The following is a 57,671-nucleotide window of genomic DNA, read 5'->3' on the forward strand; positions in this document are numbered from 1 at the left end:
TGGAAGGCAGTGCGCGCGAACAGCTTGGCATGGCCGTCCGCGTTCCTCTGGCCCTTCGTGACGGTACCACGTTGCTGTGTACCGACCTGGGGGCCTACCAACTCTCGCGGCCCCGGCACCGGAGTGTGTTCCATGGGTTCCCGGACGACGGTGTGGTGGAGGTGTCGCCCATCTGGGTATCGGCATTGGTTGAGGATGATCGTGATGGTGGTCTGTACGTGGGAACCTACGACGGCCCTGGCCTGCTGCGAATGGACCGCAATGGCACATGGCGGATGATCGACTTGCCACGCGAACCAACTGGCCGCAGCCCCCGCATCGACCGGTTGCTGATGACCCGCGAGGGCACCTTGTGGATTGCCGGCCGGCATGGTGTTTACCGCATGGAGCGGACATCCCGTGCCATTGTTCGGGTGAACGTGCTGGACGGTTTCCGTGTTCGTGCGCTCTTTGAGGATAGCGATGGCCTGATCTGGGCGGGCAGCACTGACGCGGGCGTACTCCGGCTCGATGCCGGAGGAAGGCTCATTGCCCATCACCGCCGTGCGCCGGACGACCCAGGCTCGCTCATCAGCGACCTGGACATCCGCGGCCTCGCGGAGGATACGCTTGGCCGCATCTGGGTGGGCACGCTCAGGGGCCTCAGCGTGCTGGATCCCGCCACCGGGTCGTGCTTCAACTTTGGTCACGACCCCTTGGGTCGCAACGGTTTCACCGAGCCCCGCATCCGCGGCATAGTGCGCGACAGCCGAGGCGGTATGTGGCTCTCGTGCGCGATGGCGGGCGTGCGAAGCGTAGCGGTGGATGCCGATGGCGGATTCGCACAACACCTGCCGGGGCTCGGTGGAGCATCGGCCCTCGAGGCCACGCAGGACCTTGTGATCGACACACAGGACCGTATCTGGGCCGTGGACTTCGGCATCGGCATGCTGGATACGCGCAGTGGCGAGACCCGGCGCTTCACCCAGCACGACGGCATCGCCACGCTGCAGTCACTCGATGCCGCCCTGCTCGTCACACGCGACGGCCGCCTGATGATCGGCGTGGAGGGTGAACCCGGGATCCAGGTCTTCGATACGCGCGAACTGCTCGCACCCGGTGCACCACCACCGATCGAATGGACCCACATCCTCGGTGCCAATGGTCCATTGACGTTAGAAGCATCTTCCACCGGCGGCCAGGGGATCCGTCTGCCGTGGGCCGAACAGCCATTGCGTATCGGCTTCGCGGCGATCGACATGAGCTTCCCGATGGACCATCGTTACCACTACCGCGTGCCGGAGCTGGACACGGCTTGGAGCGACCTCGGAGTGGAGCGTTCGTTGATCTTCGCTGCCCTGCCACCTGGTGCGCATACGCTGCAGGTGCGCTCCTCGCTGAACGGCCGCATGATGGGCAACGTGCGATCACTGGCGATCACCATCCAGGCCCCGTGGTATCGCACGCCGCTCTTCCAGATCACCGCCACGCTGCTTCTCCTGCTCGCGGCCGTGCTGCTGGTGCGTGCGCGGATAGGGACCATTCGCCGCAAGGCCGCCATCCAGCGCCGCCTGGCCGAGGTGGAGATGCAGGCGCTGCGTGCGCAGATGAACCCGCACTTCCTCTTCAACAGCCTCAACTCCATCAAGTACTACGCCCTCACCAAGGATCCCCGCAGCACGGCGGCCTACCTCGGCACCTTCGCCCAGCTCATCCGCACCATCCTGCGCAACAGCCGCAGCCCGTTGGTACCGCTGCGCGATGAACTGGAGGCCCTTCGCCTTTACGTGGAGATCGAGGCGCTGCGCCTGGAGGACAAGTTCGGCTGGCGCTTCGACGTGGACCCCGCGCTGGACCCCGATGCCATCATGGTGCCACCCATGCTGCTTCAACCCTACGTGGAGAACGCCATCTGGCACGGCCTGATGAACAAGGAGGGGCATGGTGAGCTGCGTGTCACCGTGACGGGTGAAGGTGAGCATGTGCGTTGTGAGATCGAGGACGATGGCATCGGGCGCGCGAAAGCCGAGGAGTTGAAGCAGGGGCAGGGGGCGCGCGAGCGTTCTTTCGGCATGCGCATCACCGCCGAACGCATGGAGCTGGCCGCGAAGGCCCTGGGACTCGGCGTCACTGCCCGCGTGGAGGACCTGCGCCACGCCGATGGCGCCGCCGCAGGAACCCGTATCACCGTGCACATCCCCATTACCTTGGAAACCGGCACACCATGATCCACCGCGCCATCATCGTGGACGACGAGAAGCACAGCCGCGAAACGCTGCGCCTCGAGCTGGAGCACCACTGTCCGGATCTGAAGGTGGTGGCGCATTGCACCAACGGCCCGGAGGCCATCGCCGCCGTGCGGGAGTATGATCCCGATCTCGTCTTCCTCGATGTGCAAATGCCGCGGATGGACGGATTCCAGGTCCTGGAGAAGCTCGGGTCGCTGCGCGCGCAGGTCATTTTCGTCACCGCATTCGACGCCTTCGCCATCCGCGCATTCCGCTTCAGTGCCGCCGACTACCTGCTGAAACCCGTGCAGCCCGCCGAACTGAAGGAGGCCGTGGACAAGGCCCTGGCCCGCCTGGGTGCCGAGCCGCGCGGCCAGCATGTGAAGCTGCTCCTGCACAACGTTGGGCCGGAAGGTGCGCGTGCCCCGCGCATCGCCGTACCCACGCGCGACGGTGTGGAGTTCATCGGCACCACCGACATCGTGCGCTGCGAGGCCGACAGCAACTACACCCGCATCCTTCTCTGTGGTGGCCGTAAAATGCTCCTCTCGCGCACCCTGCGTGAATTGGACGAACTGCTGGTGCCATTGGGCTTCTTCCGCAGCCACCAGAGTCATCTGATCAATCCCGCGCACCTGAGCAAGTACGTGCGCACCGACGGCGGCTATCTGGTGATGGACGATGGAAGCACCGTCCCTCTCGCAAAAAGCAGGCGCGAGGAATTCCAGAAGGTGTTCCAGGTCTGATCGTCCGCTCGATCGCAACGCCCGATCACGCGATCGGCCCCGATCGGGGCGAGGCACCCGGATAGCTTCACTGGAGCATGTCTCCCCGCGCGCTTCCGATCCCCTGCAAGGCGCTGCCCCTGCTGTTGGCGCTGGTGCTGCCGCGCACCGGAAGAGCACAGGATATCGGCACCGTGGGGCAGTTGCAACCGGTGCGCTTCAACGCGGGCGTGCGTGCCCAACTCGGCTTCTACACGGTTCAGGGCATCGACCCGAGACGCACCCCCTTCTACTGGACCATCAGTGGCACGCCCACCATGAGCGTGCAAGGGGTGCAGCTTCCCTTTCTGGTGATCATGAGCGACCAGCACCGCGAGTTCCAGCAGCCCTTCAACCAGTTCGGGTTGAGTCCACACTACAAATGGGTGAAGCTTCACCTTGGTTACCGCGACGTGCACTTTTCGCGCTTCACGCTCGCCGGTCATCGTGCCTTGATGGCGGGTGTGGAGTTGGATCCGGGCAGGTTCCGTTTCGGCTTCGTTTATGGCCGCTTCCGCAAGGCGGTGCGCGAGGATACCACCGCCACCTACGACCCGGCGGCCTTCCTCAGTGCCGTACCGATACCCTCTTTCCGGCGAAGTGCCTACGCCGTGAAGGTGGGGATCGGGCGGGATGGCCACTTCGTTGACGTGGTGATGCTGCGCGGGAAGGATGACGCGCGCTCGATCCCCGATCCCGTGTCCACCGGCCTGGCGCCTGCGGAGAACCTGGTGATCGGCCTGGCTTCCAAACTGAGGCTGAGTGAGCGGCTTACCTGGGAAGTGGACGCGGCCACCAGCGCCTGGACACGCGACACGCGCGCCCCCGTGGCGGATGTGGACCCGGCTGTGACCACCACGCTGGGTGGTCTGTTCACCTCGCGCACCAGCAGCGCCGCACTGCTCGCGCTGGAGACCGCGTTGGGCCTGCGTCGGCCTCGGGCGCGGTATAAGTTGTCCTACCGCCTTGTGGATCCCGATTACCAGAGCATGGGCGCCTACTTCTTCCAGAACGACGTGCAGCAGGTGACCGGCACGGCCGTGAGCGCATTCTTGAAGAACAAGTTGAACATGAACTTGACGGCAGGCTGGCAGCAGAACAATGTGAAGCGGCAGCGCACCAGCACGGCACGGCGCATCATCGGCAATGTGGGGCTGAACTACGCGAGCGGTAATGCTTTCGGCATGCTGGTGAACTTCAGCAACTTCGGCATCACGCAGCAGCCGCAGCGGGCCACCGTTCAGGATACCGCCCTGCTGCGGCAAGTGAGCCGGAACATCCTGGTGCAGCCGCGGCTGCACTACGCCCGAGCCACCGGCACGCACACCGTGCATCTCACCGCGAACCATTTCGCGCTGAACGACCTCACCGTGGGCGTCACCAACAGTGCGCAGCTGACCGGCACCCACCTGGAGTTGAATTATACGCGCGGTTGGAAGCAATGGGCTGCCTCACTCGGTGGCGGGCCCATCCACCGCGGCACGGAAAGTTTCGTGGGGCGCACCTCCAGTGCAGGGTTCCAGATCAACGGCGGGCGGCAATGGCTGAAGGAAAAGCTGGGTACCCGGCTGCGCAACATCACACTGTGGAACACCCTGCCTGATGGCACATCCGGCAACACCTGGCAATTGGGCCTCGACGCCAACTACGCCGCATCCGAGCGCTTCAGTTTCTCCCTTCAGCTGTTGCATCAGGTGAACCGGTCGCGTGATCCGTCGATCCCCTCCTTTACCGAGGACACCGGCCTGCTGGGCCTCGAGATACGCTTCTGAGCCATGTGCAAGCACCATATCTATCCCATTGCGGCCACCAGGTCGCTCCGTTGGTTGCCACTCCTGTTCGCCGCCCTGGTGAACGGACAGAACGAAGTGATCGTAACGCCGATCATCAACCCACCTTTCAGTCCTTTCCTGTACAACTACCAGAACCAGTTGTTGGTAAGCCTCACCAACACCTCCGACCAGGTGCTGAGTTTGAAGTTGGTGGGATCCATCGAGGGCGACAACGGCTACAGCGTGCGTACCAACCCCAGCTACATGCCGCCGCAGCCGATCGTGCTCGGCATCTTCGAAACACGCCTGATACAGGCCGGCAGTTCGTCGCTCACCTTCTTTGATCCCGGCAACGTGACGGTGGTGGCGCCTGCCAGTATCCAGAGCATGGTGCAACAGACCGGCTTGATGCCCGAAGGCAATTACACGCTGTGTGTGCGCGCCGTGGACTACCAGACGGGCATCCCATTCAGCGATGAGGCCCCGGCGGGCTGTCTCTTCTTCACCATCACCCAAGCCCAGCCGCCCATGATCACCTGGCCATTCTGCGGCGACTCCATCACCACGCCCTGGCCCACCTTCACTTGGAGCCCGCCCATCGGCATGCTCGCTGGGGCCGACATCCGCTACGACCTCACCTTGATCGAACTGCTGCCCGGACAGAACGCCGTGGAGGCCATGTGGCAGGCGCTCGACTACAACGCCAACAACCCGATCGTGCGGCCTGGCCTGTTGGTGCCCAGTTATCCCTGGCAACCCTACGACCCCATCCTGAAGCAGGATACCTGGTACGCGGTGGCGGTGGTGGCCCAGGACCTGAACAACGCGGTGCTGATCCAGAACCAGGGCCGCAGCGAGGTGTGCGTGTTCATGTTGCATGAAGGGGTGACCCCGCCACCGGTCCAACAGCCAAGTGCCGTGACCAACATGGTGCAGACCATGACACCCCTGCACAACGCACGCCTGCGTGGCCGACTGTTGTACCGTTTCAAGGAGGATGGCATGACCACGCTTGCGCCGCTTGGCGCCCCTGCGACCATCGCTGTATCGTCCATCATCCAAGGATGGGGCGTTGCGGGAGGAACTACCCAGCCAGGGGGGCAGCAGGTGCAGATGGCGCCACTTTTCGGCGGTGGGTCCGGATCCGCGAGCCCGGGGGGAAGCGCATGGGCGCAGATGACCGACCCATACGCCGCACCGGTGGGTGCCCTGCCACCCGCGCCGTCATTCCCCACGGAGAAGTTCCGCGATCCCCATCCGGTGCCGGTGGACGGCGCGTTGCCGCTGAAGAACATGCAGGTGCGATTGGTGGAGCGCGTGGTGCTGGAGAACATCACGATCACGCATGGCAACAACACCATTGGCCAGCATGGGAAGGTCATTCTAGGCTTGGATGACCCCGAGGGCCTCTTCCTCGATCCCAGCAAGGAGGACATCGCCCACGGTGGGCGCGTGCTCAGTGTGTTCACCACCGGCGCGAATGGGGAGTTCACTGTGGATTATCACCAGCTGAATCCCACGGCGCACCAGGCCGCCAATGTCACCGTGGCAGAGCCGTACATCCACCACTTCAACGACAATTTCCAGCCTGTTTGGAGCGATATCCCCACGGTGCATGCGGGCTTGGCCTACCGCGTGCTGATGCTCGAGGTGGTCTCGCCCTACTACTGCAGCCCGGACCTGGAGATCATGGCCCAGCCGGGCGACGACCTGCAACTGCCCGAGCAGGCGGTGTACGTGCGATCCTATTCGCTGCGTGCAGAGGTGCGTAGCGACGCCGCGAAGAACCAGGCCATGCCCGACATGCCGCTGCCCAACGTGCGGGTGAAGGTGCTGCGCAAGACCTCGCACACCCCCGAAGGCATACCGAAGAATGAAGGACAGAGCATCGAAGGGACCTTCCCGCTGCCACCACATGGTGCGGTACCGCTGGTGGCCCAGACGATCACAGCATCGGATGGCGGCTGCGTGGTGAAGAACCTCGTACGGCATATGCCGGACACGCCTGACGAGTACCTCGTGGTGGCGCACACCGATGACGCCGCAGGGTCGATCAATTACTCCACCAAGGTGAAGACCTGGAACACCGGCAAGGCCGCAGGTGATCCCACAGTGGAGGGGGGCTGGGACATGGATGTGGGTGCCTTCGCACCGACGACGATGCGGAACAGCGCCTTCCAAGTGAAACAGTACACGATCGGCTTCACGTTGCACCCGCGTGCACCGCGTGTCATCGGCCGCGTGTTCGCCTCCGCCACCGAGGTGATCCACGGCGCGAAGGTGGTCCTGCGGTTGAAATACCAGGTGGATCCCAGTGGTTCCTATACCTGTTGGTTCTGTCCAACCGACAACGATCAGCCCACACACACCGAAACGCGCACCGCATGGACCGATGCCAGTGGCTACTTCCACTTCGACCTCATCCCCGTGCTCACGGACCAGGCCGGCCTGTTCCGCGGGCCCGAGGCTACCCTTTTCGTGCATCATCCCGGCTTCGCGGTGGCCGTACGCCCGCAGAGCGGCGGCAAGCCATTGCTCTTCGGCGAGCAATGGGACCACACGGGCGGCATTTTCCTGAAGCCCTTCGGCAAGATCGCGGGCACGGTGGTGGACGAGAGCGGCAAACCCGTGAAGAGCGATGTGAAGGGCGGCGACGGGCCGACCGCGCGCACGGAGACCACGATCACGTACGGTGGCGGACCACCGGGCCAGGGAGGCGGCTGGCAGATGGTGCAGATGAACACCGTGGAGCGCTTCGAGGCACCATGCCCCTCGGGCAACAACATCCCGATCCTCATTGAACCGCTTTCGGACAAGTACTTCCCTGCGACCTATGCGAAGAGCGTATCGGCGCAAGTGGGCCAGACGCAGGAGCTTGGTGTGTTCACGGTGAAGGAGAAGCTGCACCGGCTGCTGGTGAAGGTGCGCGATGACCATGGAACAGCGGTCGCCGGCGCCTTGGTGAAGCTCGATGCGCATCAGGCCAACACCCCGGCCAGCGGTGAGGTGTTCTTCCGCTTCGCGAGCAAGGACAATGAGTTCCGCTTGAAGGTGAGGGCTTCCGGCCAGTGGGTGCCTGTGGACACGCTGATCGTGAACGAGGTTTCCGCCGAGGACCAGGTGTTGACGATCCACCTGAAACCTGGTGCGAAGCTGGCCGGCCACGTGATCGAGAAGGGCACCACCGCCTTCGTGCCCCATGCACGCGTGTGGGTGGAACTGGGCAACGACCAATACGGTCCCATCCTGCACGAGACCATGGCGGACGAGATCGGGGAGTACGTGCTGGACGGGGTGCCCTTGAAGACCATGATCGTGCATGCCGCGAAGCAGGAAGAAGGCGTCACCTGGCTCGCTGAGGCGAAACAGGTACAGCATATGCCCGCACCAGCGCAGGGTGGGCAGCCATTCTTCCCGCACACCAAGCTGGAGCTGCAGCGTATCGCTGGGATCGACATCAGCACGCTGCTCGGGTTCAAGGTGGAGTTGGAACAGTACCAGAAGCACAACGACGGCACGGCCACCATCGGCGGGGCTTTCATCGATCTGCCGGCGAACGCCAACTTCAAGCTGGAGGATGCTGGTACCCGTATGCCGTTCAGTGGCGTGAAGGTGAAACCCGGCGCACCCAACGCGCAAGGCGTACCCAAGGCGGAGCCCGTCGTCAATTCCTTCCTGACCGATGCGACACATGTGGCGGTGAAACTCCATGGTGGCCATGACATGACCCTGGAAGGCCCGCCCTCCTTGTTCGGGCTCGGGCGTGTGGCGGCCCATGCCGAGCCGGACGGTGGAGCCATACGTGGGCAGGTGAGCACCGAGCTCTCCACCTTCAAGTTCACCTATGACTTCAACGGCCGCTTCTACCTCGGTGAAGGACCCGATCAGCCTGTGATCACCGTCTTCCGCAGCGGAACCGGATCGGCCAAGCGCAACTACCATCTGATGGATATGGGCTATCCGCAGGGCGGTGGCGGAGGATGGCAGATCGCGATCCCTTCGCCCAAGGACATCGCTTTCGATCTGCGTGGTTTCCCTGCACATGCCGACCGCGTGAAGAGCTATGTCGCAACGGACACCTTCAGCCTTCGCACCATCCTGCGCATCGAAGGCATCCCGGCTATGGTGCCGGGCACGCTGGACATCGATGTAGGCGATGTGAAGGTGATGCATGAGGACATCATGGGCATCCAAGGCGGCGGGCAGCAACTGTCCTTCCAGATCGGCCAGTGGAAGGTGGAGTCCACGACGCCCTGGGGTTTCGACAAGGACCTGGGCTGCATCACCGTGCCCGGCGCCAGGCTCATCACGCACCGCGCCACCGCCGAGGTGAGTGGCGTGTTGCTCTGGCCCGATGACATCGACCTGGACGCGAAGAAGATCGGCGAAGTGCGCCTGGGCGATGCCGTGCCATTGAAGGCCAGCGATGGCACACCTTGGGCCTTCGGCTACAGCCAGGGTGAGCAGGCCTGGGTGCTGGGCAAGGCGGGATACGCCGGGCAGAGCATGTTCCACTTCACGGGCGTGCCCAAACTCTCGCCCGCCCGTGTAGACCTTTCCGCGTTCAGGCTGCTGAGCAACGGCAGCGAGAAGGTCACCGTGCTGGAAAGCGATCACCGCTTCGAGGACATCGTGGACTTCCGCGTGCAGAGTCTCGACCCCGGCGTGGACAACGTGCAGCTGTTGGGAAGGCCCGCGTTGGAGGTCCCGAATTTCCCCAACGCCACCGGGCGCATCAAGCTCACCAGGCAGGGCAACCAGATCAAGAGCGAACTGTTGCCCTTCGTCGCCACAGTGCCCACGCACGGCAAGGTGGACTTCGACTTCCTCACGGACCTCGCGGTGAGCAAGGGCAAGTTCGTCAGCAACGGCAGGCTGCTGGTCTGGGATGAAGGGAAGGAGACCTACATCGAATTGATCGGCCTGCTCACGCACACCAAGAGCGGCACACGCATCGACGTGATCAAGACCAACGGGCAGCAGGCGCCGGGCACCATCGAGCAGGAGGTGGCCCTGGCGGGGAATGAACGGTTGCTGGTGCGTGATGGGCAGCAGAAGGTGTCCGCAGGCCAATGGGATGAGCTGTGGTTCGATGCCAACATGAAGAACTTCAAGGCCATCGATGCCGCGCAGCCGCCCATGCGCTTCGTGGTGAAGGGCGCCGTGAGCCTGGACAAAGGCGCGATCAAGATGGACCAGATCTCCACACCCTTCGGCGACATGGCCATCGGCTACGACTTCAAGAAGAGCATGCTGCTGGGCAGTCTCACCATGAAGCACTTTCCCTCACCGCCGCTCACGGTGCATCAGGCCACGCTCGGGCTGGTGGCCGGCGGAGGCGGTTTCATGGTGCATTGCGGTGACGCCGACGTGATGATCGATATCCTGCCGCCACTGATCAATACGTTGCAACCGGGCTTCATCATCGGTGCGCACACCGCCGTGCCGCCTGATGTGGTGGCCAACGTGATGGCCAAGGCGCGCAACAAGAGCCTGCCGCCGCAACTGGCCGCCAACCGCGTGAACGGTCTCTTCGTCACAGCCAAGAAGCCGGTCCTGGAAGTGTCGTTGCCCGGCATCGACCTCGGCGTGGTAAGCGCCGGTGGTCACCTGAAGACGGGCATCGACGCGCGCTACTGGCTGGATCTGGAACAGGGACTTCATGTGGGTGGATTGGCCTACTTCGACTTCAAGTACGCCGTGGACGCCGCGGTCTGCGAATTGTGCCTAGCGCTGTTGATGGAGCTCTCGCTGAGCGCCGCTGTGCAACCTGGACCCGTGTTCAATGCTACGGGCTGTGGTGTGGCCTCCGTGAGCGGAAGCCTTTGCGGTGTGAGCGTGAGTGAGAGCGTGGGTGTGAAAGCGGAGCTGTCCTCTTCTGGCGGCCTCCATGTGGGTCTGGGTTCCGGCGGCTCCTGTTCCCATCAGAATGTTCCTTCATGCCATTGAACCATGCGCCACTCGAGCATCCCCTTCCTCGCGCTCGCGCTCACCGCGCATGCGCAGCCCCGTGGCTCCGTTGCGGTGGATCCCAGGCCCCAAGCGGTGCTGGTTGCCCACAACGAACCCACACCAGAGATCCTCTGGTTCCTGCCCGGGGGCAGTGCGACGGCCGCCTTCCGGGTGTTCCAGCGCAGGCAGTACATCGGCCAGGAAGAGGTGCGCGCCTGCCGTACACTCTTTCATCAGCGAGGCGATTCGCTCTTCGTGCTGATGATCGACACGTTGCCCCTGCCCGAGGGCGTGTACGAGTACAGGCTGCTGCCCATCGATGACGCGGGCCGCGAAGGCGCATCCTCGCATTGGGTCACGGTGTCCACATTGGACATGGAGCGCCGGCCATATCCGCACAGCATCGTGGCGCGTGGCGACCGGCAGGAGCGCGCGATACGGCTCGCATGGCGCGTGGCCCGGCCCCAACGTGCGCGCTCGGTGCGCATCCTGCGCGCCGACACCTATGATGGCCCTTACACCCTGCTGGCCGAGCGTGGGCCGTTGGACACCGTGCTGCTGGACCCTGTGCATCGCGTGAAGGAGCACCTGTTCTACCGCGTGCAGGTGATCGACGTCTTCGGACCAGGGGCGATCAGCGTTCCGGTGCTAGCCCTGAGCGATGCCGAACCCCTGTGCCTGCCGCCGGTGTTGCTGAGCGTGAAACCCGGACTGGACGGTGTGACCCTCACGTGGGAGCCACAGGGCGACGATATCATGGGCTACGTGGTGCAGCGCACGGCCGCTGGCGAGGATCGTTGGCGCGATGTCTCCGGACTCCTTTTCCGCGATACGATCACCACCTGGTCGGATACTTCGGTGCCTGCGGACCGCCTGCATGTGTGGCGGGTGGTCGCCATAGGTCTGGGCGAGAAGCGCAGTGGGCCGAGTGACTTCATCTTCGCCACCCGTGCTTCACACACAGCGCCACCGCCTCCAGAAGATGTGGTGGCGCGAAGGCAGGATCGCGCACAGGTACTGATCAGCTGGCGGCCACCGCTGGTCAGCGATGCGATCATCGCGGGTTATCATGTAGAGCGCACCAAGTCCGGTGATGACCGTTTCACGCCGATCACCGCGAAACCAGTGGAACCAGGAGAGGGCCGTTTCGTGGACACCACGGCGTCTCCCGCATCCGCATGGGATTATCGTGTGCGAAGTGTCTCGCCATCGACGATCACGGGTGGCCCATCGAGGATCGCACGGGTGGCCGCGGAGGCGACCACTTCGGCGCCACGCCTGTTGCTGGCCGAGCGTACGGCGAAGGGCGTGGCGTTGCGGTGGCCGTCCATGCAGCGCGATGTGAAGGCGCTGCGTGTGTATCGCGGTGACGGTCTCAGCGAACCGAAGCGTCTGCGAGAACTGCCTCCCGACGCACAGGGCTGGCTCGATGACAAGCCGGTGAAGGGAGTCACGCAGTTCTATTTCGTACGCGCCGTGCTCGTTGATGGAAGTGAGGGAGAGTTGAGCCTTCCGGTGGCGTTGCGGTGGTAAGGATGCCCGTCGTCCGAAGCCCAGCGCCGATCGCCCCCCCCCATGCGTTTCGTCGATCACCTGCCCGGCCAGCCCCTAGCCCAGTCTACATTCACGCCCAAGCAGAGCACGGATGAAGCCCCCGCGCACTTCCATGTCCTTGGTCACCTGTCTGTTGTCGATGGGTATGGCGGCCCAGATCTTCGTGGAGCCCATGGGTCCGGTCGCGGCTTGTGGCGATCTCAACCTGCCGGTGACTTTCAGTACAACGGATGTGTTCAACCCCGGCAATGTCTTCACCGTGGAATTGTCGGACTCCACAGGCTCCTTCGCATTGCCCACGGTGATCGGCAGTGCAGTGGGAACAGGTGCTGGCAGCATCTCCTGCACCTTCCCTGCGGGGATCGGTGGTGGCGGCTGGGCGATCCGTGTGACCGCTTCGGATCCGGCGCAGATCGGAGATGCCTATGCGCTGCCCATCACCACAGTGGTGCCGCCCAATGCGGGTCTGAGTAGCGCGGTGACAGTTTGTTCGAACAGCGGTCCGGTCCAGCTCCTGAACCTGTTGGCTGGCTCTCCGGACGTGGGCGGCACTTGGTCGGGACCACTTGGTCCGATGAACGGAACCTTCGATCCGGCTGCTGACCCAGCGGGACCGTACCAGTACGTGGTGGACGCGACTCCGCCGTGTCTCCTCGAAACAGCCATACTTAGCGTGGCCGTTGTGCTTGCACCAAACGCTGGCACGAGTAATAGCATCACTGTTTGCAGCAGCGATCCGCCGTTCATCTTGCTCAACCTGCTTGATGGGTCGCCTCAGGTGGGTGGCTCGTGGACTTCACTAGCGGGTAATCCCAGCCCGAACTTCTTCTTACCCGGAACGGATATGCCGGGTTGCTATACGTACACGGTGCCTGGCATGGCGCCTTGTGCGAATGATGCTGCCACACTTTGCATTATGGTCACGGATGCGATCGATCCAGGTGAGGACTTTACCATCACGCAATGCGGCGGTCCACCTATCGACATGCAGGCAGGGCTGCTTCCCGGAGGCACATGGACCTACCTGGGCGTGGAGCACAGCAACCTCTTCACACCGGGTGTGGACCCACCTGGGTCTTACGTATACACCATGCCCCCAACGCCTTCCTGTTCAGGTGCGAGTGTCACCGCCACCATGTTGGTGTACATGCCTCCCAACGCCGGTGGCAACGCTACGGTGAACTGGTGCGCCAGCTTCGGTGCGCTGGATCTCTTCGCGCAACTGGGCGGCAACCCCGACCCCGGGGGCGCTTGGACGGACGACAGCGGCACGGGCGCGCTCAGCGGGGACATGTTCGATCCTGCAGGCGTGCCGAGCGGCACCTACACCTTCACGTATACCGTGATGGTCAACGGCGTCTGCCTGCCTGGGCAAGCCACGGTCACTGTGGTGAACACGGCCGTGTGCATGGTGCCACCACAGACGAACGACCCCGTGGAGTGATCACACCTTCGCCAGGGCCTGTTCCAGGTCGGCGATGAGCAGGTCCGGGTCTTCAAGTCCCACGTAGAGCCGCACCATGGTGAAGGGCAGGTCCGTGTAGTAGCCGCTGGGTCCTTGCAATGCGCACACCGGCCATTGCAGGCTCTCGTAGCCGCCCCAACTCACGGCGATCAGGAAGGTCTTCAGGTGGTCGCAGAAGCGCTCCACGGCGGCCACGTCCTGTGCGTCGAGCTCGATGCTCATCAGGCCGGACACGCGCTTCATCTGCTTCTTCGCCAGCGCATGCTGCGGATGGCTTTCCAGGCCGGGCCAATGCACGCGCTTCACCTTGGGGTGCGCCTTCAGGAAGCGGGCCACCTTTTCCGCGTTGTCCGCGCTGCGTTCCATGCGCAGGGGCAGGGTGCGGAGCCCCCGCATCAGCAGCCACGCATCATGGGGTGATGGCGCGGCGCCGAGCGTCATGAACTCCTTGGCCATCACCTGCCGGATGTGCGCATGGCTGCCGGCCAGCACGCCCGCCACCACATCGCTGTGGCCATTGAGGTACTTGGTGGCGCTGTGGGCCACGAGGTCCGCGCCCAAGGCGATGGGCTGCTGGAAGAGTGGGCTGTTGTAGCTGTTTTCGCAGAGCGAAATGATGCCATGCTCCTTGGCGATGGCGCATACCGCGGCGATGTCCTGCAACTCGAAGGTGAGCGAGTTGGGACTCTCCAGGATGAAGAAGGTGGTGTTGGGTCGGACCGCTTTCCGGTAGTTCTCCGGATCGGTGCCATCCACGAAGGTGTGCTCCACGCCGAAGCGGGGCAGCAGTTCCATCAACAGCTTCTTCGTCCAGCTGTAGGGCTTTTGCACGCACACGATGTGGTCGCCGGCCTTGGTGAAGCTCATCACCGCCGCTGCGATGGCCGCGCTTCCGCTGCTGAAGACCAGGGCATCCTCCGCACCTTCCAAAGCCGCCACCTTCTTCCGCAGCATGGCCACGGTGGGGTTGAAGCCACGTGTGTACAGCGGCCGGTCGAACTCCTGCTGCACCACGGCGCGCATGGCGGCCACGGTGGGGTAAGTGAAGTTGCCGCTCTGCACGATGGGTGGCACTACGGCATCGAAACCGCGCTCGCGCTCTTCGCCGAGGTGGGTGAGGATGAAGGAGAGGTCTTCGGACATGGAAAGGTCCACCGCAGAGGTGCGGAGAGCGCAAAGGAACGCAGAGGGAATGTGTGCAGCGAAGAGCTTAGGGCTCCCGCACCCAGAACACGAAGCCGTTCTTCCGATACAATTCGGTGAAGGTGCCCAGCGCTTCCACTTCCTCCACAGCGGTGATCTTGCAGCTCAGGTACACCGGCCGGTCGATGGGGCCGTGGAAGAGTATCTCCTGCTGCGGGCGTGGCTCGGCGATGCGGCCGTAGAACTCGGGCACGTAGCTTTTGTAGTTCTTCGTGGTCAACCAGCACCGCTCGCCGGCCTTGCTTTGGAAGAACTCCACCGCCGCGCGTTGCGAATAGGCCTCTATCCGGTTGATGAAGAAGAAGAGCGTGGTGGTGACGAACAGCGCGCCACCACCAAAGACCACCAGGACGGCTTCGCGGTAGCGAGCACGGCCATGCAGGAAATGCCCTGCGAGCAGAGCCGCCAGAAGCAGCGCACCGGCCATGGCTTCCAGTCCGGTCCAGCGCACATCGGCTTCCAGATTGGCCTGCGCGAAGGGATCCTGCGCGAAGAGCGGCTTCAACGCTTCGATCTTCATCCCCGCGAAAGGCAATGCGATCACCATGATCGCGATGAGGGTGCCCAGCCCACCCAGCAGGAAACGGCTCCAACCGAATGCTTCGCGTTTCTTCCAGATGCGCTCCAATTGGATGGCCGCCAGGTAGGTGAGCGGGAAGTAGCACAGGCTGCTGTAGTGGACGATCTTGGTCTTGACGATACTGAAGAGGATGAGTACCACCCAGAAGAGGATCACCATCCAGCGGCGGTGGTCGTTCGCAGCGGGATCGTTGCCGCGCGTGGGCCCGCCTGCCGGACGGGCAGGTTTGAGCAGTTCCTGGACGGCGAAGACCGAGGCCGGGAAACAGCCCAGCAACAGCACTACGACGTGATAGCCGAAGAAGCCGCCATGGCCCGCATCCTCGGTGGTGAGCATGGCCACCTGCCGTTGGAAAAAGGCCACCATGAACTCGGGGCCATGGCGCAGCAGGTCCACCATGCCCCAGGTCGCGATCGCCAGCAGGGTGGCCAACGCGATGATGCCGATGCGTCGCCAGCGCAGGTAGGGCCTGAAACGTCCCCACATCCAGTACAGTCCCATGACCAGCCCGGGGATGAGTACGCCCACAGGCCCCTTGGTGAGCACGGCCAGCCCCAGGAAGATGCCCGCCAGCCAGGCGTACCTGTCGGTGCGGGCATTGAGGGTGCCCGGAGCGCGTGAAGGATCCCGCTGCACCAGCGTGATGATGGCTTGCAGCCCCAGAAAGATGAAGAGGTTGAACCACGGATCGATGATGCCGCTGCGGAAATAGAGGTGGGGCAGGATGGACCCCACATAGGCCAGCGCCCACAGCATGCCGAAGAGCCGGCCGCGCACCTGCTCGCCGATGCGCATCAGCAGCCAGAGTGTCACCAGCCCGCAAAAGGCATTGGGCAGCCGCGCCGCGAACTCGCCCACGCCGAAGACCTTCATGGCGAGGGCCTGCATCCACATGAACAACGGCGGCTTCTCGTGGAAGGCTTCGAGCCCGATCCTGGGTCGGAGCCAGTCGCCCGTCACCAGCATCTCCCGGGCGATCTCCGCGAAGTTGATCTCGTCCCAGTCGAACAGATGCACCGCGCCCAGGCCGGGTAGGAAGAGCAGGGCCGATGCGGCCAGGAAGATCCACTGGAGGCGTGGGGCGGTCATCGTTGTGCGGGCGTTCCGGACAACGAAGAACGGACAAGCCGCGACTACTTCCGCGCCCCGAGGATGCCCCACTTCAGAAGACCCATGCGCGCCAGAAAGTAGCGGCCGCTCACGCGCAGCACGCCCAGACCGTAGGTGACACTGCGGCTGAAGTTGATGCTGCTGGCCTCCTCGAAGTACTTGGTGGGGCAGGTGATCTCGGCGATCTCGTGGCCCTGCCAGCAGATCTGCGCCACGATCTCGTTGTCGAAGACGAAGTCGTCCGAAAGCTTGTTGTATTCCACGCCGCGCAGCACTTCACCGCTGTAGGCCCGGTAGCCGGTGTGGTATTCGCTCAGCTTCTGGCCCATGAGTATGTTCTGCGTGAGCGTGAGCAGCCGGTTGGCGATGTACTTGTACATGGGCATGCCGCCCTTGAGTGCGCCCTTGCCCAGGATCCGTGATCCGAAGACCACCGGGTACACATCATTGCCGATGAGCGCGATCATGCTCACCAGCAGCTTGGGGGTGTACTGGTAGTCCGGGTGCAGCATCACGATGATGTCGCCGCCCAGTTCCAGCGCCTTGTCGTAGCAGCTCTTCTGGTTGCCCCCGTAGCCGCGGTTCACCCGGTGCTCCACGATGTGGCGGATGCCCAGTTCGCGGGCCACGGCCACCGTGTCGTCGGGGCTCTTGTCGTCCACCAGCACCACTTCGTCCACCAGGTCGAAGGGGATCTCGTCATAGGTCTGTTTCAATGTGCGGGCGGCCCGGTAGGCGGGCAGCACCACGATCACCTTCCTGCCTTGGTACATGGTGTTCTTCGGCTTGCGGTGGCGTTCTACGCAGGAGCGCCTTCCGGGTTCGATCGTGGGCGAAGATCGGCCTTGCCGGGCGATGCTCAACCTTCCGCCTTTTCGCCGGCGTTCACCAGATAGATGGCCGCGAGCACCAGCGCCGCCATACCGGCCATGCCCCAGGTGAAGCCTTCGCCATCGGCCATGCCCCAGCCCACGGCCACCAAGGGCATCAGGTAGGTCACCGACGAGGCCCACAGGGCGGTGGTCATCTTCAGCAGGCGATTCCAAAGCACCAGGGCCAGGGCGGAACTCATCACCGCCAGCACCACCACGTGCCCGAAGGCGAAAAGCCCCTGCGGGTGTTCCCGCAGCACTTCCGGGAGCCCGCTGTTCAGCGCGAGCACGATGGACAGCGGACCCACCCAGGTGAGCGCCAGTACGGAGATCGCCATGGGCGGCAGGCCATAGAGGTGGTGCTTCACGATGTTGCCGCTGAAGCCGTAGCACACGGCTCCTAGAATGGGCAGCAGTGCATAGATCGACCAAGCGGGCAGGCCGTCGCTTTCCTTCAGCAGGATCAGTCCGGTGGCACCGGCCAGGCCGAGCAGGATGCCCACAAGGTGCACGCTTCGCATCCGGGTACCGAAGAAGGCCGCGCCAGCGAGCAGGGTCATCAGCGGCGTCAGGCCATTCAGCATGCCACTGAGCGAGCTGTCGATGCGCGTCTGTCCCGTGGCGAAGAGCACCGCCGGGATGCCATTGCCCAGCAGGCCCGAACCCAGCAGGGGCAGCCAGTGCTTTCGAAGCAGATGCGCATGGCGGAAAAGGGCGGGAGCGAGGCAGAGCCAGGCGATGGACAGGCGTCCTGTGGCCAGTTGCCAGGGGTTCAGCACAGGTTCTCCCTCGATGTAGAGGCCACGCTTGATGAGGATGAAGGAACTGCCCCAGATCACGGCCAGCACCAGCATCAGCGCCCAGGGGGTCAACGCGGGTCGGTCGCTGCGCATGGGGGCGGAAGGGTGGCCGGACGGAACGGCCGCGAAGGTATCCCGGGGATGCGCCCTTTGCAGGACGATGCTCCCCTGCGCGACAAGCCCGATCTTGCGCCGTCCATCGCGGAGGGCACCGGTCCATGCAACGCCTCTTCCTTTCCAACCTGCTGTTGTTGCTGGTGCTGAACCTGCTGGTGAAGCCCTTCTACATCCTGGGCATCGATGCCGGGGTGCAGCAGGCCGTGGGCAGCGCGTCCTACGGCGGTTACGCGGCCTTGCTCAGTCTGAGCTTCCTGCTGAACATCGTTTTGGATCTGGGCATCACCAACTACAACACGCGCAACATCGCCCAGCACGGCCAGCTCATGGCCAAGTACCTCGGTGGCATGGCCGGCGTGCGCGCGCTGCTCATGGTGTTCTATGCCCTGCTCACCGTGGGGGCGGCCTGGCTGCTGGGCTATCGCGATGCGGCCCTGGGCATGTTGGGCTGGCTGGTGTTGAACCAGGCGCTGGCCGCGAGCATCCTCTACTTGCGCAGCAACATCGCCGGGGCCCAGCGATTCCGGCAGGATGCCCTGCTGAGCGTGCTGGACCGCCTGTTGCTCATCGGTCTTGTGGGCTGGCTGCTCTGGGGCCGCGCCTCGGGCACCCCCTTCCGCATCGAATGGTTCGTCTACGCTCAGACCGCGGCATACGGGGCCACGTTGATCGCCGCGCTGTTGCTCACGCTTCGGCTCAGTGGCCGGGTGCGGCCCAGGTGGCGACCCGCATTCGGCTGGATGGTGGTGCGGCAGAGCCTGCCTTATGCCCTGCTCATTCTGCTGATGACCTTCTACTACCGCACGGACATGCTCATGCTGGAGCGCATGCTGCCCGATGGCGACACCGAGGCGGGCATCTACGCGCAGGGATTCCGCTTTTTCGAGGCCTTCAACATGCTGGGCTTCCTGGTGGCCGGCCTGCTGCTGCCCATGTTCAGCCGCATGCTGAAGGAGGGAGAGGACGTGGCGCCGCTGGCCATGCTCGCCTTCCGGCTGGTGCTGGCAGGAGCATTGGCCGTGGCGGTCTTCGCCTGGCCGCATGCCCGCGAGGTGATGGATCTGCGCTATGCCGAGCATACCGAACGCAGCGCACCGGCCTTCGCCCTGCTCATGGCCTGCTTCGTGGCGGTTTGTGTGAGCTACGTTTTCGGCACGCTGCTCACCGCACGCGGCGATCTGGGACTGCTGAACCGCATGGCCGCGGCGGGCGCCGTGTTGAACATCGGCCTCAATGCGTTGCTCATCCCGCGCTGGCAGGCCGAAGGCGCGGCATGGGCCAGCCTCCTCACGCAGGGAGCCACCGCCGTGGTGCAGGTGGTGCTCGCCGTGCGGGCCTTCCGCATGCAGGCACCCTGGGGCGTGATCCTCCGTGCGATGTTCTATGCGGCCGGGCTCCTGGCGATGGTCCTCGTGGCGCGCCACCTGGGTCTTGCCCTGGGCTGGTCCTTCGCCATTCATGTGCCCATGGCCGTCGCACTCGCTTTCCTCGTCCGCTGCGTGCGCATGGCCGATCTGCGCATGGCGTTCACCATGGCCCCGGCGCGTGGTGGACAACGCATCCGCTGAGACGATCTTCCGGCGATCGGGCGTGGTCTATTTTAGCGCCCACCACGCCCCATGGGCATCGTCTTCCACATCGGCCGCTACTTCCTGCTGATCCGCGACACGTTTTCGCGGCCGGAGCGCATGCGCCTTTATTGGAAGCGAACCCTGGAGGAGATGGACCTGCTCGGTGTGAAGAGTCTGGGCATCGTGGCGTTGTTGTCTGTCTTCATGGGCGCGGTGATCACGATCCAGACCAGTTCCAACATCGATGCGGCCTGGATCCCCAGCTACGTGGTGGGCTTCACCGCCCGCCAGAGCACCATCCTGGAGTTCAGCCCCACGATCATCTCCCTGATCCTGGCGGGCAAGGTGGGTTCCAACATCGCCGCGGAGATCGGCTCCATGCGTGTGAAGGAGCAGATCGACGCGCTGGACATCATGGGTGTGAACTCGGCGGGCTACCTCATCCTGCCCAAGATCGTGGCCTCCATGCTCATGAACCCCTTCCTGGTGATGATCAGCATGTTCCTGAGCATCTTCGGCGGCTGGCTCGCGGGGGTGGGCACGGGCATCGTCAGTTCGGTGGACTACATCCAGGGCATCCAGTGGGATTTCGATCCCTACACCGTCACCTACGCCCTGATCAAGACGGTGGTCTTCGCCTTCATCATCGCCACGGTGGCGGCCTACCAGGGCTACTACACCAGGGGTGGCACGCGCGAGGTGGGCATCAGCAGCACGCGGGCGGTGGTCTACAGCAATGTGGTGATCCTGATCGCCAACTACGCCCTCACCCAGATGTTGCTGATATGATCCAGGTGGAGGGCCTCAGCAAAAGGTTCGGCGAGCTCCAGGTGCTCACGGACATCAACGCCAACTTCGCCAAGGGCCAGGTGAATCAGGTGATCGGCAAGAGCGGGTCGGGCAAGAGTGTGCTGGCCAAGTGCATCGTGGGCCTGCACAGACCCGAGGAGGGCCGTGTGCTCTATGAAGGCCGGTCCTTCCACGAGATGGACGAGAAGGAGAAGCGCGGCATCCGCCAGGAGATCGGGATGCTCTTCCAGGGCTCGGCGCTCTTCGACAGCATGACCGTGCTGGAGAACGTGATGTTCCCGCTGAGCATGTTCGGTGAAATGCCGCGCAGCGAGATGGCCGACCGGGCCCACGATTGCCTCAAACGGGTGAACATCATCGACAAGGATGGGCTGTTCCCCGCCCAGATCAGCGGTGGCATGCAGAAGCGCGTCGGCATCGCCCGCGCCATCGCCATGAACCCCAAGTACCTCTTCTGCGACGAGCCCAACAGCGGCCTCGATCCACAGACGAGCATCCTCATCGACGACCTGATCAAGGAGATCACCGAGGAATACGACATGACCACCATCGTCATCACCCACGACATGAACTCGGTGATGGAGACGGGCGAGAACATCATCTTCATCCACCAGGGCCGCAAGTGGTGGGAGGGCGATCGCCAGGCGCTGCTGAACAGCGACAATCCCGAACTGAATGAGTTCGTATTCGCCGGCTCGCTCATGCGGCAGGTGAAGCAGGCGATGGAGAGGGGGTGAGCGGAAGTCGAGTGGTTGGAGGTTGGCAGGTCGATGGTCGTTCCCAATGGACGTCCATTGACGAAATGGTCCTGACGAACCCCCAACCTGCGCAAGTTCAACTCGTCAACCTCCACGAACAAGAACCCCCGCGCCGCCGAGTGGCGGACGCGGGGGGTCCAAGCAGGACCTGATCCGCCGATCAGTGCAGCGTGATGCGCTGCGTGGCGGTGGCGCTGAGCGTGGAAACGCGCACCAGGTAAACACCGCTCGCGTGGCCCGCGAGATCGATGATGCCGCTGCCCGCGATACGCTCGGTCCGCACCAGGCGGCCCGTGGGGTCAAGCACCTCCACCAGGTGGTTCTCCGTGCCATCCGAGCGGAAGTTCAGGATGCCATTCGTGGGGTTGGGGAACAGGCTCACGCCCAGGGTGGCGTCCAACTCGGCCACGGAGATCGTGGGGTCGGTGACGAGGCGGATGGCCGCCGCGTTGCCGTTGGTGTAGACCTGGTCGTTGGGGATGTAGATGAGGCTGGACAGCGCAGGTTGCGTGGCGGTGAGATCGTTCAGGATGCGCACATCGCTGACGTTGCCGTTGCTGTACATCTCCACGCCGGCGTAGTAGGGGCCGGGTTGCAGAAGCACGGGGAAGTCGAAGGCCAGTGTGAGGATGCCGTTGGTCACATCCCCCGCAGTGAGGTCGTAGCCAACGGTCTCATCGATGGGCGAGGTCACCTGGTCGTTGAGGATGTTGTCCTCGTGGTGCAGCGTGCCATAAAGCAGCGCCCCCGGCACGCTGGTGGTGGTGATCGCCACTTCCAGGCCGGTCACGTACATCGGGGTTCGCACATCGTAATAGGCGAACATCATGAAGCCATCACTGCCATCGGTAAAGCTGTTGGTGCCAAGAGAACCGACCGACTCATAGCCTGGCGGGTGGTTGCCCAGCCCATCCAGCGAGAAGCGCAGCGGGTTCACCTCCATGGTCCGGATGTAGACGTTGTTGGCGAAGTTCACACCGCTCTGTTCCTGATCGCTGGTCACGGTGAATACCGCGGAGTAGAGGCCGGGTGCAAGGGTGGGGATGTTCACCGACTGGTCCATGAGTGCGGTCTGGCCCGAGGCCATCGTACCGGCATTCACGTTGGCACTGGCCACCACGTTGCTCTGCGGATCCAGCAGTTGCATGTTCACGGTCACGCCGGTCTGTTGGGCATAGCCGAAGTTCATGTACTCGCCGCCCACCTGCAGCGTGGTGCCGAGCTGGTTGGCGGGGATGCGGCCGTATTGTTCGCCGGTGGCCACCTGGCTCACTAAGGCGCTGTTCATCACCACATCGTTCTCGGGCTGTTCCACGATGGCCACGTCATCCACGAACCAGGCATAGCCCCACACACCGGTCCAATGGAAGCGCACCCACACCTGGGATTGCCCGCCGGCGGCCTGCGAGATGTTGATGCGCACCTTGGTGGGGTTGTTCACGGGCGCCTGGACTTCCATGCCGGGCCACACGTGGAAAACGTTGGGCATGCCGCTGATATCGGTCTGCGGGGTGAGGGCCGGCCAATCCGTGTTGTTGGTGCTGATCACCACGTAGCACTCCTCGTTGGTCCACTTGCGGTAGAATGACTCGAACTCGAGCACCACGTACGGATAGCCCGAGAGATCGATCGGTGCCGCCGTGGTCATGTGGCTGCTTTCGGCGATGCCAGAGTTGTTGTTGAAGGCATCGGAATCGATCATTGCGCAGCCGTTGTCGTAGGTCGTGCTCTGTATGGTGGCGATGGGATAATCGCCTGTGCATTGCAGACCCACACCGATCTGCCATGGCACAGGCGGCGTGTTGGGGAAATTGCCGGTGACCCAGGTGCTGGGATCGGAGAGATCGTCGGACCACAGGGCGCCGCCTCCGCCACCGCGTTCCGCGGGTGCTTCGGGGATGCCGCGGTCAAGCGAGGGGGCCACCCGGTTCTGGATGGGAATGTGCGGGCCATTCAGGGCTTTGGATTGCGCCAGCACGGTACCGCCAGCGAAAAGGATCGCCAGGATCGAAGCGTATGATCTTTTCATCGGTGCAGGGATTTGGTTCGACAGAGGGTGCAGAACAAATATGACCATTCAAGTCCCGGCATCCAACCGATTCCGGTCATCCGCCATGAATGCGAAGGGCCGCCCCCAGCGGGGCGGCCCTTCCAACGTGGCTATTCGGTCCTGGCCGATCAGCGTACCACGGCCATCCGCTTGGTGCTGCGCGCACCATCCACGGTCAGCGTGTAGGTGTACATGCCTTGCGGCAGCAAACCCGTGTCGATGTCCATGCGGTAGTCGCCCGCGCCTTGGGTGCCGAAGAAGTTCTCCATCACCAGCTTGCCGCTGAGGTCGTGCATCTGGAAGGATACGTTCCCAGGACGCTCCAGCACGTAGGGTATGGTGGTCACATCGCTGGTGGGGTTGGGCATGTTCTGGCCCAGGCCGAAACCGGCGGCCATGTCCATTTCCTCCACCGAGACGTTCGATGGTGTCATGCGCAGACGCACCATGGGGATGAAGTTCAGGTAGAACCAGGTGGTGACGTTGGGGTGGTACACGATGGAAGACACCGGGAGCGCGAAGCCGCTGGTGGCCACGCGGGTGCGCAGGTCGCCGCCATAAGTGCGCACGCACACGGCGTATTCGACCCCCGCCTCCAACTGTATCGGTGCGAGCAGGTCCAGGTCGTAGAAGATGGCCTGTCCATTGGGCGTGAGTTCGGCGGTGTTCTGCACGGCCACGATGTCCGTCTCGCCCACGATCTGCGGGGGATCGGTGTCGAAGCGGTAGATCACCCCGTCGAAAGCGGCGCCCACCTGGGTGCCGGGAGTGGCCCCTGCCGCACGTGCCAAGGCGATCTGCACCCCATGCGCGGTGGCCGTATTCTCGATCCAGTACAGGTTGCCCGCGTGGTACTCCGGCCATTGGCCACCGCTTTGTGCGCGGTCATAGGCATTGTCGCGTGCGTTGTTGTCGTACGCATAGATGCCGGGCGATACGCGGAAGCGGCGCTCAGCCGTGTTGTCCACCGTGCGCTCATCGGGCACGCTCATGCTCAGGTTGTAGTTCACCTTGTACTCGCCTTCCACAGCCGGAGGTGTGAAGTCCGAGCGGAGGTTGTTCGTCACCACCGCCTGGGCGAGGCTGGCCACGGAAGGATCGGCGTTGAAGACAGGGGCGTTCGCCGGATCGAGCACCTGCAGGTCGAGCGCCACGTTGTTGGCGACGTTGGAACCCTCGTTGCGCACGGGGCTGCCAAGGCTAAGCGGGCGCAGCTGGCTGTAAGGATAGATCGTGTAGGGCAGCACATCGGTGAAGGAGTCGAACACCACGAAGTTGGCGATCCGGGGATCCACCAGACCCACATCATTGTCGTAGCTCTCGTACACATATACATCGTCGATCTGCCAGTGGTAGTGGCTCAAGTTGCCTGTGGCCGAACCTTCATGTGCCCAACGGATGCGCACGTTGCCGGGGTTGGAGGCGATGAAGGAGTGCAGGTTCACACGCATCGTGTAAGTGCCGGGGTCCAGGTTCACGAACTGGTCCTTGATCGCCTCTATGCGCGTGGGCCAGGTGGCGCCGCCGTCGGTGCTCACATCCACAAAGTGGCCCGAAGCGCCCGAGCAGCACCAACGCAGGCGTTGGGTCCACTCCAAGTGCGCATAAGGCGTGGTGCTCAGATCCATCACGGGCGACACCAGGTAGCCATCCCAAGTGACACAGCTGTTGGTGTTCACACAGCCGTTGTTGGCCAGGTTGCTGTCGAAGATCATGAAGCCATTGGCCACCGATGCGCTCTGGATGCGTTCTGCGGTGCTGCTGAAATCGCCATTGGGGCCGTCGGTGTCATAAAGCCAGGTGGAACCGTGCGGACCTGTTGTGGTCCAGGCGCCAAGGGGTGTGTTGCCCGCCAGGCCGTTCGCGAAGTTCTCGTAGAAGAGCACGTCACCACCGGCCTTGGCCATGCCATCGCGCGAAGCGTTGTTCTGGCCCCAGGGCAGTTCCGCCTCCTCCCAATGGGAGAGCACGGGTTGGATCTGGATCTGCGGGCGCTGCGCATGGACCGTGGCGGCCACCGCCAGCAAAGGCAGTATCGAAGTGTATCGTAGGGTCATCGTCCGTGTTTTTCAGGTTGGATGACGAAGCTAAGCAACAGATGACATCCGGCCGAAAACGGGGGCCGGGCGTTGGGCAAGTGACCGGATGATCGGAGCACCGTAAGCCCCGGGCCGGGCAATGGGTGCCCCTCATCAAGGGGTCGCCACCACGATGGTGCGTACCAGGCGGATCCCCTCGCCTTCGAGGCCCAGCAGGTAGGTGCCCGCGGCAAGCCCACTGACGTCGACGGGCATCTGATGGGAACCCTTGCCGAGTGTGCCATGGCTCCGGCTCCCCACCTCGCGACCCTGCATGTCACGCATCACCAGGCGCAATGCTGCGGAATGGTCCAGCGTGAACGACACCCAACCGCCACCCTGCATGGGCACGGGGAACACGTGGAGCGAGTTGACCCTCTCCTCGGACACTTCGGTCACTCCCACGCCATAGTCGGCGAAATGCAGGCGTACCATGGGCGTGGCGAGCATCCAACTGAGCAGGAAGTTCGGGCCTTCCATGAAGAAGGCGCCTCCCGCCGCTCCGGAGCCGCTCACAAGCACGTGCACCACGCCGTTGTCCGGATCGCTCAGGCGCTGCATGCCCACGAAGTAGTCACCGGCCGGCAGGGTGGAAGGGTTGGCGAAGGGCAGGAAGAGCGGCTCGCCTACGGCGATGCGGGCCAGGTCCTCCTCGCTGATCACATGCCGTGTGCTGGTGTCCACCAAGGCCATGTTCAGGTCCATCAGGATCGCGCGTACGACCGTGCTGTCTTCCGTGCCTGCCCCGAAGACGGCGCTGATGCCGGTGGGCGCGGTGCCACCCATGGCCAGTTCCATGCGGTTGCCGGCGATGAACACCTCGTCGCCGCCCACGAAACCCACGGGCTGGTCCTCGTCACGCGCCATGGCGCCATAGCCATCCGCCCAGTCGGGACCGGTGATGCGCATGGTGGCGTTGCCGCTGTTGTCGGTTTCGTCCAGATCGGCGACGCCGCCCGACACCGTGACACCCACATTGAGGGTCCCGGTGGTGGAAGGCGTCCAACCCGTGGCGATGGGAAGTATGGCGCTTTCGCCGGGCACAAGCAGCGGTATCGCTTCACCAGCGAAAGGGCCATGGTCCACGCCCTCGTGGTTGATGACCACCGCAGCGTTCACCTGCGGCATGGGCTGCAGTCCGCGGTTCACCACTTCCACCGCCACGGTGAGTGGCCCGGCCTGTTCCAAGGGCAACAACCGGTAGCGCAGGCTCTGGTCGCCCATGGTGAAGGGGCTCACGGAAGGGTCGTGTGTGAAGGCCTGGGCAACGCTGAGGTCATAGGCGAGCCTTTCGCGCAGGCAGATGTCATCCACGGCGAAACCGCTGGCCCATTGGCCGTTGTCGCTCCAGCGGAAGCGCAGGCGCAAGGCCGGCTGTCCGTCGAAGGCGGAAAGGTTCACCACCAGGTCCCGCCAGCCCCCCGGTTGTGCCGGCACCAGGGCCATGGTGATCCAGCTGGTGCCGTCGATGCTCGCTTCCACGTAGGCCGGCCCACCGCCCAGGGTCTGTTCATGGAACACGCGGCATTCGAGGGCTGTGCCACTGCGGCCGCCGAGGTCTATCGCCTGTGCGGTGATCGCCACCTGCTGCATGTCGCAGTTGCAGGGCGGCGCATCGTCATTGGCCATGGCGAAGCGGTTGCCGGCGGGCAGGTCGGGCACGGGGAAGAAGCCGCCCGCGTTGGCCTGCAGGGCATTGCCCACCGTCCAGGCGGGCACGAATTCTCCCAGACCGCTGCCATCGGCGGTCTGGCGCTCCACCTGCGGGCCGATGTCCCAACCGGCCGGGATGGTGCCGTCCTCGAAATCGACGCTGAAGAAGCAGGGCTGGGCCTTGGCTTGCGCATGGGCCCGGTGGCCCATGATCATCAGCGGGATCGCGGAGAGGAGCGTGAAGGATAGGGTGCGCATCAATGCTTGGTCCCGGCCACAGGGGGCAGGAGGGGGGCGAATTTACCGGACCTGCGCCGGGCGTACCCTGCGCATGCCTCATACCTCATCAGGCGATGCCCCTTCACGCGGTCTCCGTGGCGTATTCCTCCACGGGCGGGCAGGTGCATACCAGGTTGCGATCGCCATAGGCGTTGTCCACACGGCTCACCGTGGGCCAGTACTTCCACTCGCGATTGATGTGCGCGGGGAAGGCGGCCTGCTCGCGGCCGTAGGCGTGGTTCCAGGTGTCGCCACAGACCTCCTCGTTGGTGTGCGGGGCGTTCTTCAGCAAGTTGTCGGTCCTGTCGGCCTGGCCGCTCTCGATCGCGGCGATCTCCTGGCGGATGCCGACCATGGCCTCGATGAAGCGGTCCAGCTCGGCCTTGTTCTCGCTCTCGGTGGGTTCCACCATCAAGGTGCCCGCTACGGGAAAGCTCACCGTGGGCGCGTGGAAGCCGTAGTCCATCAGGCGCTTCGCGATGTCCTCCACCTCCACACCGGCCGAGCGCTTGAAGTCACGGCAGTCCAGGATCATCTCGTGCGCCACCATGCCCTCACTGCCCACGTAGAGGATGGGGAAGTGCTTTTCCAGTTTGGCCTTCAGATAGTTGGCATTGAGGATCGCGTAGCGTGTGGCGTCGGTCAGGCCTTCTCCGCCGAGCATCTTGATGTAGCCGTAGCTGATGAGGAGGATGAGGGCACTGCCCCAGGGGGCGCTGCTCACCGCGGGAATGGCCTGCTCCCCACCGGTCTTCACCAGCGGGTGGCCGGGCAGGAAAGGCTTCAGCTTGTCGTTCACGCAGATGGGGCCCATGCCGGGGCCGCCGCCGCCGTGCGGAATGGCGAAGGTCTTGTGCAGGTTCAGGTGGCACACATCGGCGCCGATCTCGCCCGGGCTGGTAAGGCCCACCTGGGCGTTCATGTTGGCGCCGTCCATGTAAACCAGGCCACCGTTCGCATGGATGGTGCCCGTGATCTCCTTGATGGCCTCCTCGTACACGCCGTGCGTGCTGGGGTAGGTCACCATCAGGCAGCTCAGGGTGTCCTTGTATTGCTCCGCCTTGGTCTTCAGGTCGGCCACGTCCACATGCCCTTCGGCATCGGCCTTCACCACCACCACCTTCATGCCCGCCATCACGGCGCTGGCCGGGTTGGTGCCGTGGGCACTGCTGGGGATGAGAGCGATGTCGCGCTTGTGGTCGCCGCGCGCTTCATGGTAGGCACGGATCACCAGCAGGCCGGCGTACTCCCCTTGCGCACCGCTGTTGGGCTGGAGCGATACCGCCGTGAAGCCGGTGGCCTTGGCGAGCGCGTCGCTCAATTCGCGGAACACCTGCTGGTAGCCTTCGACCTGCTCCACCGGTACGAAGGGGTGGATGTAGGCCCATTCCGGCCGCGTGATGGCCCAGAGGGTGGCGGCGGCGTTCAGCTTCATGGTGCATGATCCGAGTGGGATCATGCCGTGGACGAGTGAGAAATCCTTGTTCTCCAAGCGTTTCATGTAACGCATCAGCTCCGTCTCGGAGTGGTGCGTGTTGAAGACCGGATGCATGAGGAAGGCGCTCCTGCGTCGGAGATCCAAGGGCACGCTCATGTCGGCGCCGTTGCTGGAGACGGCGGGCGCCTTCGATCCAACGGCTTCCGCAAGTACGGCGATCACATCTTCCACGTCGCGGGGGCCAACGGTCTCATCGAGCGTGATGCCCACATCGCCACCACTGTAACGGAAGTTGATCCCCTGTTTCTCGGCCGCCTCCCTCACCTTCTTCACGTCCTTCACCCCGGCGAGTGTGATCGTATCGAAGAAGAAACCGTTCGCCAGGGTGTAGCCCATCGCCTTGGCGGCCTCGGCCACGGTGCGGGTGTGGGCGTGCGTGATGCGCGCGATGCGCTTCAAGCCCTCCGGGCCATGGTACACGGCGTACATGCCTGCCATCACCGCCAGCAGGGCCTGCGCCGTGCAGATGTTGCTGGTGGCCTTGTCGCGGCGGATGTGCTGCTCACGTGTCTGCAGCGCCATGCGAAGTCCACGCCGGCCGCGCCGGTCCTGGCTCACGCCGATGATACGGCCGGGGATGAGCCGTTTGAACTCCTCGGTGGTGCAGAAGAAGGCCGCGTGCGGACCGCCGTAGCCCATGGGCACGCCGAAACGCTGGCTGTTGCCCACGCAAACATCGGCGCCCCATTCGCCCGGTGGGGCCAGGAGCACGAGCGACAGAAGATCGGCGCAGACGGCCGTGCGAACACCGGCGGCCTTCGCTTTGGCCACCACATCGCGGTGGTCGTTCACGCTGCCATCCATGGCCGGGTATTGCAATGCCAGGCCGAAATAGCCGTCAGCGGGATCGAGGTCCTTCACATCGCCCACCACGAGTTCCACGCCGATCGGTGCGCAGCGCGTGCGCAGCACATCGATGTTCTGCGGGTAGAGGCCCTTGTCGGCGAAGAATTTGTTCGCGTTGGCCAGTTCCTTGGGCCGCGCGCCATACAGCATGTGCATCGCCTCGGCGATGGCCGTACTCTCGTCCAGCAGCGAGGCGTTGGCGATGGGCAGGCCGGTGAGGTCGCTGCACATCGTCTGGAAGTTGAGCAACGCCTCCAGCCGGCCCTGGGAGATCTCCGCCTGATAGGGCGTGTAGGCCGTGTACCACCCGGGGTTCTCCAGGATGTTGCGCAGGATCGGTTGCGGAATGATGGTGCCGTTGTAGCCCAGGCCGATGTAGCTGCGGAAGCGCGCGTTGCCCAGGCCCAGATCGCGCATGTGCTCCAGGAACTCCAACTCCGTCAATGCAGGTCCGAGTGCCAGCGCTCCCTGGGAACGGATGCCCTTCGGCACCGTACGGTCGATAAGTTCATCCAAGGAAGAAACCCCGATGGCGCGCAGCATCTCGGTGGTTTCCTGGTGGCCGGGGCCGATGTGGCGTTCGGCGTAGGTGACGGGATCCATGTGTGGGAAGGTGTGTGCGAAAAGCCCGCAAATATACCCGCCGGCATGTGCGCGGAAGGTCGCGTGCCCATGTGCGGAACACCGCTCCGCTTAGCCTGTTCGCGCTGGATGCCCCGGCTATCTTTGGCGCCGTCCGTGCCAAGCGGACGGTCTCCATGACAAGGTCCCTGCTCCTGCTGTTCGCCTGTGCCACCGGCATGGCGGTGATGGCGCAGGACGGGAGCCGGCCCCAAGCTCCCAAGCTGGATCGCATCCTGCTGATGAACGGCCAGATCATTGACGCGCGGGTGGTGGGCCAGAGCACGCTGGAGGTGCGCTACCTGGAGGAGACGCGCAGGGGCCGGAAGGAGCGCGCCGAACCCACCGAGAGCGTCTTCAGCGTCACTGACACCCTGGGCCGCGAGCGCATCTGGTATTTCTTCGACACGGTCTTCGGCAATGACCTCACCGTGGAGCAGATGCGCTGGTTCATCAAGGGTGAACAGGACGCGCGCCGGGGCTACAAACCGCTCTGGCCCATGCTGGGCGGTTTCCTCACAGGTGCGGGGGTCACCATCGCCCTGGACCTGGAAGTGAACTCCCTGCTCATTCCACCGGTGTACGCGGGTGCCATGGCCTTCCCGCGCGTGCACGTCACCAAGGGTTCCATCAGCGACCCGCTCATGGAGGGCGATGAGTTCTATGCCTATGGCTATGCCAAGGTGGGCCGCAGCAAGCGCGTGGTGCGGTCGTTGATCGCCACGGCGGCGGGTGTCGCCACGGGGCTCTTCGTAAGGCAGGTGCTCATCAATCCCAACCTCTCGGAACGATAGGCTGTCGTCGGTCGGATCGCGAAGGCACGGTCGCGGCTACTTTCGCCGTAGTTCATGAGCACCTTCGAGAACACCCTCGCTTTCGCACGGTCCCGCGACGCCGCCGATCCCCTGCGGGCATTCCGCCAGGAGTTCCACTTCCCACAGCATGAGGGGCGTGACGTCCTCTACTTCACCGGCAACTCGTTGGGCCTGCAGCCGAAGTCCGCTGCCGAAGCGCTGAAGCAGGAGCTGGGCGACTGGGCACGCCATGGGGTGGAGGGGCATTTCCACGCGAAGCACCCATGGTACAGCTACCACGAGGAACTTACGCCCATGCTGGCCCGGCTGGTGGGTGCGCTGCCTGAAGAGGTGGTGGCCATGAACCAGCTTACCAGCAACCTGCACTTCCTGATGGTGTCGTTCTACAGACCATCAGGGAAGCGGAGGATGATCCTCACCGAAACGCGGCCCTTCCCCAGCGACACTTACGCCTTCGCTTCGCAGATCGCCTACCACGGCGGTGATCCGGAAAAGGATCTGGTCGAAGTACAACCCCGCGCTGGCGAACACACCCTGCGCACCGAGGACATCGTTGCGCGGATCAACGAACTGGGTGATGAGCTCGCGCTGGTCTGCTTCGGCGGTGTCAACTTCTACACGGGCCAGGCCTTCGACATGGCCGCCATCACCCAGGCCGTGCACCATGTGGGTGCGGTTGCGGGCTTCGACCTGGCGCATGCGGCCGGCAACCTGCACCTGAAACTCCATGACTGGAATGTGGACTTCGCCTGCTGGTGCAGCTACAAGTACCTCAACAGCGGACCCGGCAGTGTGGCCGGCGCATTCGTTCACCAGCGGCATCTGGGCAAAGGCCTGCCGCTTTTCGCCGGCTGGTGGGGCCATGACAAGGCTGAGCGGTTCAAGATGGAGCGCACCTTCAAGCCCATGCCCACGGCCGAAGCCTGGCAGGTGAGCAACGCGTCGGTGTTCGGCATGGCCGTGCACCGCGTGGCCCTGGAGCAGTTCGATCGCGCCGGTATCGCGAACCTGCGCGCCAAGAGCGAGCAACTCACCATGTACCTCGAGTTCGTCATCACCGAAGTGGCGCAGGCGACCAACACCAAGCTGGAGATCATCACCCCCAGCGATCCCACCCAGCGCGGCGCCCAGCTCAGCATCCTCGCGCATGGCCATGGAAGGAACCTCTTCGACGGACTCACGCGCTGCGGCGTTGCTGCAGATTGGCGGGAACCCAACGTGATCCGCGTGGCCCCTGTGCCGATGTACAACAGCTTCGAGGATGTGTGGCGGTTCGGCCAGATGCTGCGAACATGTATTGTCCGCAACTGATGGTCGACCGATTATCCGATCCCCCATGAAACACATCACCATCGTCGGCGGCGGTCTCGTCGGAAGCCTGTTGACCGTTTTCCTGGCCAAGCGCGGCCACAAGATCAACGTGTACGAGCGCAGGCCCGACCCGCGCAAGACCAACGTCTATGCCGGGCGCAGCATCAATCTGGTGGTGAGCCACCGTGGCTGGACGGCTCTGAAAGCGGCGGGTGTCCATGAAGCCGTAGAGCGCATCGTGGTGCCCGTGCATGCCCGGATGACGCATGACCGCGACGGCAAGCTCACCCGCCTGCCGTACAGCATCGACGAGCGTCCCATCCACAGCGTTTCGCGTGGTGAACTGAACAAGGTGATGCTCTCTGAAGCGGAGAGACTCCCCAATGTGAAGCTGCATTTCGGCCAGCGCTGTGCCGAGGTGGACCTGGACAAGGCCACCTGCGTGTTCGAGAGCGATGCGGGCGAGCGCACCGAGGTGAAGGCCGACGTGGTCTTCGGCGCCGATGGCGCGCCCAGCGCGGTGCGCCAGGCCATGATGCGCGGCCGCTTCAACTTCAGCCAGAGCTTCATCGAGCACGACTACAAGGAGATCGCCTTCCCCAGCCATGCGGACGGCAGCCCGCAGATGGACCCGCACTGCCTGCACATCTGGCCGCGCCGGCGGTTCATGATGATGGGCCTGGCCAACCAGGACGGCGGTTTCACCGGGACGCTCTTCATGCCGCATGAGGGCGAGTTCTCATTCGATACCATCAAGGACGAGCAGGACCTGATGCGCTTCTTCGAGGCCCACTTCAAGGACGCCATTAACATGCTGCCCGATCTGGCCGAGCAGTACTTCCGCAATCCGCAGAGCAACCTCGCCATCATCCGCTGCGGTCCTTGGACGCACAAGGAAAAGGTGGCGCTGATCGGCGACGCGGCCCATGCCATCGTGCCCTTCTATGGCGAAGGCATGAACGCTGGCTACGAGGACTGCAAGGTGCTGAACGACCTGCTCAACACCCACGGCGATGACAATTGGGCCACCGTGCTCGACGACTACAACAAGGCCCGCAAACCCAACGGCGATGCCATCGCCGACCTGTCGTTACGAAACTTCGTGGAGATGCGCGACCTGGTGGCCGACCCGCGCTTCATCCTGCGCAAAAAGATCGAGGGCCGCCTGCAGCAACGCCATCCGGACAAGTGGCTGCCGCTATACAGCCAGGTGAAGTTCAGCGACATCGCCTATATCGATGCCTGGAACGAGGGCCTGCGCCACGACCGTATCATGGAGCAGGTGCTGGCCATGCCGGGGATCGAGGAGAAGTGGGAGAGCGAGGAGGTGGAGAGGAAGGTGCTGGGGTTGTTGGGTGCTGTCTGATGCGTGGCTGATCCCCACAGCCCCGCGTTGACACTTTGCCCGCCTTTGATGCGTTGCATGGTCGAGCCCCGACCAATTTCGTGTTGATGCATCGCCCGCTTGTGCTGCTGCTTGTCTTCCTGCTGGCCTGGCCCACTTTCGGGCAGGGCCTCATGTCGCGCAAGCGCCCGGACCTGATACCCTTGGATGGCAAGATCCGGCGCATGGGCTTCTATGTCGCACCGGGCGTCACTTACACACTCCCGCGCTTCAAGAACAGCGAGGAGGAACTGTATCGCGATGGCGACACCAGCCTGACCGCCCTCTACGATCCCAATGGCCGCTTCGGACTCTACCTGGAGGGCGGTGTGAGCTGGTACACACGCGACCCCGTGGTGGTGGACTACTTCGATGTGGGCCTGGCCTACAAGAACCTGCGGGGCCAGGAGGCCTTCGAGAACACCTTCACCCGGGCCGACAGTGTGGCGTTGTTCCGCGGTGAGGGCACTTTCGCCGAGCGGTTCATCTCCCTGCACGCCAACGCCAACAAGTTCATCCAGGTGCGCAACTACCAGTTCATCCAACTGAGCCTGGGCCTGAATGCCGACTACCGTTTGGGCAGCAGCTACGACCACCCGGGAGACTCCCTGCTCAACGGCCACACTTTTCCGCCGGACCTGATCGGGCAGCTGCACTTCAAACTGGGCTACGGCTTCAAGGTCACGGGCAGCCTGTTCATCATTCCCGCCTTGGAGACGCCCATCTTCAGCGTGGTGCCCGAGGACCAGGGATCCGGCCAGCTGCAATGGTTCAGCAGCCGATACCGCCCCATGATGCTCAGCGTGCGTTTCCTATGGCTGCGCGCGCGCAAGGGCTTCGACTGCCCGCCGGTGATCAAGCACAACGACTTCGAGAAACAGCGGGTGAAGGAGTACAAGCCGAAGACCTACCACCCCTGAGCGTTCAGCGCAGGAAGGGGTTGCTGCGGCGCTCGCGGCCGATGGTGGTGTCCGGCCCGTGGCCGCAATGCACCACGGTATCGTCCGGCAGCGTCAGAAATTTGTCTCGGATGCTGCTGAGCAGCGTATCCAGGTCGCCGCCGGGCAGATCGTAGCGGCCGATGCTGCCCTGGAAGAGCACGTCGCCGCCGATGATGAATTTCTCCTCTGGACAGTGGAGGGCGATGTGGCCCGGAGCATGCCCGGGCACGTGCAGCACTTCAAGCGTCAGCCCTCCGACGGCGACCAGATCACCTTCTTCCAGGAAGCCCTCCGGTTCGGGCGAGGGTTCGCACGGCACGCCGTAGAGCTGGCCTTGGCGCGGTGCGGCTTCCAGCAGGGCCAGGTCGGCGCGGTGCATCCAGGGGCGCAGGCCGAAGCGCTTGTGCACCCAAGCATTGCCCAGGACATGGTCGATGTGCGCATGGGTGAGCACAAGACGCACGGGGGTGATCGCGTTCCGCTGGAGGAATTCCTCCAGCGCATGCTCCTCGCTACGGTTCCAGCAGCCCGGATCCACCAGGATGGCCTCGCCGCCGTGGTGCACGATCCACGTGTTCTCCTGGAAAGGATTGAAGGTGAGCGAGGACGCGTTCGGCATGGCCGGAAAAAGCCCGAAATTCGTGGCATGGAAGCCGCCACCGGCCGCCGAAATTAGCCCATCCCCATCGTGCGTCGCCCCAAGTCCATGTGCCGTGCCGCCCTCGCTGGCGTGCTGCTGGCCTTCGCCGGTGCGGGCCAGGGGCAATTCTACTCAGGCTCGCAGCAGCAGTACGGCAAGAACCGGGTGCAGTACCAGGACTTCCTCTGGCAGCAGTACCGCTTCCCGGAGATGGAGGTGTACTTCTATAAGGAGGGCCGCGATCTGGCGCGCTACACCGCACAGAGCGCCACGCGCCAGTTGAAGGAGCTGGAGCGCGAGTTCGACTTCGCGCTGGACGAGCGCCTGCAATTCATCGTGTACAACTCGCTCACCGATTTCCGGCAGAGCAACATCGGCCTGGAGGGCATCGAGGGCGACAACAACATCGGGGGCATGACCCGCATAGTGGGCACGAAGATCTTCGTGTACTTCGAGGGCGACCATGTGCTGTTGGACCGCCAGATCCGCAGCGGCATCGCGCATGTGATCATCGACCAGATGATGTTCGGTGGCAACTGGCGCGAGATGCTGCGCAACGCCACCTTCATGAGCCTGCCCGCGTGGTTCACGGACGGGATCATCTCCTACCACAGCCGCCCCTGGGACGCCGAGTTGAACAACCGCATCCGCGACGGCATGCTGGCGGGGCGATACGACAAGATCAACCGGTTGGAGGGGCAGGACGCGCGCTTCATGGGCCATGCGCTGTGGAAGTACGTGGCCGACGTGTACGGCCCGGGCGTGATACCCAACATCCTGTACATGACCCGCGTGAGCCGCAATGCCGAGAGCGGGTTCCTCTTTGTTCTGGGCGTATCGCTGAAGACCCTCACCGAGGAATGCCTGGCCTACTACAAGGGCCGCTTCAGTGAAGAGGACCGCATGCGTGCCGAGTTGCCCGGCGATCCGTTGCGCATCCGCACGCGGAAGCAGCGCACCTACAATGAGTTCAAGATGAGCCCGGACGGCCGCCACCTGGCCTGGGTGAGCAACGAACTGGGGCAGTACAAGGTGTGGCTGTATGACGTGGAGAAGGGCAAGGCGAAGCGCATCGCCAAGGGCGAGAAAAAGATGGACCGCATCGTCGACCGGAGCTACCCCGTGCTCGCATGGCATCCCACGGGGCAGGCCCTCAGCTTCGCCCTCGAACGCAAGGGTCAGCTCTACATGCGCACCTACACGCTGGACGACCGCAAGACCACCGAGAAGCCGGTCTTCATGCTGAAGAAGATACTGAGCATGGACTACTCGCCCGACGGCCGCAACATGGTGTTCAGCGCCGTGCGTGAAGGGCGGACCGACCTCTACTACTACCATGTGATCGGCAACCGGCAGGAGCAACTCACGGACGACCAGTACGACGACCTCCATCCGCGTTTCGTGGACGGTGGCCGGCGCATCATCTTCAGCAGCGACCGCGCGGACGACACCTTGCGCACCAACGCCGATGTGGCCCTGGTGAACGGCTACAAGGACATCTTCCTCTACGACCTCGCCAACCGGTCGCCCATCCTTACGCGGCTGACCGCCACGCCCGACGCCAATGAACTGATGCCCGCGCAGTACGACCAGCGCAACTACGCCTTCCTCAGCGACCGGGACGGCATCCTGAACCGTTACCTGGTGCGCTATGACAGTGTGGTGAGCCACATCGACACCACGGTGCACTACCGCTACTTCACCGTGGAGGAAAGGCTCACGGACCTGAGGCGCTCCATTCTGGAGCAGGACATCCATGCCGCGAAAGGGCGCTACACACAGTTGTTGTACAGCGATGGCCGGTACCGGTTCCACACCGCGCGCACCAGCGAGGACCGTGCGGCCAACACGCCTGCGCTCCCCGATCTGGAAACCACCGATGGACAAGGAGGAGGAGGGAGCGAGGAGTTGCGTTCCGTGGTGAAGGTGCCACTACAAACGCCGAGACCCACCGGGGCCGATGCCGTGGACACGCGCAGCTATGTCTTCAGCGATGAGACCGACGGCCCGCGACCTGCGGCGAGGCAGGTGCCCCCGGGTGCGCGCCCGGCCGTGGCCGAAGCCCAGCCGGACACGGTGGCCCCCGTGCCCTTCACCTACCCTGAACAGCGCAACTACAACGTGAACTTCACCGTGGACCAGGTGATCACGCAGGTGGACAACAGTTTCTCCAGCCACTTCTACCAGCCCTTCACGGGGCCCAACTCCCTGAATCCCGGCCTCAGCGCGCTCACGCGCATGGGCGCCAGCGACCTCTTCGAGGACCACCGTGTGGTGGGTGGCTTCCGCCTGGCGCTGGACCTGAACAACAACGACTACCTGCTGAGCTACGAGAACGTGAAGCGGCGGCTGGACAAGCGTTTCACCTTCCAGCGCCAGAGCTACCAGGGCCTCACGCAGTTCACCGTGCTGAAGGTGCATACGCACAACTTCAGGTACCAGGTCAGCTGGCCTTTCAGTGAACTGGCCAGCATCCGCGCCAGCGTGATGTACCGCAACGACCGCTTCGTGCTGCAGGCCATCGATCCGCTGAGCCTGCGCGCGCCCAACTTCAACGACAACATGGTGGGCGGCAAACTGGAGTACGTCTACGACAGCTCGCTGCCACGCGGCCTGAACCTGTGGACCGGCTGGCGCTTGAAGTGGTTCGCGGAGTACTACGTGCAGCCGGACGACACCCAAAGCGACATGCAGGTGCTGGGCATGGACCTGCGCCACAGCCTGAAGATCCATCGGGAGCTGATCTGGGTGAACCGGCTGGCGGGCGCCACTTCCATGGGCAGCCGGCGCATCATCCATTTCCTCGGCGGCGTGGACAACTGGCTGTTCGCGCGGGTGGACAACACCATCCCGATCGATCCCACGCAGAACTACTTCTACCAGACCATGGGCGTGCCCATGCGCGGCTTCCTCTATAACGTGCGCAACGGCAACAGCTTCGCCGTGGTGAACAGCGAGCTGCGTGTGCCCATCATCCGCTACCTGGTCAACCGCCCGATCCGGTCTGACCTGTTCAACCATCTGCAGATCGCGGCCTTCGCCGACCTGGGCACGGCATGGACCGGCCCCGATCCCTATTCGGAGGAGAATTCCTTCAACCAGTTCACCATCTTCCGCAATCCGCTCACCATCACGTTGGACAACCAGCGCGAGCCGATCGTGGCCGGCTATGGCTTCGGCATCCGCAGCCGGCTGCTGGGCTACTTCGTCCGCGCCGACTGGGCCTGGGGTATCGATGACGGGGTGGTGCAGCCGCGCGTGTTCTACTTCTCCCTCAGCCTGGACATCTGATGATCATCGATACCCAGACCATCGGACTGCTCATCATCACCGGTCTGCTTGCCGGTATCCTCAGCGGATTCGTAGGTGTGGGCGGTGGCATCATCATGGTCCCCGCATTGGTGTGGCTGCTGGGCTACTCGCAGCATCAGGCGCAGGGCACCAGCCTGGCCGTGCTCATGTTCCCCGTGGTATTCATGGCCGTGCGCAACTATTACCGTGCGGGCATGATCGACCCCAAGGTGGTGCTGGTGATCGCGCTCGCCTTCATCGCCGGCGGCTACTTCGGAAGCAAATGGGCGCTGGCCTTGCACGCCGGTACGGTGCAGCGCATCTTCGGCGTGGTGATGCTGCTGGCCGCCCTCAAACTCATCTTCGGGAAGTGATGGCTCCAGCTCCGCTCAGCCTTGCGGTGCGCGATGGGATCGCAGCGCTGCATGGCGACATGGTAAGCTGGCGGCGGCATCTGCACCGGCATCCGGAACTCTCATTCCAGGAGCGGAACACGGCATTGTATGTGGCGGACAAGTTGAAGGCCGAGGGGATCGCGGTGCGTGAAGGTGTGGGCAAACTCACGCCAGATGCGCCAGGAACTGGACTCATCGCCTTCGTCAGAGGAGAGGCCGGACCAGGCGACAACTGTTTCGCCCTGCGTGCCGACCTGGACGCATTGCCGATCGCGGAGTCCGGCAAGCCGGCGTATCGATCCACCAACCCCGGTGTGATGCACGCCTGCGGGCACGATGCGCACACGGCCATGGTGCTGGGCGCGGGCATCGCCTTGCACCGCTTGCGCAAGGCCTGGAGCGGCACGGTGATGCTGGTGTTCCAACCCGGCGAGGAGAAGGAACCCGGGGGCGCTGCGTTGCTGATCCGTGAAGGCGTCTTCAACGATCCGAAACCCGCGGGCATCCTAGGCCAGCACGTCACACCCGAGCTGATCACGGGAATGGTGGCCTTCCGCGGTGGTCCTTTCATGGCCGCGGCGGATGAACTCTACCTCACCATCAAAGGCAGAGGAGGACATGCCGCTGTGCGCGATACGCTCGTGGATCCCATCGTGATCATGTCAGCGATGCTTCCCGCGCTGTACGATGAAGCGCGCCGTTCCATTCCGCCCGAGGAACCCATGGTGCTGAGCTTCGGCAGGGTGATCGCCAACGGTGCCACGAACATCGTTCCGGACGAAGTGACCTTGGAAGGCACCTTGAGGACCTTCGATGAAGGCACACGCGCCGCGATGCATGCGTTGTTGCAGGAGCGTTGCCTCGCCCTCGCCCAGGAGCGGGGTGGTGGCGCTGAGTTGCGGATCGTGAAGGGATCACCGGTGGTGAAGAACGACGACGCCCTCACGGCGCGGATGCGACAAGCCGCCGTGGAGTACCTGGGCCCTGACCGCGTGCTTGATGCGCCCATGCGCATGGGTGCGGAAGACTTCGCCTACTACACGCAAGTGATGCCCGGCTGTTTCTACCGCCTGGGTACCGGCGACCCTGCCAAGCCCGGAACCACCTGTGGGTTGCATACGGCGGCCTTCGATGTGGACGAGGATGCCCTGCCGATCGGCGCGGGACTCATGGCGTGGGCCGCTATCAAGGCCTTGGCCGCTGGCTGATCCAGCGGGCCTTGTGGTGTGCCGTAGGCCGGCAATCCTCCGACCTCCAACCACGCGACCTTCAGCTCCGTTCAGTTGGCCACCTCGCTCATGAACTTCAGGCGCATCAGGCGCAACTCCTCCTCGCTGTAGTCGCCATCGAACTCCTGGTGCGCGGTCTCGATGTCGTCGGTCTCGCTGTCGCGGAAGTAGTCCATGATCTCCTCCTGGGAGTCGGCCTCCAGCAGGTCGTTCAGGTAGTAGTTGATGTCCAGCTTGGTGCCACTCTGCACGATGGTCTCCAGTTCGTTGAGCAACTCGGACATGGAGAGGTTGCGTGAGCGCGCGATGGCGTCCAGCGCCAGCCGCTTGTCGATGTTCTGGATGATGTGGACCTTGTGTCCGCTCTTGTTCACCACGCTGCGCACGGTGACCTCCTCGGCCCGCTCCACGTCGTTCTCCTCCACGTAGCGCGCGATGAGTTCCACGAAGGGCTTGCCGAACTTCTGGGCCTTGCCGGGCCCCACGCCGCTCACCTGGGTGAGTTCCTCGATGGTGATCGGGTAGCGCACGGTCATTTCCTCCAAGGAGGGATCCTGGAAGAGCACCCAGGGCTGCAGCTTCAGCCGGTGACCTTCCTTCTTGCGCAGGTCCTTGAGCATGGCCATCAGTTTCTCATCCGCCGCGCCGCCCGCTTTGCCGTTCACGAAGTCCTCATCGCCGCCATCGTCGGAGCTGTAATCGCGCTCCTTGATGAACTCCACAGGGTAGGGCTTCTTCATGAACTTCTTCGCCAACGGCGTGAGGCTCAGGTTGCCATAGGTCTCGATGTCCTTGTGCAGGAAGCCATGCACCACGGCCTGGCGGATGATGGCCAGCCAATGGCGGCCTTCCTTGTCGTTGCCGGCGCCGTAGCTCTCCAGCGTATCGCCCTTGTAGTTCTTGATCTCGCTGGTCTCCGTGCCCGTAAGCAGGTCGCAGATGAACTTGGCGCGGTGGCGCTCCTTGCTTTCACGCACCGCTTCCAGGAGCATCTCCAGGTCTTCGCGCGCGTCGAAGGTCTCCTGCGGATTCTGGCAGTTGTCGCAGCTGCCGCAGTTGTCGCCCTCCATCTCCTCACCGAAGTAGTACAGCAGGAACTTGCGACGGCACATGCTGGTCTCGGCGTAGCTCACCGTGTCCTGCAACAGCTGTTTGCCGATCTCCTGCTCTGCCACGGGCTTGCCCTGCAGGAATTTCTCCAGCTTCTCGATGTCCTTGTAGCTGTAGAACGCCACGCACTTGCCTTCACCACCGTCACGGCCACCACGGCCGGTCTCCTGGTAGTAGCTCTCCAGGCTCTTGGGAATGTCGTGGTGGATCACGAAACGCACGTCGGGCTTGTCGATGCCCATGCCGAAGGCGATGGTGGCCACGATCACGTCCACATCCTCCATCAGGAAACGGTCCTGGTGGTCGGCGCGCTGTTGGGCGTCCATGCCGGCATGGTAGGGCAGGGCCTTGATGCCGTTCACCTGCAGCGTCTGCGCCACCTCCTCCACCTTCTTGCGGCTGAGGCAGTAGATGATGCCGCTGCGGCCGTCGTATTGTTTCACGAAGCGGGTGATCTCCCTGGCCACGTCGCGTTTGGGGCGTACCTCATAGAACAGGTTGGGCCGGTTGAAGCTGGCCTTGAATACGCGGGCATCGGGAATGTCCAGGTTCTTCAGGATGTCCTCCTGCACCTTTTCGGTGGCGGTGGCCGTGAGGGCTATCACCGGCACGTCCTTGATCTCGTTGAAGATGGTGCGCAGCCGTCGATACTCAGGCCGGAAGTCGTGGCCCCATTCGCTGATGCAGTGCGCCTCATCGATGGCGAAGAAGCTGATCTTGATGTCGGTGAGGAACTCCACGTTCTCCTTCTTCGTGAGGCTCTCGGGCGCCACATAGAGGATCTTGGTGCGGCCTTCCTTGATATCCTTCCGCACCTGGATGGACTCGTTGCGGGTCAGGGAGCTGTTCAGGAAGTGCGCCACGCCCTCGTCCTCGCTGAATCCGCGGATGGCGTCCACCTGGTTCTTCATCAAGGCGATGAGCGGGCTCACCACGATGGCGGTGCCTTCGCGCATGAGCGCGGGCAATTGGTAGCAAAGACTCTTGCCTCCGCCTGTGGGCATGATGACGAAGGTGTCGTGGCCGTCCAGGACACTCTGGATCACAGCTTCCTGCTCACCCTTGAACTGGCTGAACCCGAAGAACTGCTCAAGCGCCTCCTTCGGGGTAAGGTCTACGTGGATCATGTGGCAAAAGGGACCGGAACGAGGCCGGTTGGATTCAACGCTTAAATGTAACGCATCGCCGCATTCCAGCGAACGACTTTTAACAACGCTTGGCGCAACGGCATGATGACCGGTGTATTGCGTGTGACCGACGGGACCTGTGCGCAGGACTACAACTTACTTTGTCCTGCCACGAGGGCTCTCGCGGGCATTGGGCCTTGTGCCCGCCGCCCGAACAACCAGCTACCACATAACATGGAGAAGCTTCGCATCAGCACCATCATGGACGCCCTGATCCAGTGGGCACCACTGGAATTGCAGGAGGATTATGACAACTGTGGCCTGCAGGTGGGTGATCCCTCAAACGAGGTCGATTCGGTGATGGTTTGCCTGGACTGCACCGAAGCCGTTGTGGAGGAAGCGGCGGCCATGGGCTGTGGACTCATCATCAGCCACCACCCGGTGATCTTCAGGGGATTGAAGGCGCTGACGGGCCGCGACCATGTGGAACGCACGGTTCTGGCCGCGATCAGGCGCGGCATCGCCATTCTTTCGCTGCACACCGACCTGGACAATGTGGTGGATGGTGTGAATGGTGAGATCGCCCGGCTGCTGGGCTTGAAGTCCGTGGGCGTGCTCGATCCCAAGCCGGGCCAGCTTCGCAAGCTGGTGGTCTTCGTGCCGCACGAGAAGGCCGAGGCGGTGCGGTCGGCCCTTTTCGCTGCCGGTGCAGGGCATATCGGGGGCTACGACGAGTGCAGTTTCAACCTGCAAGGAACGGGGACCTTTCGTGCTGGGGCCGGCACCAGGCCCCATGTGGGCCGGCAGGGTGAGCGGCACCAGGAGCCCGAGACCCGTGTGGAGGTGATCCTTGTGGCGCATAGGGAAGCCGCGATCCTGGCCGCCATGCGCCGTGCCCATCCTTACGAAGAGGTCGCCTATGACCTGTATCCCTTGGCCAATGAGCATCCGGGCATTGGCAGCGGCCTATTGGGGGAGTGGGAGAAGCCCTTGACCGAAATGGACTTCCTGGCCCGGTTGAAGGAGGTCTTCCAGCCCGGGATCTTCCGCCATACCAGGTTGCTGGGCAGGCCCATACGGCGCGTGGCCCTTTGCGGGGGATCGGGCGCCTTTCTGCTGGGCAGGGCCCTTGGCGCCCAAGCGGATGCCTTCATCACCGGGGATGTGAAGTACCACCAGTTCTTCGATGCCGATGGCCGGCTCTTGCTGGCTGACATCGGACACTATGCCAGCGAGCGGTCCACCATGCACCTGATCCAGCGCAGGTTAGGGGAACTTTTCCCTACTTTTGCGGTCCGTTTGACGGAAACCGTCACGGATCCCATACACCATTATTGACCCCATGGCGAAGAGCGACGTGAAGGCCCCGGCCAAAAAGGCCAAGGCCCCGGAGACCAATGGCAAAGTATCCGGGACCATCCCGAAGGCCGATACCACCATCGCGGAGAAGCTTGTGGAACTGTATCGCCTGCAACATTTCGATTCGCAGGTGGACAAGATCCGGATCCAGCGTGGCGAGCTGCCGCTGGAGGTGCAGGACCTCGAGGATGAGGTGGCCGGCCTGGAAACCCGATTGAAGAAGCTGGAGGAGGACCTTGCCGAGGTGCAGAACCAGGTGAGCGACCGGCAGAACATGATCAAGGACGCCAAGGCCCAGATCAAGAAGTACGAGGCCCAGCAGTCCAAGGTGCGCAACAACAGGGAGTTCGATTCCCTGACCAAGGAGATCGAGTTCCAGAACCTGGAGATCCAGTTGGCGGAGAAACGCATCAAGGAGGCCAAGGCCACCTTGGAGACCAAGAACCAACTGGTGGTGGAAAGCAAGTCGCTCTATGAGGAGCGCTTGAAGGACCTGCAGGTGAAGAAGAAGGAATTGGACTCGATCATCGCCGAGACCGAGAAGGAGGAGAAGGAACTCTTGAAGAAGAGCGCCACGGCTTCCAAGCACATCGAAGAGCGGCTGCTGAGCGCCTATCACCGCATTCGGAGCAACGCGCGCAACGGTCTGGGGGTGGTGCCGGTGGAACGAGGCAGTTGTGGTGGGTGCTTCAACGCCATTCCGCCACAGCGCCAGCTGGACATCAGCAGCCACAAGAAGATCATCGTTTGCGAACACTGCGGCCGCATCCTGGTGGATGAGTACGTGGTGGACCGCGTCAAGGGCGAGTGAACCCCTCGGCCATTGGGATCGCGAAGGCTCCTGTTCCGCAGGGGCCTTCGTCTTTTATGTCGGTCCTCAAGGGCGCAGGCTCACCGTGAGGAGCGCGTGATAACCGCGCCGGGTCTCCGAGGCGGGGTCGACCGTCCAGGGGTCGTAGATGAAATGCTCCACGCCCCGCTGCGCATAGTTCAGCCCCAGATCGATGCCCAGATGGTCGCCCCGGTATCCAAGGCCACCCGCGTAGACCTTGAGCGCCTGGCCTTGGCGAGCATCAGCGTCCACGTAGGGATCCGCACTGATGGACCAGCCGAGCCGGTAGTACCAATGTCCCAACCGCCATTCGGTGCCCACCCGCAAGGCATGCGCAGGCCGGAAGACGCGCTCGATGACGCTGTTCTCGAAGGCGAAATCGTAGTCGTCCAGGATCCTGCTGCTGGCCCGCATGCGCATGCGGCGGAAGTCGGTGTATTCATAGTCCACGCTGAAGAGCGCGTGGGCGCCGGCCACATAGGCAGCGCTGAGGATGCCGCGCCAGGGGGTGTTCACGCGGTAGCTGAAGAGGCCGTCGGGTGAACTCGCGAAGTACTCGAAGGCCCCATTGGCGTCCGGCGTGCGGAACCGGGTGCGCATGCTCGTGTTGTACCCGTCATTCAACTGCATCCACTGGGGGCTGTGCCAGGCGAGGCCCATGCGGAAGCGTTCGGTGATACGGCCGATGATGCCCAGCTTCACATCGAAGCCGCTGCCAGTGATCGTCAGATCCTCCCGGTATCTCACCTCTGCCAGGTCCAGGCTCCCATCGCGCGTGGTCTCCGTGTGCGTGGTGGTGCGTTGGAACCGGTGGCCGGCGATACCCACACTGACGCCCACATAGAGCGCGTCCAGGTAGTTGCCGGAATAGAAGAAGGAAGTGGTGTTGCTGCGACCACGCGATTCGATCGTGTGGATCTGGTCCGTGGGCGAACCGAAGGGGATTAGACTGACGTAACTGGTTCCAGCGGAGTCCAACGGGTCTATGGCGTAGGTGTCCCAAGCCAGGCCGGCGGTGAAGGGAAAGAAGGTGAACAGGTCGCTGTCCTGCGTGCCTTCCGCTTCATACACGAAGCCCTGCAGAATGGTGCTTGGCACGTCCCTGCCTTCCACCAACCGGCGCCAGTTGTGGGTCGCTTGCCTGTCATAGACCACGCCGAAGGTGCCGCTTCGCCAGTCACTGTCGCGGTCCGAAGGGTTGTTCAGGACCAGGGCGACATTGCCGAGGTTGAACCGGCTTTCCGTGTCGGCCGCGCGGGTGCCATAGAAGTCATTGGCGGCGTCGTTCACCTCCATGGCCGGGGTGATGCTCAGCTCACTGGTACGATAGAGTCCGAAGCCTGCGGGGTTGATGGAGATCGAGGCCGGATCGGCACCCAAAGCTCCGAACGCGTTGGCCATACCAGCGCTTCGGGCCGTGCCCAATGGCCGGATGCCGCTGATCCGCAGGGCATCCTCTTCATTCTGCGCCAAGGCCGGAGCGCACGGGAACGATGCCAGCAGGAACAGCCCCCATGGTATGCGCGCATCCATCCACCTCATGCTGATGCTGGCCAGTGATCAACGGGGCCTGCCACCGCCACCGCCACCTGGGCGGCTTCCTCCACCTGCTGGAGCTGGGGAGGAGAAACCGCCACCACCGCGGTCGAAGCCACCACCACTGTTGCGCTCCCCACCACCACGAAGTTGGAAGCCACCCTGGTCGGGCGAGGGTCGGGATTCGCGCATTTGACGTGTGCGCGACGGCGGTTCATTGGATGGTCGCTGCTGGGGCAGGATCAAGGGACGGTCGCCGCGATCTTGGAAGCCACCCTGCACGGGTGCGGTGCGTGGTGGGCGTGAACTGCTCGGCGTGTAGGCCGACTCCCGCACCTGCGGCCTCAGGCTCACCGGGTCGCGGGTTGGCATTCCGGTCTTTGGCCCGCTGGATCCCGGGCGGCCGCCGCCCCCGCCACTGATGCTGGGACGATGGCCCACCACCGTGCCGCTGGATCCGCCGATGATGACCGGGGAGTAGCAACTGAAGCAATTGCCCATGGGTCCCCAGTAAGGTCCGTAACCATATCCGCCATAGAAGGGGTCATGCCAACCCATGGGGCCGCCCCATCCATAGGGGTTGCCCCATCCCCAATTGTTGAAGCCGGCTGGACCCCAAGGGCTGCCCCAGCCGTAGCCCATGCCCATCCACGGGTTGTTCCAACCCATGCCGCTGCCCCAACCGTAGCCCATGTTCCAGTGGGGCGACATGCCCCAGCCATGGCCCATGCCCATGCCCATGCCCCAACCCGGGCCGTTCCATCCGCTCTGCCAGCCCATGCCGGTGCCGAATCCGAAACGCCCGTAGTTGTAGTAGTACGGGTCGTTGTAGGCCATGTCATAGTAGTTGCGCGGCGAATTGTACTTGTTCGCTGTCGCGGCGTCATAGTAATCGTCCGTGGCGCTGCCCGAAGGTTCGGTGCCGGCCTTCTTGGATGCTTTCGCAGGCGCCTGGGAGGGCATGAAGTACACATCGTCGCGCACCTGCGCCGTATCACGCATTCCGGCACAGGAGGTCAACAGCACGGCGGCGATCGCCGTGGAAATCAGGATGCTCTTGTTGGTGCTCATGTCCTTCCGGTTTGTCCCCGGCCATCGCCCTTCGGCCCTGACCGGGATGTGTACTTTTGGCCGCCCCGTACAGGAACAAAAATAATACCACGGGGAACGGCATGGCAGACCAGCTCACCAAGCGTTCCGAGGATCTCGCACAGTGGTACAACGATCTGGTGCTGAAGGCCGATCTGGCCGAGCACAGCGATGTACGCGGATGCATGGTGATCAAACCGCATGGCTATGCCATCTGGGAGAAGATGCATGCGGCCTTGGATGCCCGCTTCAAGGAAACGGGCCACATGAACGCCTATTTCCCCCTCTTCATCCCCAAGAGCTACCTGGCCAGGGAGGCCAGCCATGTGGAAGGCTTCGCCAAGGAATGCGCCGTTGTGACCCACTATCGTTTGAAGAGCGACCCGGAGAAAGGGGTGGTGGTGGACCCGGAGGCGAAATTGGAGGAGGAACTCATCGTTCGCCCCACGAGTGAGACCATCATCTGGAACACCTACCGGGGCTGGATCAAGAGCTACCGCGACCTGCCCATCCTGGTGAACCAGTGGGCCAACGTGGTGCGCTGGGAGATGCGCACGCGACTGTTCCTGCGCACGGCCGAGTTCCTCTGGCAGGAAGGGCACACGGCACATGCCACGCGGCAGGAAGCGGAAGAGGAAACGCTGCGCATGCTGGATGTTTACGCCCGCTTCGCGGAGGAATGGCTCGCCATGCCCGTGATCAAGGGTGTGAAGACCGCCAGTGAACGCTTCGCCGGCGCGGTGGAGACCTATTGCATCGAGGCCATGATGCAGGATGGCAAGGCGTTGCAGGCGGGCACCTCGCATTTCCTTGGACAGAACTTCGCCAAGGCCTTCGATGTGGTCTTCACCAACAAGGAGAACCGGCAGGAGCATGTCTGGGCCACCAGCTGGGGCGTCTCCACGCGTTTGATCGGCGCTTTGATCCTCACCCATAGCGACGACCACGGTCTGGTGCTGCCACCGAAACTGGCGCCGGTGCAGGTGGCCATCGTGCCCATCGCCAAGAACGCCGAACAGCTTGACGCCATACGTGGCTATGTGGCCCCGGTGTTGGGCGCTTTGCGGGCCAGGGGCGTCACGGTGAAGTTCGATGACGATGACACCAAGAAGCCGGGCTGGAAATTCGCCGAGTACGAGTTCAAGGGCTATCCGCTCCGCATCGCGGTCGGACCCCGGGACTTGGAGCAGGGCACCGTGGAACTGGCTCGGCGCGACACGATGGAGAAGATTTCCATCCATATGACGGACCTCGCCGACAAGGTGGAACACCTGCTCGAAGCCATCCAGGACAATCTGTACCAGAAAGCCCTGGCCATGCGCGACCGCAAGACCCGGGCTGTGGACAGTTATGCGGAGTTCAAGCAGGCCATCGAGGAAGGTGGCTTCATACTGGCCCATTGGGACGGCACGGCGGAGACCGAGGCCAGGATCAAGGAAGAGACCAAGGCCACCATCCGGTGCATCCCCTTGGATGGTGACGCCTCGCCGGGCAAGTGCATGGTCACCGGTGCACCGAGTGCCGGGCGGGTCATCTTCGCAAGGGCCTATTGAGCATGACGCAGGAGGGTGGCATATCGCGGATGGAGAAAGTGGTGGACACCCTGCGGTCCAAAGGCTGCATGAAGCAGGACGTCTATGGCCAGGTCCAGGACCTCTTCGCCCGGCTGAAGACACAACTGAAAACGATCAATGATCAGCTGCGCGAAGCCTGCGCGGCCGACGACCGCCTGGTGGTCTCCTTCATCGACCACGGCGAGACGTCGTGCGAGCTGCGCGTGGCCGGGGACGTCATCATCTTCAGTATGCATACCAACGTGTTCAAGCTGGAGCAGGGCCATGCCTTGTGGAAAAGCGGCTATCTGGAGGAGGATGGCATGCGTGGTTACTTCGGGCTGATCAACATGTACAACTTCCTCAGCGACTCGCTCCGCTTCAACCGCGAACGCGATCTCGGCTACCTGGTGGCGCGCCTGTTCATCAACAAGGAAGGCCACTTTCTGGTGCAGGGCAAGCGGCAGCTCGGCTTCCTCTTCAGCGATCTGCAGAGCAACGAGATGGACGACGCACGTCTGCGCGAAGTGCTGCTCACGGTGGTCGACCACGTGATCGAGTTCGATCTGCTGGTGCCCCCATATGACCAAGTGGACCAGATCACCGTGACCGACATCAAGGAACTGTACGCCAACCGGCCCTTGAGCACGGGCAAGCGCCTGGGCTTCCGGTTCCAGGCCGACACGGACGACCTGACGTGACCGCCTTTGGCAGGGTACACGCCAAAGCTTTACATTTGCCGACCCTTGGCCGAAAAGCCTCGGGACTTTGACAGGATGGCCCGTTCGTCTAGGGGTTAGGACGCGTCCCTTTCACGGATGAAACAGGGGTTCGATTCCCCTACGGGCTACCAACCATGACGGCCCCCCGGCACCGGGGGGCCGTTCCATTCATGGCCCCTTGTGGATGACACGGAACCGGCCCATGGAGGCCGCATGACATGCCGACTATCTTTACGGCCCACGGGTTCGACAGACCAATACCCTCACAGGGGCCGGCCAAGCGCAACAACCACATGCTGAACTACCGCTTCCTGCTCCAGGGACTGATGATGACGGTCCTGCTGGTATCCTGTGTCGGCAAGCGCAACATCAACTACCTCCAGGACCCTTCGCTCACGGCCGGCGCCAGCAAGTTGTTCGAGAACCGGCGCTTCGAGTACCGGATACAGGTGAACGATGTGCTTTCCATCCGGGTGATGGGCCTGGACGAGGCCACGCACCGTTTCTTCAATGTGGAGGCGCAGAACGGCTTCGTCGGTGTGAACGATGCCGCCCTGTATGTGAATGGCTTCAGTGTGGACCGCAATGGGCACGTGCAATTGCCCACCGTGGGCAAGATCAAGGTGCAGGGACTCACCGTGGGTGAGGCGCAGGAGACGGTCCAGCGGAAGATCAACGAGTATTTCACCAACGCCACCGTCATCCTGAAACTGGTGAGCTTCCGTGTGAGCGTGCTGGGTGATGTGTCCCGACCCGGCGCCTACTTCGTGTACAACAACCAGATCACCGTGCTGGAGGCCCTGGCCATGGCCGGCGGCCCCAATGAATTCGCGGACAAGACGCACGTGACCATCATGCGCCAGACGGATCGAGGCGTGCAGGCCATCTATCTGGATCTTTCCAGCACCGACGTACTTGCCTCTGAATACTACTACCTGTTACCGAACGATGTGGTCTACGTGCCCGCGCTGAAAGCGCGAGCTGGCCGCTTGAACCTCGATATATTCCTGATCCTGCTCTCGACCTTGAGCACGGCGGCGATCGTCTATTCCATCATCCAGAACACGCAGTGATGGGCGAAAGCACCACCTCGGAGTTCATCGATCTGCGGGCCATCGTCCTCAAGTTGCTGCGGATGTGGTGGCTGTTCATGATCACCTGCGGACTGGCGGTGGCCGCGGGTTGGGCCTACCTGAAGACCACGCCGAAGATCTACCAGGTGCAGGCCACCATCCTCATGAGTGAGAAGGGCCGAAACAGGCTGGGCGCCGACCAGGAGTTCATCAAGGGCCTTTCCGCATTGGGCGGGCAGTCGGACATCGAGGACCAGATCGCCGTTCTCACCTCGGTCACCACCATCACCAAGACGCTCAAACGCCTGGATTTCGGGATCACCTATTATGAGCGGCGCAATTTCCTCACCCAGCAGAAGTACGACTACCCGCCCTATTATGTGACGTTGGACACGGTGGCGGTGCAGGTGTATGGCGTTCCGGTGCATGTGTCGGTGGACCGCGAGGCGGGCACCTACCATGTGCGCGCCAAGGCCAAGTACGCTCCGCTCTACAATGTGCAGAAGCAGAACGAGCTGGACGAGTTCCTCACGGAGTATGAAGTGGACCAGGAGGCACGGATCGGCGAACCTTTCGTGGCCGAGGGCCTGAGCTTCAGCATCGAGTTCCCCGAGGACAGACAGTATCGCTCGGACACTGAATACTTCTTCACCATCAACAGCCTGGATGGACTGGTCGCGGAGTACCGCGCCCGCACCATGGCCGGTCCCCAGAGCGACGAGAGTAGCATCGTGCATGTGAGCACGGTGGGCGAGGTGGTCTCCAAGGAGAAGCTCTACATAGACAAACTTCTGGAGACCTACATCGAAGGCGAACTCTACCGCAGGCAGCAGAAGGGACTCAAAACGATCAACTTCATCGAGGGGCAGATCGATATCGTGAGTGATTCCTTGCGCAAGGTGGAGACCACCATGGAGGGTTTCCGCGGTGTAAGTGGTGGCATGATGAGCGCGGCCACCACGAGTGACGCGCTGTTCCAAGAGCGGAGCCGATTGGACCGTGAACGGTCCACCTTGGTGGCACGCCGCCAGTACTGCATGTCCATCCTGGACAAGGTGCGCAACCAGAGCGACCTGCGCAATGTGCCGGCGCCCTCCTCCTCCGGCATCGATGATCCCGTGCTTAACAACCTGGTGCTGGAGATCACCCGCCTCTCGGCCGATCTGGCCGCCATGAACGTGAGCACGGGGCCGAGGAACAACCCGGCGGTGATCGCCATGGAACGCCGGCTGAAGAACCTCACCTCCTCCCTGGCCCAGACCGCCGAAAGCCTGGTGGAGCAGGTGAACATCTCACTCGGTCAAGTGGACCGGAGCCTCGCCCGGATCAACTTCGAATTCAATCAGTTGCCTGAGAATGAACGCAAGCTGGGCAACATCTCCAGGAAGTTCCAGCTGAGCGAGAGTCTTTACAACTATCTGATGGAGAAGCGCGCCGAGGCCGGCATCGCCATCGCTTCGGACGATGTGGACAAGTGGGTGGTGGACCGTGCGCGCAACCTGACCGGCAAGCCGGTCAAGCCATCACGCAAGACGGTACTCGGTGGGGCGTTGCTCATCGGCCTCCTGCTGCCGGTGGCCTTCATCCTGCTGCGCGACCTGTTCAACGACAGCATCACGGACATCGACCAGCTCAAGCGCATTTCACCGATACCCATACTGACCACCATCCCAACGGGAAAACGCAAGCGGATCACCATGGACGAGCCCAAGTCCATGCTGGCCGAAGCCTTCCGCACCGCGCGCATCAACATGCAATACCTCAATCCGCATGGCCAGCGGCAGGTGGTGGGCTTCACGAGCTCCTCCAGCGGCGAAGGCAAGACGTTCTGTGCGGTCAACCTCGCATCGGTGATGGCCATCAGCGGCAAACGTGTGTTGCTGCTGGATGCCGACATGCGGAGGCCACGGGTGGCCGAGGCGCTCGAAGTGCCCGCCGGCAAGGGCCTGTCCACCTATCTGATCGGAGAGGCCGGCCTGGATGAGCTGATCACGCCCACCGATGTGAAGGGACTGGATGTGATCACCGCCGGACCTGTACCCCCGAACCCGCTTGAACTGGCCGAGCTGCCCACCATGACCACCCTGTTCCAGGTCTTGCGCCAGCGCTACGACCAGATCATTGTGGACGCTTCGCCCATGGGGCTGGTGAGCGAGTACGTGATCATGATGCGCCACGTGGACCTCACCCTGTACGTGGTCCGGCAAGGACACACGAGCCGGAGTGCGCTTCGGCTCATCAACGAGATGTACAGGGAGAAGAAGGTGGAGCGTATCGACCTGCTGCTCAACGACGTGAAGGAAGGCCCCGGCTACGGCAAGGGCTACGGCTACTACACCAAGTAGGTACCCGCTGGCATGCTGGGCAGCGCTGGGTTCCGGAAGTATCTCGCCAACACATCCTGGCTCTTCGCCGAGCGCATGGTACGACTGGTGGTGGTGTTGCTCACCGGCATCCTCGTGGCGCGCTATCTGGGTCCGGCGCTCTTCGGCCAGCTCAACTACGCCACGGGTTTCGTGGGCCTGTTCTTCGCGCTCACCACCATGGGCCTCGATGAGATCGTGGTGCGCGACCTGGTGAAACGTCCGCACCGGCGCGATGAATTGTTGGGAACGGCGGCCGTCATCAAATTGGCGGGCTCCTCCTTGCTGGTGCTACTGGTCGTCCTCGCCACGCTGGTACGGGGCATGGAGGGGGTCACCGCCACTTTGGTGATCGTCATCGCCGCATCTGAGATACTCCGCCCCCTGGGGGTGATCGACTGGTATTTCATGGCGCACGTGCGCTCGCGCGACACGGTGGTGGTGCAGATGACGCAGGTCTTTGTCAGCGCAGGCGCCAAGGTGGCCCTGGTGGTGATGGATGCGCCACTGGTCTGGTTCGCCTGGGTTTACGTGCTGGAGAGCGCTGTGCTGGCGGTGGGCTATGTGGTGATGTACGCCCGCGCGGGCGAACTGGTGCGCGCCTGGCGGTACAGCAGACGCATGGCCGGATACCTGCTGGGGCAGTCCTGGCCGCTGGTGATCTACGGCATGGCGCTATACGTGCAGGCCAAGATCGACCAGGTGATGATCTTCGATGTGCTGCGCAGCAGGGTGGGCGAGGAGGCCGCGAACGAGGAGGTGGGCCAATACTCCAACGCATTGAAGATGATCGAGGCGCTCGGCTTTCTTCCTGTGATCGTGCAGCGTTCGCTGGCGCCGGCCATCACACGGGCCAAGGTGCAGAGCTCCGAACTTTATGGCGAGCGGCTGCTGAACCAGTACCGCCTCATGTTCCTGCTCTTCCTGCTCACCGCCATTCCGCTCTACTTCACAGCCCAACCCATCATGGTGTTCCTTTATGGCGAGGCCTTCCGTCCGGCGGGCATCCTGCTTTCGCTCTTCGCCATCCGCCTGCTGTTCACCAACATGGGTGTAGGCAAGGCGAGTTTCATCACCAATGAGAGTCTCTTCAAGTATTCCCTGCTGACCGCCCTCGTGGGCGCCGCCATCAACATCGGCATGAACTGGTTCCTCATTCCGCCGTTGAAGGCCATCGGAGCCATCTGGGCCACCATCGGCTCCTTCACGGTGAGCATCTTCCTTATGGACCTGCTCTTTCCCCAGACCCGCCGCAACCTGCGCTGGATGGTGTGGGGCATGCTTACTTGCTGGCGCATCCGAAACGTCAGATGAAGTACGGTACCGACCCCCACCTGGTGCCGCTTTGGCCCACGCCCGAAGATGCGGCCGCCTGTCCCACCTGCGGCGCTCCCGGCTTGTCCATTGAAGAGGTGTTCTACCCGGGGGTCCATGTGATGGCGCGCAGGCGATGCGGCGCATGCGGTTCAACGTTCCTGCGTGATCTGCCCGTGGGTTTCGCGGTGAGCCACCCGGTGACCATCCTGGAGTCCACCGGTGAAGTGGTCGCACCCGATCCCAAGTGGTCGTGGCTGGAGGATCCTGTGAAGGAAGCTTGCAGGGCACCATCCGACATGGAGGTGGGGATCGAACGCACGGTACTCCAGAAGCATAAGCGCGTGGTGATCCTGAACACTCTGGATTTCCTCTATGGCCATGTGCTGCTGAAGCTGTACAACGCTGACCACTACCTGCGCCGCTACCCCGATGTGGGTCTGGTGGTGATCGTGCCGCGCGCCCTGCGCTGGCTGGTGCCCAGGGGCACCGCCGAAGTATGGACCGTGGACCTGGGACTCGGGCGCATGCATGGGTGGTACCGTGCGATGGACACGTTCGTGAAGGAGCAGCTCCCGCGCTTCGAGCAGGCCTGGCTCGGCCGTGCCTATGCCCATCCGGAGTTCCGGAGCATCCGCATCGAACGCTTCACCGGTGTGGAGCCCTTCCGCTTGGACGGGTTCAATAGCCGGCCACCGGTGATCACCTTCGTGGCACGCGAGGACAGGTTGTGGTTCGCCACACCATGGCACAAGAACCTCTACCGCGTTGTGAATCGGCTGGGAATGAAACAGGGCATGGCCGGTCGTTGGTTCGTGCGGCAGCAGGACAGGCTGATGAAGCGTACGATGCGGGCCATCAGCAAGCGGCTCCCGGAAGTACGGTTCAACGTGGTGGGACTGGGACGCGCCGGTGGCATGGACGGCCTGGCCAGCGATATGCGTGTGACCCGCATGGACGAGACCACGGAGCGTGCCTGGGTGAAGGCCTATGCGGACAGCCAGCTCGTGGTGGGCGTGCATGGCAGCAACATGCTGCTGCCCACGGCCCATGCCGCCGGTTGCATCGAGATCCTGCCCTATGACCGCTATGGCAATATCCTGCAGGACATCTCGGTCCGCTGGCACGATCGCATGCAGGCCTACCTGTACCGTTTCGTGGATGAATTCGCCCGGCCGTCAGACATCGCCCGACATGCGGTGGCCATGTTCCGGGAGTTCGAGAACTTCCGTGGTACGCATGTCCATGGTGGATTCGCTGAGGAGGACCCCGGCGTCTGAAGCCCGCCCTTGCCGAGCGGGGGCTATCTTGGCACCATACACCGGCAGTCCGCGCAGCGTTGCAGATCTCCAAGCGCAAGCTCATCAACACCCTGTTCCTGCTGGGGTTTCCGTGCTACGGCATCGGGTTCTACCTGGGGGTGAAACAGGCGTTCACCGCCGGGATGGTCTTCTCGGCCCTGCCCTTCATCCTCATCCTGGCCATCCATGGCATCGACCTCATCTACCGGGGCCAGGCGCGCGTGATGGTGAACCGTATCTACTGGATCGCGCTGGCCTTCCTGATATCCATGGCGGCCGGCATGTGGGTGGCCATGCTGCGCGGGTTCCCGGGCTACAATCTGATCAACACCACGGGGCAGACGATCATGATCCTGATCCCCTTCAACGCCGCCGTGGTGGTGCGCATCGTCAATCTCGATGACCCGCGATTCGACATGGCGGGCCTCATGCTCAAGAGCCTGTCGCTGCTCATCGGCATCAACTTCCTGGGCTATGCCTCCGGCATGAGCAACCTGGTGCACAGCTTCCCGGGCCGCATCAGCCTGCCCTTCATGCGGGGCATCTATGACGCGGCGCACCTGCTCTCCATCATCAACCTGATGCTGCTGTTCCATCTGCGCGACCCCCTGCGCAAGCCCATCACCTTCGCCGTATTGGGCACCTTCTTCCTGGTGAATACGGCGGTGATGGTCGATGTGAACAGCCGCCTTTCTTTCCTGGTCTTCCTGGTGCTCACCGTGCTGTTCATCACCCGCGTGATGCGCCGGGCGAGGTACGTCTATGCCATCTCGCTGTTCACCTTGCCGCTGCTACTCAGTTTCGCACTGCTCATCTACCAGGTCCTCACCCTGCCCATTTTCGAGGCCATCCTGTCCCGTGTGAGCAAGGAGGATGTGACCACCTTCAACGGTCGCTCCTACATCTGGTACGCCGCGTGGGACTGGCTGGTGAACGACCGACGTGGCCTCCTGTTCGGTGGTGGTTACAACGCGCAGCATGCCCTGGGTTTCATGAAGCGCATCGCCAGGTTGTGGGGTGTGGAAAGACCAGCGCTCATACACATGCACAGTTCCTCACTGCAGATCCTCATGGCACAGGGTGTCACAGGCTTCGCCTTGATGTGCACTTGCCTGTGGTACGCCTATGATCGTTTCAGGAAATTCTTCCGTGCCGACACCAAGGAAGCCCCGCTATTCGCGGCGGTGGTCTACCTGCTCTTCATCTGGCAGGTGGACATCTTCTGCTATGGCCTGGACTTCGGCATTCCGATACTCTTCTGCATGCTCGCCTACATCGCCGTGGACACCGCACCGTCCAGGCAGGGTGGCGTGGTCGCCGGTCCGGCCGTTGGAGGTGCCTGATGCGGCCTGCTCAGGCCACCCGCGAGCGCCTTGTTTCAACGATGCCCGTGAGCTGGGCGATCACCACGCTCCAAGCCAGGCGCCGCTCATAGTCCGTCCGGGTGGACCGGGCCAATGCCACATACTGGTCCGCGTCGGACCAGGTGTCGCCTATCCAGGCCGCCATGGCGCCCGCGGTGGAGCCGATCTCGAACATCTGACCATTGACCCCGGAACGCACCACGGTGGGCACACCTCCCACGTTGAGCGCGACACTGGGAAGGCCATATGTGGCGGCCTCAGCGTACACCATGCCATAGCATTCCGCCTTGGAAGGCACCACCAGGAAATGGGAGCCGTGCAAGGCTTCCAGTATGGTGGCCAGGTGCGCCGGATCATCCTTG

At 63.2% G+C, this 57,671-nt stretch carries 38 protein-coding genes and 1 tRNA gene (2 of these 39 cut by a window edge); 26 read left to right on the forward strand and 13 right to left on the reverse strand.

What is annotated here, in order from left to right:
• The 6 genes from KIT10_13630 to KIT10_13655 form a co-directional block, all read left to right on the forward strand.
• A protein-coding gene (locus KIT10_13630; protein MCW5900302.1) for a histidine kinase crosses the window boundary here: on the forward strand, window positions 1–2,207 show its 3' portion. It extends 895 nt beyond the left edge of the window; 2,207 of the gene's 3,102 nt are visible here — the last part of the coding sequence; the start codon falls outside the window, past its left edge; its stop codon occupies window positions 2,205–2,207.
• Window positions 2,204–2,953 carry a response regulator gene (locus KIT10_13635; protein ID MCW5900303.1) on the forward strand — a complete coding sequence of 250 codons (750 nt, stop codon included), beginning with the start codon at window positions 2,204–2,206 and terminating at the stop codon, window positions 2,951–2,953. The genes KIT10_13630 and KIT10_13635 overlap by 4 nt, the downstream gene beginning before the upstream one ends.
• 77 nt (window positions 2,954–3,030) lie before the next feature.
• Complete coding sequence (locus KIT10_13640; protein ID MCW5900304.1) at window positions 3,031–4,743, forward strand: hypothetical protein; 1,713 nt, start codon at window positions 3,031–3,033, stop codon at window positions 4,741–4,743.
• Between the two features lie 3 nt (window positions 4,744–4,746).
• Complete coding sequence (locus KIT10_13645) at window positions 4,747–10,692, forward strand: hypothetical protein (GenBank protein MCW5900305.1); 5,946 nt, start codon at window positions 4,747–4,749, stop codon at window positions 10,690–10,692.
• A gap of 3 nt (window positions 10,693–10,695) precedes the next feature.
• Window positions 10,696–12,228 carry a fibronectin type III domain-containing protein gene (locus KIT10_13650; GenBank protein MCW5900306.1) on the forward strand — a complete coding sequence of 511 codons (1,533 nt, stop codon included), beginning with the start codon at window positions 10,696–10,698 and terminating at the stop codon, window positions 12,226–12,228.
• 193 nt (window positions 12,229–12,421) lie between these two features.
• Complete coding sequence (locus tag KIT10_13655; GenBank protein MCW5900307.1) at window positions 12,422–13,693, forward strand: hypothetical protein; 1,272 nt, start codon at window positions 12,422–12,424, stop codon at window positions 13,691–13,693.
• Here the strand turns inward: KIT10_13655 and KIT10_13660 are convergent, their stop codons facing one another.
• The 4 genes from KIT10_13660 to KIT10_13675 all read right to left on the reverse strand — a co-directional run bounded on the left by KIT10_13660 (window position 13,694) and on the right by KIT10_13675 (window position 18,372).
• The gene (locus tag KIT10_13660; GenBank protein ID MCW5900308.1) at window positions 13,694–14,857 is read right to left on the reverse strand and encodes an aminotransferase class I/II-fold pyridoxal phosphate-dependent enzyme; all 1,164 of its coding nucleotides are present in this window, start codon (window positions 14,855–14,857) and stop codon (window positions 13,694–13,696) included.
• 67 nt (window positions 14,858–14,924) lie between these two features.
• Window positions 14,925–16,586: a glycosyltransferase family 39 protein gene (locus KIT10_13665; protein MCW5900309.1), complete on the reverse strand. Its 1,662-nt coding sequence runs from the start codon at window positions 16,584–16,586 to the stop codon at window positions 14,925–14,927.
• A 44-nt stretch (window positions 16,587–16,630) separates the two neighbouring features.
• Window positions 16,631–17,380, reverse strand: coding sequence for a glycosyltransferase family 2 protein (locus KIT10_13670; GenBank protein ID MCW5900310.1), 750 nt, complete (start codon window positions 17,378–17,380; stop codon window positions 16,631–16,633).
• Window positions 17,381–17,466: 86 nt separating this feature from the next.
• Entirely contained in the window at window positions 17,467–18,372 is a 906-nt protein-coding gene (locus tag KIT10_13675; protein MCW5900311.1) for a DMT family transporter, read from the reverse strand.
• Window positions 18,373–18,497: 125 nt separating this feature from the next.
• On the opposite strand from KIT10_13675, the gene KIT10_13680 reads away from it, so the two are divergent.
• From KIT10_13680 to KIT10_13690, 3 genes are read left to right on the forward strand one after another with little or no spacing between them, the layout of a single operon-like run.
• Window positions 18,498–19,964 carry a polysaccharide biosynthesis C-terminal domain-containing protein gene (locus tag KIT10_13680; GenBank protein MCW5900312.1) on the forward strand — a complete coding sequence of 489 codons (1,467 nt, stop codon included), beginning with the start codon at window positions 18,498–18,500 and terminating at the stop codon, window positions 19,962–19,964.
• 51 nt (window positions 19,965–20,015) lie between these two features.
• The gene (locus tag KIT10_13685) at window positions 20,016–20,756 is read left to right on the forward strand and encodes an ABC transporter permease (protein MCW5900313.1); all 741 of its coding nucleotides are present in this window, start codon (window positions 20,016–20,018) and stop codon (window positions 20,754–20,756) included.
• Complete coding sequence (locus KIT10_13690) at window positions 20,753–21,514, forward strand: ATP-binding cassette domain-containing protein (GenBank protein ID MCW5900314.1); 762 nt, start codon at window positions 20,753–20,755, stop codon at window positions 21,512–21,514. Before KIT10_13685 ends, KIT10_13690 begins: the two co-directional genes overlap by 4 nt.
• 181 nt (window positions 21,515–21,695) lie before the next feature.
• Here the strand turns inward: KIT10_13690 and KIT10_13695 are convergent, their stop codons facing one another.
• From KIT10_13695 to gcvP, 4 genes are all read right to left on the reverse strand, one after another.
• The gene (locus tag KIT10_13695) at window positions 21,696–23,564 is read right to left on the reverse strand and encodes a T9SS type A sorting domain-containing protein (GenBank protein ID MCW5900315.1); all 1,869 of its coding nucleotides are present in this window, start codon (window positions 23,562–23,564) and stop codon (window positions 21,696–21,698) included.
• Window positions 23,565–23,713: 149 nt separating this feature from the next.
• Entirely contained in the window at window positions 23,714–25,642 is a 1,929-nt protein-coding gene (locus tag KIT10_13700) for a T9SS type A sorting domain-containing protein (GenBank protein MCW5900316.1), read from the reverse strand.
• A 135-nt stretch (window positions 25,643–25,777) separates the two neighbouring features.
• A complete protein-coding gene (locus KIT10_13705; protein ID MCW5900317.1) occupies window positions 25,778–27,574 on the reverse strand; it encodes a hypothetical protein in 1,797 nt (598 codons plus the stop codon).
• A 103-nt stretch (window positions 27,575–27,677) separates the two neighbouring features.
• Window positions 27,678–30,542 (reverse strand): aminomethyl-transferring glycine dehydrogenase, encoded by a 2,865-nt coding sequence (gene gcvP, locus KIT10_13710; GenBank protein MCW5900318.1) that lies wholly within the window; start codon window positions 30,540–30,542, stop codon window positions 27,678–27,680.
• A 155-nt stretch (window positions 30,543–30,697) separates the two neighbouring features.
• Here gcvP and KIT10_13715 point away from each other — a divergent pair, with 155 nt between their 5' ends.
• The 4 genes from KIT10_13715 (at window position 30,698) to KIT10_13730 (ending at window position 34,990) form a co-directional block, all read left to right on the forward strand.
• Entirely contained in the window at window positions 30,698–31,354 is a 657-nt protein-coding gene (locus KIT10_13715) for a hypothetical protein (GenBank protein ID MCW5900319.1), read from the forward strand.
• A 54-nt stretch (window positions 31,355–31,408) separates the two neighbouring features.
• Entirely contained in the window at window positions 31,409–32,686 is a 1,278-nt protein-coding gene (gene kynU, locus KIT10_13720) for a kynureninase (GenBank protein MCW5900320.1), read from the forward strand.
• Window positions 32,687–32,711: 25 nt separating this feature from the next.
• On the forward strand, window positions 32,712–34,052 hold the full coding sequence (locus tag KIT10_13725; GenBank protein ID MCW5900321.1) for an FAD-dependent monooxygenase: 1,341 nt from the start codon (window positions 32,712–32,714) through the stop codon (window positions 34,050–34,052).
• 86 nt (window positions 34,053–34,138) lie between these two features.
• Complete coding sequence (locus KIT10_13730) at window positions 34,139–34,990, forward strand: hypothetical protein (GenBank protein ID MCW5900322.1); 852 nt, start codon at window positions 34,139–34,141, stop codon at window positions 34,988–34,990.
• A 4-nt stretch (window positions 34,991–34,994) separates the two neighbouring features.
• Here the strand turns inward: KIT10_13730 and KIT10_13735 are convergent, their stop codons facing one another.
• Entirely contained in the window at window positions 34,995–35,630 is a 636-nt protein-coding gene (locus tag KIT10_13735; GenBank protein MCW5900323.1) for an MBL fold metallo-hydrolase, read from the reverse strand.
• Between the two features lie 69 nt (window positions 35,631–35,699).
• Between KIT10_13735 and KIT10_13740 the strand changes: the two genes are divergently transcribed.
• From KIT10_13740 to KIT10_13750, 3 genes are read left to right on the forward strand one after another with little or no spacing between them, the layout of a single operon-like run.
• The gene (locus KIT10_13740; GenBank protein ID MCW5900324.1) at window positions 35,700–38,942 is read left to right on the forward strand and encodes a PD40 domain-containing protein; all 3,243 of its coding nucleotides are present in this window, start codon (window positions 35,700–35,702) and stop codon (window positions 38,940–38,942) included.
• Window positions 38,942–39,316, forward strand: coding sequence for a sulfite exporter TauE/SafE family protein (locus tag KIT10_13745; GenBank protein ID MCW5900325.1), 375 nt, complete (start codon window positions 38,942–38,944; stop codon window positions 39,314–39,316). Before KIT10_13740 ends, KIT10_13745 begins: the two co-directional genes overlap by 1 nt.
• Window positions 39,317–39,375: 59 nt before the next feature.
• On the forward strand, window positions 39,376–40,545 hold the full coding sequence (locus tag KIT10_13750; protein MCW5900326.1) for an amidohydrolase: 1,170 nt from the start codon (window positions 39,376–39,378) through the stop codon (window positions 40,543–40,545).
• Window positions 40,546–40,616: 71 nt separating this feature from the next.
• On the opposite strand, the gene recQ is transcribed toward KIT10_13750, so the two are convergent.
• Entirely contained in the window at window positions 40,617–42,803 is a 2,187-nt protein-coding gene (recQ, locus tag KIT10_13755) for a DNA helicase RecQ (protein ID MCW5900327.1), read from the reverse strand.
• A gap of 234 nt (window positions 42,804–43,037) precedes the next feature.
• Between recQ and KIT10_13760 the strand changes: the two genes are divergently transcribed.
• Both KIT10_13760 and KIT10_13765 read left to right on the forward strand, forming a co-directional pair.
• Window positions 43,038–44,141, forward strand: coding sequence for a Nif3-like dinuclear metal center hexameric protein (locus KIT10_13760; protein MCW5900328.1), 1,104 nt, complete (start codon window positions 43,038–43,040; stop codon window positions 44,139–44,141).
• 4 nt (window positions 44,142–44,145) lie between these two features.
• Window positions 44,146–44,973 carry a hypothetical protein gene (locus KIT10_13765; protein ID MCW5900329.1) on the forward strand — a complete coding sequence of 276 codons (828 nt, stop codon included), beginning with the start codon at window positions 44,146–44,148 and terminating at the stop codon, window positions 44,971–44,973.
• 66 nt (window positions 44,974–45,039) lie between these two features.
• On the opposite strand, the gene KIT10_13770 is transcribed toward KIT10_13765, so the two are convergent.
• Window positions 45,040–46,536, reverse strand: coding sequence for a hypothetical protein (locus tag KIT10_13770; GenBank protein ID MCW5900330.1), 1,497 nt, complete (start codon window positions 46,534–46,536; stop codon window positions 45,040–45,042).
• Between the two features lie 18 nt (window positions 46,537–46,554).
• Entirely contained in the window at window positions 46,555–47,601 is a 1,047-nt protein-coding gene (locus KIT10_13775; GenBank protein ID MCW5900331.1) for a hypothetical protein, read from the reverse strand.
• Between the two features lie 101 nt (window positions 47,602–47,702).
• On the opposite strand from KIT10_13775, the gene proS reads away from it, so the two are divergent.
• The 8 genes from proS to KIT10_13815 all read left to right on the forward strand — a co-directional run bounded on the left by proS (window position 47,703) and on the right by KIT10_13815 (window position 57,288).
• Window positions 47,703–49,172 (forward strand): proline--tRNA ligase, encoded by a 1,470-nt coding sequence (proS, locus tag KIT10_13780; GenBank protein MCW5900332.1) that lies wholly within the window; start codon window positions 47,703–47,705, stop codon window positions 49,170–49,172.
• Window positions 49,169–49,873, forward strand: a complete 705-nt coding sequence (locus tag KIT10_13785) for a hypothetical protein (GenBank protein MCW5900333.1) — start codon at window positions 49,169–49,171, stop codon at window positions 49,871–49,873. The genes proS and KIT10_13785 overlap by 4 nt, the downstream gene beginning before the upstream one ends.
• 77 nt (window positions 49,874–49,950) lie before the next feature.
• A tRNA-Glu gene (locus KIT10_13790) sits at window positions 49,951–50,025 on the forward strand.
• A gap of 162 nt (window positions 50,026–50,187) precedes the next feature.
• Window positions 50,188–50,967 (forward strand): polysaccharide export protein, encoded by a 780-nt coding sequence (locus KIT10_13795; protein ID MCW5900334.1) that lies wholly within the window; start codon window positions 50,188–50,190, stop codon window positions 50,965–50,967.
• On the forward strand, window positions 50,967–53,312 hold the full coding sequence (locus KIT10_13800) for a polysaccharide biosynthesis tyrosine autokinase (GenBank protein ID MCW5900335.1): 2,346 nt from the start codon (window positions 50,967–50,969) through the stop codon (window positions 53,310–53,312). Before KIT10_13795 ends, KIT10_13800 begins: the two co-directional genes overlap by 1 nt.
• Window positions 53,313–53,324: 12 nt before the next feature.
• Entirely contained in the window at window positions 53,325–54,644 is a 1,320-nt protein-coding gene (locus tag KIT10_13805) for a flippase (GenBank protein ID MCW5900336.1), read from the forward strand.
• The gene (locus KIT10_13810) at window positions 54,641–55,924 is read left to right on the forward strand and encodes a hypothetical protein (GenBank protein ID MCW5900337.1); all 1,284 of its coding nucleotides are present in this window, start codon (window positions 54,641–54,643) and stop codon (window positions 55,922–55,924) included. Before KIT10_13805 ends, KIT10_13810 begins: the two co-directional genes overlap by 4 nt.
• Window positions 55,925–55,983: 59 nt before the next feature.
• Complete coding sequence (locus tag KIT10_13815) at window positions 55,984–57,288, forward strand: O-antigen ligase family protein (GenBank protein ID MCW5900338.1); 1,305 nt, start codon at window positions 55,984–55,986, stop codon at window positions 57,286–57,288.
• 10 nt (window positions 57,289–57,298) lie between these two features.
• Here the strand turns inward: KIT10_13815 and KIT10_13820 are convergent, their stop codons facing one another.
• A protein-coding gene (locus tag KIT10_13820) for a glycosyltransferase family 4 protein (protein ID MCW5900339.1) crosses the window boundary here: on the reverse strand, window positions 57,299–57,671 show its end. It continues 776 nt past the right edge of the window; 373 of the gene's 1,149 nt are visible here — the last part of the coding sequence; its start codon lies off the right edge, out of view; the stop codon is at window positions 57,299–57,301.

Source organism: Flavobacteriales bacterium, from assembly GCA_026129465.1.
Lineage (GTDB): Bacteria > Bacteroidota > Bacteroidia > Flavobacteriales_F > PHOS-HE28 > PHOS-HE28.

What these genes read in the sequence shown, in the direction of transcription:
- KIT10_13635 (MCW5900303.1), top strand. Translation starts at nt 2,204, where the DNA reads ATGATCCACCGCGCCATCATCGTGGACGACGAGAAGCACAGCCGCGAA.
- KIT10_13640 (MCW5900304.1), top strand. Translation starts at nt 3,031, where the DNA reads ATGTCTCCCCGCGCGCTTCCGATCCCCTGCAAGGCGCTGCCCCTGCTG.
- KIT10_13645 (MCW5900305.1), top strand. Translation starts at nt 4,747, where the DNA reads ATGTGCAAGCACCATATCTATCCCATTGCGGCCACCAGGTCGCTCCGT.
- KIT10_13650 (MCW5900306.1), top strand. Translation starts at nt 10,696, where the DNA reads ATGCGCCACTCGAGCATCCCCTTCCTCGCGCTCGCGCTCACCGCGCAT.
- KIT10_13655 (MCW5900307.1), top strand. Translation starts at nt 12,422, where the DNA reads ATGGGTCCGGTCGCGGCTTGTGGCGATCTCAACCTGCCGGTGACTTTC.
- KIT10_13660 (MCW5900308.1), bottom strand. Translation starts at nt 14,857, where the DNA reads ATGTCCGAAGACCTCTCCTTCATCCTCACCCACCTCGGCGAAGAGCGC.
- KIT10_13665 (MCW5900309.1), bottom strand. Translation starts at nt 16,586, where the DNA reads ATGACCGCCCCACGCCTCCAGTGGATCTTCCTGGCCGCATCGGCCCTG.
- KIT10_13670 (MCW5900310.1), bottom strand. Translation starts at nt 17,380, where the DNA reads ATGTACCAAGGCAGGAAGGTGATCGTGGTGCTGCCCGCCTACCGGGCC.
- KIT10_13675 (MCW5900311.1), bottom strand. Translation starts at nt 18,372, where the DNA reads ATGCGCAGCGACCGACCCGCGTTGACCCCCTGGGCGCTGATGCTGGTG.
- KIT10_13680 (MCW5900312.1), top strand. Translation starts at nt 18,498, where the DNA reads ATGCAACGCCTCTTCCTTTCCAACCTGCTGTTGTTGCTGGTGCTGAAC.
- KIT10_13685 (MCW5900313.1), top strand. Translation starts at nt 20,016, where the DNA reads ATGGGCATCGTCTTCCACATCGGCCGCTACTTCCTGCTGATCCGCGAC.
- KIT10_13690 (MCW5900314.1), top strand. Translation starts at nt 20,753, where the DNA reads ATGATCCAGGTGGAGGGCCTCAGCAAAAGGTTCGGCGAGCTCCAGGTG.
- KIT10_13695 (MCW5900315.1), bottom strand. Translation starts at nt 23,564, where the DNA reads ATGAAAAGATCATACGCTTCGATCCTGGCGATCCTTTTCGCTGGCGGT.
- KIT10_13700 (MCW5900316.1), bottom strand. Translation starts at nt 25,642, where the DNA reads ATGACCCTACGATACACTTCGATACTGCCTTTGCTGGCGGTGGCCGCC.
- KIT10_13705 (MCW5900317.1), bottom strand. Translation starts at nt 27,574, where the DNA reads ATGCGCACCCTATCCTTCACGCTCCTCTCCGCGATCCCGCTGATGATC.
- gcvP (MCW5900318.1), bottom strand. Translation starts at nt 30,542, where the DNA reads ATGGATCCCGTCACCTACGCCGAACGCCACATCGGCCCCGGCCACCAG.
- KIT10_13715 (MCW5900319.1), top strand. Translation starts at nt 30,698, where the DNA reads ATGACAAGGTCCCTGCTCCTGCTGTTCGCCTGTGCCACCGGCATGGCG.
- kynU (MCW5900320.1), top strand. Translation starts at nt 31,409, where the DNA reads ATGAGCACCTTCGAGAACACCCTCGCTTTCGCACGGTCCCGCGACGCC.
- KIT10_13725 (MCW5900321.1), top strand. Translation starts at nt 32,712, where the DNA reads ATGAAACACATCACCATCGTCGGCGGCGGTCTCGTCGGAAGCCTGTTG.
- KIT10_13730 (MCW5900322.1), top strand. Translation starts at nt 34,139, where the DNA reads ATGCATCGCCCGCTTGTGCTGCTGCTTGTCTTCCTGCTGGCCTGGCCC.
- KIT10_13735 (MCW5900323.1), bottom strand. Translation starts at nt 35,630, where the DNA reads ATGCCGAACGCGTCCTCGCTCACCTTCAATCCTTTCCAGGAGAACACG.
- KIT10_13745 (MCW5900325.1), top strand. Translation starts at nt 38,942, where the DNA reads ATGATCATCGATACCCAGACCATCGGACTGCTCATCATCACCGGTCTG.
- KIT10_13750 (MCW5900326.1), top strand. Translation starts at nt 39,376, where the DNA reads ATGGTAAGCTGGCGGCGGCATCTGCACCGGCATCCGGAACTCTCATTC.
- recQ (MCW5900327.1), bottom strand. Translation starts at nt 42,803, where the DNA reads ATGATCCACGTAGACCTTACCCCGAAGGAGGCGCTTGAGCAGTTCTTC.
- KIT10_13760 (MCW5900328.1), top strand. Translation starts at nt 43,038, where the DNA reads ATGGAGAAGCTTCGCATCAGCACCATCATGGACGCCCTGATCCAGTGG.
- KIT10_13765 (MCW5900329.1), top strand. Translation starts at nt 44,146, where the DNA reads ATGGCGAAGAGCGACGTGAAGGCCCCGGCCAAAAAGGCCAAGGCCCCG.
- KIT10_13770 (MCW5900330.1), bottom strand. Translation starts at nt 46,536, where the DNA reads ATGAGGTGGATGGATGCGCGCATACCATGGGGGCTGTTCCTGCTGGCA.
- KIT10_13775 (MCW5900331.1), bottom strand. Translation starts at nt 47,601, where the DNA reads ATGAGCACCAACAAGAGCATCCTGATTTCCACGGCGATCGCCGCCGTG.
- proS (MCW5900332.1), top strand. Translation starts at nt 47,703, where the DNA reads ATGGCAGACCAGCTCACCAAGCGTTCCGAGGATCTCGCACAGTGGTAC.
- KIT10_13795 (MCW5900334.1), top strand. Translation starts at nt 50,188, where the DNA reads ATGCTGAACTACCGCTTCCTGCTCCAGGGACTGATGATGACGGTCCTG.
- KIT10_13800 (MCW5900335.1), top strand. Translation starts at nt 50,967, where the DNA reads ATGGGCGAAAGCACCACCTCGGAGTTCATCGATCTGCGGGCCATCGTC.
- KIT10_13805 (MCW5900336.1), top strand. Translation starts at nt 53,325, where the DNA reads ATGCTGGGCAGCGCTGGGTTCCGGAAGTATCTCGCCAACACATCCTGG.
- KIT10_13810 (MCW5900337.1), top strand. Translation starts at nt 54,641, where the DNA reads ATGAAGTACGGTACCGACCCCCACCTGGTGCCGCTTTGGCCCACGCCC.